The organism is Streptococcus cristatus, from assembly GCF_008369405.1.
Classification (GTDB): domain Bacteria; phylum Bacillota; class Bacilli; order Lactobacillales; family Streptococcaceae; genus Streptococcus; species Streptococcus cristatus_G.
In genome coordinates this window covers 1-57671 of the sequence record NZ_VSJJ01000006.1, presented here as the reverse complement: position 1 = coordinate 57671, position 57671 = coordinate 1, and the positions used below count along the sequence as shown (strand labels likewise).

Annotated in this window: 50 protein-coding genes, 1 tRNA gene and 2 pseudogenes (1 of these 53 running past the window's edge); 12 read left to right on the top strand and 41 right to left on the bottom strand. The window is 41.3% G+C overall.

Annotation, left to right across the window (positions count from 1 at the left end; genetic code table 11):
* The 3 genes and pseudogenes from FXF62_RS06510 to FXF62_RS06500 all read right to left on the bottom strand — a co-directional run.
* Positions 1-117, bottom strand: the 5' end (the start) of a protein-coding gene (locus FXF62_RS06510; protein WP_149518127.1) for a helix-hairpin-helix domain-containing protein. Its footprint begins 579 nt before the window's first position; 117 of the gene's 696 nt are visible here — the first part of the coding sequence; it begins with the start codon at positions 115-117; the stop codon falls past the left edge of the window.
* Positions 118-263: 146 nt separating this feature from the next.
* Positions 264-812 (bottom strand): annotated as a pseudogene (locus FXF62_RS06505) (HXXEE domain-containing protein).
* A gap of 72 nt (positions 813-884) precedes the next feature.
* Positions 885-1625, bottom strand: a complete 741-nt coding sequence (locus FXF62_RS06500; protein WP_149518126.1) for a lysophospholipid acyltransferase family protein — start codon at positions 1623-1625, stop codon at positions 885-887.
* 157 nt (positions 1626-1782) lie between these two features.
* On the opposite strand from FXF62_RS06500, the gene FXF62_RS06495 reads away from it, so the two are divergent.
* From FXF62_RS06495 to FXF62_RS06485, 3 genes are all read left to right on the top strand, one after another.
* Positions 1783-4122 carry a cation-translocating P-type ATPase gene (locus FXF62_RS06495; RefSeq protein WP_149518125.1) on the top strand — a complete coding sequence of 780 codons (2340 nt, stop codon included), beginning with the start codon at positions 1783-1785 and terminating at the stop codon, positions 4120-4122.
* 92 nt (positions 4123-4214) lie between these two features.
* Positions 4215-4961, top strand: a complete 747-nt coding sequence (locus FXF62_RS06490) for a tRNA1(Val) (adenine(37)-N6)-methyltransferase (RefSeq protein ID WP_149518124.1) — start codon at positions 4215-4217, stop codon at positions 4959-4961.
* Positions 4951-5214, top strand: a complete 264-nt coding sequence (locus tag FXF62_RS06485; RefSeq protein ID WP_149518123.1) for a GIY-YIG nuclease family protein — start codon at positions 4951-4953, stop codon at positions 5212-5214. The genes FXF62_RS06490 and FXF62_RS06485 overlap by 11 nt, the downstream gene beginning before the upstream one ends.
* Positions 5215-5248: 34 nt before the next feature.
* Here the strand turns inward: FXF62_RS06485 and lacD are convergent, their stop codons facing one another.
* The 10 genes from lacD to FXF62_RS06435 all read right to left on the bottom strand — a co-directional run bounded on the left by lacD (position 5249) and on the right by FXF62_RS06435 (position 14615).
* Positions 5249-6229, bottom strand: a complete 981-nt coding sequence (gene lacD / locus FXF62_RS06480) for a tagatose-bisphosphate aldolase (protein ID WP_149518122.1) — start codon at positions 6227-6229, stop codon at positions 5249-5251.
* A gap of 1 nt (position 6230) precedes the next feature.
* The gene (locus FXF62_RS06475) at positions 6231-7160 is read right to left on the bottom strand and encodes a tagatose-6-phosphate kinase (protein ID WP_149518121.1); all 930 of its coding nucleotides are present in this window, start codon (positions 7158-7160) and stop codon (positions 6231-6233) included.
* A 10-nt stretch (positions 7161-7170) separates the two neighbouring features.
* Entirely contained in the window at positions 7171-7686 is a 516-nt protein-coding gene (lacB, locus tag FXF62_RS06470) for a galactose-6-phosphate isomerase subunit LacB (protein ID WP_001216904.1), read from the bottom strand.
* A 30-nt stretch (positions 7687-7716) separates the two neighbouring features.
* Positions 7717-8142, bottom strand: coding sequence for a galactose-6-phosphate isomerase subunit LacA (lacA, locus tag FXF62_RS06465; protein ID WP_125379347.1), 426 nt, complete (start codon positions 8140-8142; stop codon positions 7717-7719).
* A 145-nt stretch (positions 8143-8287) separates the two neighbouring features.
* Positions 8288-9184 carry an aldose 1-epimerase family protein gene (locus tag FXF62_RS06460; protein WP_149518120.1) on the bottom strand — a complete coding sequence of 299 codons (897 nt, stop codon included), beginning with the start codon at positions 9182-9184 and terminating at the stop codon, positions 8288-8290.
* A 164-nt stretch (positions 9185-9348) separates the two neighbouring features.
* Positions 9349-10824: a PTS galactitol transporter subunit IIC gene (locus tag FXF62_RS06455; RefSeq protein ID WP_149518119.1), complete on the bottom strand. Its 1476-nt coding sequence runs from the start codon at positions 10822-10824 to the stop codon at positions 9349-9351.
* 52 nt (positions 10825-10876) lie between these two features.
* Positions 10877-11182, bottom strand: coding sequence for a PTS sugar transporter subunit IIB (locus FXF62_RS06450; RefSeq protein WP_000590563.1), 306 nt, complete (start codon positions 11180-11182; stop codon positions 10877-10879).
* Between the two features lie 20 nt (positions 11183-11202).
* Positions 11203-11679: a PTS sugar transporter subunit IIA gene (locus FXF62_RS06445; RefSeq protein WP_149518118.1), complete on the bottom strand. Its 477-nt coding sequence runs from the start codon at positions 11677-11679 to the stop codon at positions 11203-11205.
* Positions 11680-12006: 327 nt separating this feature from the next.
* Positions 12007-12753 carry a DeoR/GlpR family DNA-binding transcription regulator gene (locus FXF62_RS06440; RefSeq protein WP_005590674.1) on the bottom strand — a complete coding sequence of 249 codons (747 nt, stop codon included), beginning with the start codon at positions 12751-12753 and terminating at the stop codon, positions 12007-12009.
* A gap of 287 nt (positions 12754-13040) precedes the next feature.
* On the bottom strand, positions 13041-14615 hold the full coding sequence (locus FXF62_RS06435) for a DEAD/DEAH box helicase (RefSeq protein WP_149518117.1): 1575 nt from the start codon (positions 14613-14615) through the stop codon (positions 13041-13043).
* A gap of 357 nt (positions 14616-14972) precedes the next feature.
* On the opposite strand from FXF62_RS06435, the pseudogene FXF62_RS06420 reads away from it, so the two are divergent.
* Positions 14973-15353, top strand: a pseudogene (locus tag FXF62_RS06420) (hypothetical protein).
* A gap of 265 nt (positions 15354-15618) precedes the next feature.
* On the opposite strand, the gene pyk reads toward FXF62_RS06420, so the two are convergent.
* The 6 genes from pyk to ftsW form a co-directional block, all read right to left on the bottom strand.
* Positions 15619-17124: a pyruvate kinase gene (gene pyk, locus FXF62_RS06415; protein WP_149518116.1), complete on the bottom strand. Its 1506-nt coding sequence runs from the start codon at positions 17122-17124 to the stop codon at positions 15619-15621.
* A 52-nt stretch (positions 17125-17176) separates the two neighbouring features.
* Complete coding sequence (gene pfkA, locus FXF62_RS06410) at positions 17177-18187, bottom strand: 6-phosphofructokinase (RefSeq protein ID WP_005590682.1); 1011 nt, start codon at positions 18185-18187, stop codon at positions 17177-17179.
* A gap of 84 nt (positions 18188-18271) precedes the next feature.
* Complete coding sequence (locus tag FXF62_RS06405; protein WP_149518115.1) at positions 18272-21382, bottom strand: DNA polymerase III subunit alpha; 3111 nt, start codon at positions 21380-21382, stop codon at positions 18272-18274.
* 322 nt (positions 21383-21704) lie between these two features.
* Positions 21705-22709, bottom strand: coding sequence for a catabolite control protein A (gene ccpA, locus FXF62_RS06400; protein WP_005590686.1), 1005 nt, complete (start codon positions 22707-22709; stop codon positions 21705-21707).
* 229 nt (positions 22710-22938) lie between these two features.
* Positions 22939-25785: a phosphoenolpyruvate carboxylase gene (gene ppc, locus FXF62_RS06395; RefSeq protein WP_149518114.1), complete on the bottom strand. Its 2847-nt coding sequence runs from the start codon at positions 25783-25785 to the stop codon at positions 22939-22941.
* 69 nt (positions 25786-25854) lie between these two features.
* Positions 25855-27069: a cell division peptidoglycan polymerase FtsW gene (gene ftsW, locus FXF62_RS06390; RefSeq protein WP_149518113.1), complete on the bottom strand. Its 1215-nt coding sequence runs from the start codon at positions 27067-27069 to the stop codon at positions 25855-25857.
* A 228-nt stretch (positions 27070-27297) separates the two neighbouring features.
* Here ftsW and FXF62_RS06385 point away from each other — a divergent pair, with 228 nt between their 5' ends.
* The 5 genes from FXF62_RS06385 (at position 27298) to lysS (ending at position 31853) form a co-directional block, all read left to right on the top strand.
* On the top strand, positions 27298-28143 hold the full coding sequence (locus FXF62_RS06385) for a glycoside hydrolase family 25 protein (protein ID WP_149518112.1): 846 nt from the start codon (positions 27298-27300) through the stop codon (positions 28141-28143).
* Positions 28144-28276: 133 nt separating this feature from the next.
* Positions 28277-29119, top strand: a complete 843-nt coding sequence (locus tag FXF62_RS06380) for a DUF368 domain-containing protein (protein ID WP_149518111.1) — start codon at positions 28277-28279, stop codon at positions 29117-29119.
* The gene (locus FXF62_RS06375) at positions 29119-29595 is read left to right on the top strand and encodes an aminoacyl-tRNA deacylase (protein ID WP_149518110.1); all 477 of its coding nucleotides are present in this window, start codon (positions 29119-29121) and stop codon (positions 29593-29595) included. The genes FXF62_RS06380 and FXF62_RS06375 overlap by 1 nt, the downstream gene beginning before the upstream one ends.
* 33 nt (positions 29596-29628) lie before the next feature.
* Positions 29629-30270, top strand: coding sequence for a histidine phosphatase family protein (locus FXF62_RS06370; protein ID WP_149518109.1), 642 nt, complete (start codon positions 29629-29631; stop codon positions 30268-30270).
* 92 nt (positions 30271-30362) lie between these two features.
* A complete protein-coding gene (lysS, locus tag FXF62_RS06365) occupies positions 30363-31853 on the top strand; it encodes a lysine--tRNA ligase (protein ID WP_149518108.1) in 1491 nt (496 codons plus the stop codon).
* Between the two features lie 99 nt (positions 31854-31952).
* On the opposite strand, the gene FXF62_RS06360 is transcribed toward lysS, so the two are convergent.
* Genes FXF62_RS06360 through FXF62_RS06350 form a run of 3 tightly spaced genes read right to left on the bottom strand, consistent with a single transcriptional unit; the run spans position 31953 to position 35042 of the window.
* Positions 31953-33209, bottom strand: coding sequence for an ABC transporter permease (locus FXF62_RS06360; protein ID WP_149518107.1), 1257 nt, complete (start codon positions 33207-33209; stop codon positions 31953-31955).
* Entirely contained in the window at positions 33209-33907 is a 699-nt protein-coding gene (locus FXF62_RS06355; protein ID WP_149518106.1) for an ABC transporter ATP-binding protein, read from the bottom strand. The genes FXF62_RS06360 and FXF62_RS06355 overlap by 1 nt, the downstream gene beginning before the upstream one ends.
* Entirely contained in the window at positions 33891-35042 is a 1152-nt protein-coding gene (locus tag FXF62_RS06350) for an efflux RND transporter periplasmic adaptor subunit (RefSeq protein ID WP_149518105.1), read from the bottom strand. The genes FXF62_RS06355 and FXF62_RS06350 overlap by 17 nt, the downstream gene beginning before the upstream one ends.
* A gap of 213 nt (positions 35043-35255) precedes the next feature.
* Here FXF62_RS06350 and gorA point away from each other — a divergent pair, with 213 nt between their 5' ends.
* Positions 35256-36605 (top strand): glutathione-disulfide reductase, encoded by a 1350-nt coding sequence (gene gorA / locus FXF62_RS06345; protein ID WP_149518104.1) that lies wholly within the window; start codon positions 35256-35258, stop codon positions 36603-36605.
* A gap of 639 nt (positions 36606-37244) precedes the next feature.
* Positions 37245-37799: a biotin transporter BioY gene (locus tag FXF62_RS06340; protein ID WP_149518103.1), complete on the top strand. Its 555-nt coding sequence runs from the start codon at positions 37245-37247 to the stop codon at positions 37797-37799.
* A gap of 9 nt (positions 37800-37808) precedes the next feature.
* Here the strand turns inward: FXF62_RS06340 and FXF62_RS06335 are convergent, their stop codons facing one another.
* Positions 37809-38024 carry a YdbC family protein gene (locus tag FXF62_RS06335; protein WP_005590703.1) on the bottom strand — a complete coding sequence of 72 codons (216 nt, stop codon included), beginning with the start codon at positions 38022-38024 and terminating at the stop codon, positions 37809-37811.
* 89 nt (positions 38025-38113) lie between these two features.
* Between FXF62_RS06335 and FXF62_RS06330 the strand changes: the two genes are divergently transcribed.
* Positions 38114-38470, top strand: coding sequence for a hypothetical protein (locus FXF62_RS06330; RefSeq protein WP_149518102.1), 357 nt, complete (start codon positions 38114-38116; stop codon positions 38468-38470).
* A 145-nt stretch (positions 38471-38615) separates the two neighbouring features.
* On the opposite strand, the gene FXF62_RS06325 is transcribed toward FXF62_RS06330, so the two are convergent.
* The 18 genes from FXF62_RS06325 to FXF62_RS06235 form a co-directional block, all read right to left on the bottom strand.
* Positions 38616-39902 carry a peptidase U32 family protein gene (locus FXF62_RS06325; protein ID WP_149518101.1) on the bottom strand — a complete coding sequence of 429 codons (1287 nt, stop codon included), beginning with the start codon at positions 39900-39902 and terminating at the stop codon, positions 38616-38618.
* Between the two features lie 206 nt (positions 39903-40108).
* The gene (locus FXF62_RS06320; RefSeq protein ID WP_149518100.1) at positions 40109-41821 is read right to left on the bottom strand and encodes a C69 family dipeptidase; all 1713 of its coding nucleotides are present in this window, start codon (positions 41819-41821) and stop codon (positions 40109-40111) included.
* 321 nt (positions 41822-42142) lie between these two features.
* Entirely contained in the window at positions 42143-43006 is an 864-nt protein-coding gene (gene tehB, locus FXF62_RS06315; protein ID WP_149518099.1) for an SAM-dependent methyltransferase TehB, read from the bottom strand.
* Between the two features lie 194 nt (positions 43007-43200).
* Entirely contained in the window at positions 43201-44367 is a 1167-nt protein-coding gene (locus FXF62_RS06310; protein WP_262881603.1) for a hypothetical protein, read from the bottom strand.
* Positions 44273-45256: a hypothetical protein gene (locus FXF62_RS06305; protein ID WP_149518098.1), complete on the bottom strand. Its 984-nt coding sequence runs from the start codon at positions 45254-45256 to the stop codon at positions 44273-44275. The genes FXF62_RS06310 and FXF62_RS06305 overlap by 95 nt, the downstream gene beginning before the upstream one ends.
* A gap of 175 nt (positions 45257-45431) precedes the next feature.
* Positions 45432-45899 (bottom strand): SsrA-binding protein SmpB, encoded by a 468-nt coding sequence (gene smpB / locus FXF62_RS06300; RefSeq protein ID WP_002894882.1) that lies wholly within the window; start codon positions 45897-45899, stop codon positions 45432-45434.
* Entirely contained in the window at positions 45862-48210 is a 2349-nt protein-coding gene (gene rnr, locus FXF62_RS06295) for a ribonuclease R (protein WP_149518097.1), read from the bottom strand. The genes smpB and rnr overlap by 38 nt, the downstream gene beginning before the upstream one ends.
* 84 nt (positions 48211-48294) lie before the next feature.
* Positions 48295-48528, bottom strand: a complete 234-nt coding sequence (secG, locus tag FXF62_RS06290) for a preprotein translocase subunit SecG (RefSeq protein WP_015605442.1) — start codon at positions 48526-48528, stop codon at positions 48295-48297.
* Between the two features lie 41 nt (positions 48529-48569).
* On the bottom strand, positions 48570-48719 hold the full coding sequence (gene rpmG / locus FXF62_RS06285) for a 50S ribosomal protein L33 (RefSeq protein WP_005590723.1): 150 nt from the start codon (positions 48717-48719) through the stop codon (positions 48570-48572).
* On the bottom strand, positions 48719-49921 hold the full coding sequence (locus FXF62_RS06280; protein WP_316578649.1) for a multidrug efflux MFS transporter: 1203 nt from the start codon (positions 49919-49921) through the stop codon (positions 48719-48721). The genes rpmG and FXF62_RS06280 overlap by 1 nt, the downstream gene beginning before the upstream one ends.
* Positions 49922-49925: 4 nt before the next feature.
* Positions 49926-50522, bottom strand: coding sequence for a dephospho-CoA kinase (gene coaE, locus FXF62_RS06275; protein ID WP_149518095.1), 597 nt, complete (start codon positions 50520-50522; stop codon positions 49926-49928).
* Positions 50523-50527: 5 nt separating this feature from the next.
* The gene (gene mutM / locus FXF62_RS06270) at positions 50528-51352 is read right to left on the bottom strand and encodes a DNA-formamidopyrimidine glycosylase (protein WP_149518094.1); all 825 of its coding nucleotides are present in this window, start codon (positions 51350-51352) and stop codon (positions 50528-50530) included.
* Positions 51353-51364: 12 nt separating this feature from the next.
* Entirely contained in the window at positions 51365-53074 is a 1710-nt protein-coding gene (locus tag FXF62_RS06265) for a restriction endonuclease subunit S (RefSeq protein ID WP_149518093.1), read from the bottom strand.
* Positions 53062-55143, bottom strand: a complete 2082-nt coding sequence (locus tag FXF62_RS06260; protein ID WP_149518092.1) for an HsdM family class I SAM-dependent methyltransferase — start codon at positions 55141-55143, stop codon at positions 53062-53064. Before FXF62_RS06260 ends, FXF62_RS06265 begins: the two co-directional genes overlap by 13 nt.
* 58 nt (positions 55144-55201) lie before the next feature.
* Positions 55202-56101, bottom strand: coding sequence for a GTPase Era (gene era / locus FXF62_RS06255; protein WP_149518091.1), 900 nt, complete (start codon positions 56099-56101; stop codon positions 55202-55204).
* A 15-nt stretch (positions 56102-56116) separates the two neighbouring features.
* A complete protein-coding gene (locus tag FXF62_RS06250; RefSeq protein ID WP_149518090.1) occupies positions 56117-56521 on the bottom strand; it encodes a diacylglycerol kinase family protein in 405 nt (134 codons plus the stop codon).
* Entirely contained in the window at positions 56502-56999 is a 498-nt protein-coding gene (gene ybeY / locus FXF62_RS06245; RefSeq protein ID WP_149518089.1) for an rRNA maturation RNase YbeY, read from the bottom strand. The genes FXF62_RS06250 and ybeY overlap by 20 nt, the downstream gene beginning before the upstream one ends.
* A 463-nt stretch (positions 57000-57462) precedes the next feature.
* Positions 57463-57535: transfer RNA gene (locus tag FXF62_RS06235), tRNA-Thr, on the bottom strand.
* Positions 57536-57671: the final 136 nt, after the last annotated feature.

Sequence of the window (57671 nt, the reverse complement as noted above, 5' to 3'; positions counted from 1 at the left end):
ATTCTGTGGCTGAGCATTCCCCTTCAGCAAGAAAAAGCCAGCCAAGATGATTCCCAGCAAGGAAAGTCCAACAAAAATCTTGTATTCCTTTAATTTTTCAACTATTTCTTCAAGCATATTTTTCTCCTTTATCTTTTTATTCGTAAAAAATTCAAAAAATAAAACAAGCCGTGAAAATTTTCAGCTTGTCATATTTTAAAATCTTTATTTTGCAAGAAGTCGTATAGATAGAAAGGCCATTGACAAAAATAGAAGCTGCAATATCAGCCTGCTTTGCTTATCCTGTATATCCAAGCTTCTATCTTTTGAGCTCTGCTATGTAAAAAAGCCAGATTTGCCAAAAGAAAAGCCACCACTAACACGCTTAGAATCAGAAGCAGTGGTCAGGAAACTGAATGCTGACTTAGATAAAGGACCAAGACTAAGATAAGCATAGGAAAAGTCGTCAAAGCTGTGAAACCGCCCGGTACCCAGCGACGAAAGCGAAACACTTGCATGATATGGCCCAGCAGATGAAGAGTATGACAGAAACCAATAGCCAAAGCTAGCTCAGGAATGCGAAATAGAATCGCAAGCAACAAAAGGATAAAAGCCAGTAGAAATTCCTCTGCAATCATCAGAGCAATGCTTTCAGCAGAAAGATAACTTCCTCTCCTAGCAATGAACATCTCCTTTTGATAGCCTTGATGATCTTGATTCTGAGAAATCCAAGGCCGAATCAGGATAATTTCATCAAACTCGTGCAGCATAAAAAGTGACAAAGTTACAAAAGATAAAAATGCAAGAGACATAGCATCCTCCTTATAAAACATACCAACATTATAGCTCACTCGCATAAAAAAATCAGCTCCCAAGCAAGATTGCTCAGGAAGCTGATTCGTATCTTATTTTCTATGCTTATCTGGATTCCAGACAAAGCTTGCAAGGAAACTAAAAATGAAAGTTAGAATACCAATCAATGCTGCTGGAATAAAGGCAATTGCTCGTAAAATCCGCCAGAAGATATTTGGTTTTTTACCTGTCTGATAAGGCGCCACTTCTGCATCCAAGCGGTCAAACTCTGCCTGAATCCGACGAGCCACTTCCTCAACTCCTTCATCATTCATCTTTTTGATATCAGAAATATCAATCGGATTACCGAAATTCATATCCACGCGCTCCCCAGCTGCCAAGCCTTTAAGACTCATGGGACCAGCATAGACAACTGGCATGATCCGAACCTTAGCCATCTTAGCAATCACTGCCACTCCTCCCTTAACATCCGTAGAATGGCGGCTACCGCTTGGGAACATAATCAGGGAGCGATTGCTCTTTTTCAGCATATTGACAGGGTACTTGATCGCTGACGGCCCAGGATTTTCCCGGTCGATGGGAAAGGCGCCGCACATGCGAATCCACCAGCCGAACACCCGATTTTCAAACAGTTCTTTCTTAGCCATAAAGACAAACTGCTTGGGCTTGGTCGCAAAAGCCATGTAAACTGGATCCCACCATGTCCGGTGAGGGGCCACCAAGATATAATTTTCATCTTGGGAAGGAATCTTCTCTTTATTATGGTAATGGGCATTGCCGTTTAAAGCCCAGAGGATAAAAATCACCAATCCTCGCAAATAGGTATAAAACATAAATTCTCCTTCTTACAAACTGTGATTGTACTTGAAATCAATTAGGTCCTTTCCCATTATACCTTATACCCTTATAGTCTGCAATGTTTTTCCAAACTTTGGCTGTAACAGCGGATTCTGATAGCCATTTCCCTAAAAAAATGGTATCATTAATCTCATGAACAAGAAAGAATTAATCGGTTTAAACCAAACCCAAGTAGATGAAAAGATTTCGCAGGGCTTGACCAACGATTTTACAAGTGACACGAGCACCAGTAACTGGCAAATCGTTAAGCGGAATGTTTTCACCCTTTTTAATGCCCTTAACTTTGTGATCGCTCTGGCCTTGGTCTCTGTCCAAGCATGGAGCAATCTGGTCTTTTTCGCCGTCATCAGCTTTAACGCCGTCACTGGTATCATTACGGAACTACGAGCCAAACACATGATTGACAAGCTAAATCTGGTCAGCCGAGAGCTGGTCACGGTCATCCGCGACGGCCAGGAAGTTAAGATTCAGCCAGAAGAAATTGTGCTGGGCGACCTGATCAAGCCGTCAGCCGGCGAGCAAATTCCCAGTGATGCCCGTGTGGTAAAGGGTGTTGCCGAAGCCAATGAAGCCATGCTGACAGGGGAGAGTGACTTGGTTCTCAAGGAAGAAGGCGCTGAGCTGCTGTCCGGTAGCTTTCTGGTCAGTGGGCAGATCTATGCTGAGGTGCATCATGTCGGCGCAGACAACTATGCCAACAAGCTCATGACTGAGGCTAAAACCCTCAAGCCTATCAACTCGCGGATTCTATACAATCTTGGCAAAATTTCCCGTTTTACCGGAAAAATCATCATTCCTTTCGGATTGGCACTCTTCTTTGAAGCTCTGATGATAAAGGGACTGCCTGTCAAAAACTCTGTCATTACCAGCTCGACAGCTCTTTTGGGTATGCTGCCTAAGGGAATCGCCCTGCTGACAGTCACATCACTCCTGACAGCTGTCATTAAGCTAGGTATGCGTAAGGTTCTTGTCCAGGAAATGTATTCTGTTGAGACCTTGGCTCGAGTGGATACTCTCTGTCTTGACAAGACTGGGACAATTACCCAAGGCAAGATGACTGTTGAAGCCTTGCATAGCCTATCGGATAAGTTTTCTGATGAGACTGTCAACCAAATCTTAGCAGCCTACATCCAAACCAGTGAGGATAATAACCCAACTGCCCAGGCTATCCGTAAGGGATACGGCCACCTGGAGCACACCTATACTAGCGACAATGTCATCCCATTTTCTAGTGACCGAAAATGGGGCGCTATGCATTTATCAAGTGTTGGAACCATCTTTCTGGGAGCGCCCGAAATGCTGCTGGACAGCAATCCTGCAGCGGTTGGAGAGGCTCAAAAACGCGGATCGCGGGTTTTGGTGCTGGCTCACAGCGACCAAGTGCTAGACAAACATAGCATCCAACTGCCTGAAGATATGACTGCTCTGGCTGTTCTGGAAATCACTGATCCTATTCGTGAGGGAGCGGCTGAGACACTGGACTACCTGCGCTCTCAGGATGTTGATCTGAAAATCATCTCTGGTGACAATCCTGTGACCGTTTCCCATATCGCGAGCCAGGCTGGATTTGCCAACTACGACAGCTACATCGACTGCTCTAAAATCAGCGATCAAGAACTGGTTGAGCAAGCTGAAGAAACAGCCATCTTCGGCCGTGTTTCTCCCCATCAGAAAAAACTGCTCATCCAGACTCTTAAGGCCGCCGGTCGGACAACAGCCATGACGGGAGATGGGGTTAATGATATCTTGGCCTTGCGCGAAGCAGACTGCTCCATCGTCATGGCTGAGGGCGACCCCGCAACTCGGCAGATTGCCAACCTGGTCCTTCTGAACTCCGACTTTAACGATGTTCCTGAGATTCTTTTTGAAGGCCGCCGGGTCGTTAACAATATCGGCCGGATTGCTCCGATTTTCTTCATCAAGACCATTTATTCCTTCCTCCTAGCTATCATCTGTATCGCCAGTGTCTTGTTAGGTAAGCCAGAATATCTCTTGATTTTCCCATTCATTCCGATTCAAATCACCCTGATTGACCAGTTTGTCGAAGGCTTCCCACCCTTTGTCCTCACCTTTGAGCGCAATATCAAGCCAGTTGAAAAGCACTTCCTCAAACGCTCCCTGCAGCTAGCTCTGCCAAGTTCCCTCATGATTATCTTCAGTGTGCTATTTGTCCGTATCTGGGGCAGCAACCATGGCTGGAGCGACATAGAAATGTCCACCCTGACCTACTACTTGCTAGGCAGCATCAGCTTCCTGTCAGTTATCCGGGCCTGTCTGCCACTCAACCTCTGGCGCAGCCTGCTCATTATCTTCTCTGTCTTTGGCTTCTATTTATCAGCCTTTGTCCTGCAGCACCTTTTGGAAATTGCAACGCTGACAGCCGCAACTTTACCAGTCTATCTGATTCTCATGGTTTTCTTTATCGGAATTTTCATCGCTTGTACCATCAAGCAAAAATATGAATTCAACTAAAATTCGCACCTGACTATGTCTGTCAGGTGTTTTTTCCTATAAAGTTTCTCTTTCTTCTTTGGAATAGCACTTAATCATGCTATAATGTTGGTATGACAGAAGCAAAATTAAAAGACGGAGAAAGAGTTAATCAGCTCTTTTCTACTGATATTAAAATCATTCAAAATAGTGAGGTCTTCAGCTACTCGGTTGACAGCGTTCTGCTTTCTCGCTTTCCCAAACTTCCCAATCGGGGATTAATCGTCGATCTCTGTGCTGGAAATGGGGCAGTCGGCCTTTTTGCAAGTACTCGCACTAAGGCTCAAATTATAGCTGTAGAGATTCAGGAGCGTCTAGCCGATATGGCCCAGCGCTCCATTGAACTAAATGACCTTGCTCAACAGATGCAGGTTATCCATGATGACTTGAAAAATCTAGGCAACCACATCTCTGGCAGCAAGGTTGATATCATTCTCTGCAATCCTCCCTATTTCAAGGTCGATGAACATTCCAATCTCAACGGCAGTGAACATTATTTGCTAGCCCGTCACGAAGTCGCTACCAATTTAGAAGAGATTTGTGCAATTGCCCAGCGAGTCCTCAAGTCCAATGGTCGCTTAGCCATGGTCCATCGTCCTGACCGATTTTTGGATATTTTAGAGACCATGAAAGGCCATAATCTAGCGCCCAAGCGCATCCAGTTTGTCTATCCCAAGCAGGGTAGGGAAGCCAACATGCTCTTAATTGAGGCTATTAAAGATGGTTCACCGGACGGTCTGAAAATCCTCCCGCCTCTCTTTATCCACGAGCAAGACGGCAGCTATACACCAGAAATTCAAGAGATTTACTATGGAAAATAAAGCCTATATGTACGTCCTTGAATGTGGAGACGGCACCCTCTACACAGGCTATACCACAGATGTAGAAGCTCGTCTCAACACACATCAAGCTGGAAAAGGAGCCAAGTACACTCGCGCCCGATTGCCCGTCACACTCATTTATCAAGAAGAATACCCCGACAAATCTGCAGCCATGTCGGCTGAAGCTCTTTTCAAAAAGAAGAAACGGGCTGAAAAACTAGCTTATATAGAAGAAAAACGTAGCAAGTCCTAAAACTTACTACGTTTTTTGAATGCTAAAATCAAGATTAGATGCGTTCCTTCCAAGAAGTCGCAGTCTGTTGAAGAACCTTGTTGAGCTCATCAATGTTTTCAAAACCAGTTGTACGAAGCCACTTGCGAGCTGCTTCTTCGCCTTGCTCAATGTAGTCTTTGACACTGCCAGCCCAAGTCGCACGTCCGCAAAGAACGCCGTTGAAGTTGGCACCTGAATCATGAGCGAAAACAAGTGTTTCTTGGAAAAGTTTCGCAGATACACCCGCACTCAAATAGATGTATGGCAGGTTAGTCGCTTCATCTTGTTCCTTAAAGAAGGCAGCTGCTTCAGCTTTTGTATGAACCACTTCGCCATCACCAAAGCCTTCAACGTATTTAACGTTAACTGGAACTTCCACTTTCAAGACATCAATATTGAAGCGTGGATCTGAGAAAACTTTCATCGCTTCAATGACCTTGCGTGGTTTTACTTTGGCGTATTCTGCAGAACCTGCGTCAGCGATTTTTTCATCGTAAGCGAGGATTTCAAGGAAGAAAGGAATGTCTTCCGCCACACACTCAGAACCGATGCGTTCGATGTAGGCTTGTTTTTGTTGGTTGAGTTCGTCAGAACTGTCTACATCGTAGTAAAGCAAGAACTTGACTGCATCCGCACCTTGTTCTTTAATGCGTTTTGCAGACCAAACATCCAAGCAGTCTGGCAAGCGTTTAGTGCTTGTTGTGTCATAACCTGTTTTTTCATAAGCAAGGAGAAGACCAGCATTTGGTGCAAGAGCTTTTGTAGCTGGAAGTCCATACTCTGGGTCTAAAAGCATAGATGACGCGTATTTTGTCAATTCATCTGCAACCAAGACTTTGAGTTCTTCCATTTGAGCTACTGTTGGTTCCTCTGTTTGGTATTGAGCCATGAGGCGTTTCAAAGCACCACGTTGGTCAAAGGCAAGAGCTGAGATGATGCCATTTTCATCTGAAAGTTTTTCTAAGTATGCACGTTTGTTTTCTGTTAAAGCCATTTTATACCTCTTTTACTATTAATTGATCATATAGAGCTTGATAGTTGGCCATATTGACATGACCTGTCATTTTTTCTTGAGCATTGAGCATACCAAGGACATTAGCCTTGATGAGAAGTTCTGCATCCAATTCCTTATGAAGAAGTCCTGAAGAAATCCCTGCCACAGTAGAATCTCCAGATCCGACAGGATTGACTACCTGAATTCTTGGAATATCTACCTTGTAGAAAGTATCACCATGTTTTGCAAAAGCACCATTTGCACCAAGTGAAACGATAATCCACTCAATCCCTGCAAATAGAGGCTCTTGAAGAACTTCTTTTAATTCATCCAAATCTTCTGAAACTTCTTTCCCAAGAAGCTGAGATAATTCTTCGTTATTTGGTTTGATTACTGTTGGTTTGTGGGGTGATTCAAGAACTGCCTGAAGGGCAGCACCTGAGCAATCCAGAACAACTGGTTTTCCTGCGCGATTAGCAAGCTCTACCAAGTTTGCATAGTAATCAACCGGAAGACCTGCTGGAAGACTACCAGAAATAGCCACTACTTCCACGGTGTCAAGGAGATTCTCGAAATGAGCCAAGAAATCTTGACCTTCTTGTTCCAGAACTTCAGGCCCTTTCTCAAGAATTTCTGTTTGGTTGTCTCCGTGTAGAATAGCGATACAGTTACGTGTTTCTCCTTGAATGGTGAAGAAATGTTTACTAACCTTATCATCGATATGTTCTACCAAAAACTCACCAAGTTTGCCACCAACTAAACCTGTAGCAGCAACAGAATCACCAAATTCTGAAAGCACTCGTGTAACATTGAGCCCTTTACCACCAGCTGTCTTGGTCACGTCCACCACACGGTTGACAGTATCAATTTTTAATTCATCCAAAGGATAAGAAATATCAATGGATGGATTCATTGTGACTGTTAAAATCATGCGTCACCTCTTAGTCGTGGTACTCACCGCGATCCCATTTTTCAAGGAATTCTGTAAAGAAGTTTGCATCTGCTTGATGAGCATTGTGAGTTTCAACGTGCTCGATTTTAGCAATTAATTTTTTGTTTTCTTCAGATGGTTTATATTCAGCATTGATGAAAGCTTCAATAATATCGCACATGAGCAATTCACCAGTGATTTTTCCACCAAAACCAATAACGTTGGCATTCAACTGTTCTTTAGCGTAAAGAGCTGTTGTCATATCACGAACCAAAGCAGAACGGACTCCAGGAACTTTATTTACAGCGTTGTTGATACCAACTCCAGTACCACAGATACATACCCCAAGATCAGCTTGACCGCTAGTTACAGCTTCCCCCACTTTTTTACCAAAAATTGGGTAGTGTGTACGAGCATGATCGTAAGTACCAAAGTCAATGACTTCATGTCCTTTTGATTTCAAAAATTCTGAAACCGCCATTTTTTCATCTGTTACGATGTGGTCACATCCAATTGCAATTCTCATTTTTATCTTACCTTTCTTACTGTAATCTAATTAGCACATTTTGTTCAACATATCGACCCTGATTTGGTGACGACCACCGTCGTATTTACCGTTAACAAATCCTTTAGCAATATTTTTCGCCAATTCATCACCAACGACTTCTGCACCCATAGTGATCATACGTGAGTTGTTGTGTCCACGAGTCATATAAGCTGAACGTTCGTCAGATACTTCTGCGGCAACCATTCCTTTGATTTTTGTTGCGACCATAAATGGACCAGCACCATAGGCATCAATCACGATACCAAGGTTCTGTTCTTCTTTGTTTACTTCTGCAGCAACAGCAAGAGTCACATCGACAAAGTCTTGACCTTCAGCTGTAACATCCACAACGTGGAAGTTTTCTTTTTCCAAGAAGTCTTTCACAACTTCTTTCAATCTCAAACCTGCAGCATCTGCACCAATGATAATAGACATGTTAAGTCCTCCTTTAATTTTCTATATAATGAACTAAAATGTTTTAAAACATTAAACGTTATTTGATTCACAAGTTTATAATACAACATTTTGTGTTCGATGTCAACATTATATGTTTGTTTTTAAACATTTTTAAAATTTTTCTTTAAAAAATAGTGATATCAAATCCAATTTCTTCTTTTTCTCCTACTGGGAGTAGACGGACATTTTTCTTGCTTTCTAAATAATCACCCTCTTCTAACGAGGTCGACAAACCTGACCAAGGTTCCAAGGCTATAAATGGCCCTTTGTTGATAGTTGACCAGATAATTAGATTTGGAAATTCTTGAAAATCCAAACGCAATCCTTTATCATGATTCCGAGAACGAAGAGCAACTGTCCGCGATTTTAGCTCATCAAGGGTCACTGCATCTTTAGCAAAGATATCATAGCTCAAATTTAGTTCTTTTTGATGATCTAGGAAGCTTGAACGTTCGAAAAAGTTCAACATACCAGTTTCAGGATAAGAGAGAGGAACGCTGCAAGTTTCTTCCTCTTCAAACTCCAAATAGTAATCCTCATAATTTTCATCATCAAATAAAGGGCAGTTAAATCCTGGATGACCTCCGATAAAGTACGGCATGGCGCCACTATCTCCACGATTTTCTACGATATACTGGGTACGAAGCTTCTTACCAATCAAGCTATAACGAATCGATAAGCGGAAATGATAGGGATAGTTCTGAAACATTTCCTCTGTGTCCTCAATAGCAAAAGTCACAGTCGAATCTGTTTGTTCAACCAATTCAAATTCTTTCTTGCGAACGAGACCATGCCGTGGAATGACTCCACTCGCTTCTTGACCATCTTTTAATGCATAGTGAGCAGTGTCATTACGCAAACTCCCACAAATGGGGAAAAGAACTGGAGCTTGACCGCTCCAATAGGTTGCATCTCCCTGCCAGAGGTATTCTACACCATCCTTATCCTTAATTGAAGAAAGCGCTCCTCCCAATTGCTTAAACTGCACTGTCAATTCATCATTTTCTAGCGTAATCACCATCCAATTCTCCTCTCTACTTCAGAGAAAAAGGCAGGCTTCTGACTTCTCTCTGCTTAGCCTTTTCTATTCATTACATAGGAAAAGCTAGATTATCAACATTCCCATTTGGAAATGGACAATCTAGCTTCCCTAGTCTTACAATATTTAACAATAGTTAACGGATATTATTTTGCTTTTGCTGCATATTCCGCATTCCGTTTGATCATTTGCTTTCTGTACCAAGCAAAGATTCCAATATAAGCACCAAGGAAGACAATAGCACCAATGATAGCTTTAATATCACCTGTAGTAGTATTACCAATAGTCCAGCCCAAGAGTTTTTCGATTGGTCCTTCAAGTGTTGAGTGAGTGATCAATTGAGTTTGGCTAACTCCTTCAGGGAAAGCACCCACACCCTTAGCAAGTTCTGTCGCAAATGGTGCAATCAGTGTACCTGAGAGAAGGAAAAGTGGTAACAAGAGAGTTCCAAAGACAATCATACGAAGCAATTTACCACGAGTAACAACCAGAAGGGCAGGTGTCACACCCATCGCAATGATACCAGCCAATGGCAAGATACCGTTCCCTACATTAGAAAGCAGAACTGCTTCAATCAACATGATTGGTGCAAGCACGTTAGCGCAGGCCCAGATTTCTGCACGACCAGCGATAAATGGCCAGTCAAGACCGATGTTGAATTTACGTCCTTGTAGACGTTTTGTTGCTACGTTAGTAATACCTTGTGAAAGTGGTTCCACGGCTGCGATAAACCATGATCCGATAAGTGAGAAGAGCTCCAAGCAGACACCGGCAGTCAAACCGAGAGACAACCAGCCTTTAATAACTAATTGCCATGTGTTGCCATCTTCTACACCTGCTACTGGGTGCGGAGTTCCCATGATACCGATAACTACACCAAGAAGGAAACCGATGAAGAATTTAGATCCCCAGAAACCGATTTTCTTATTCAAAGCGGCAGCATCGAAGTCATATTTGTCCAATCCAGGGAAGAACTTGTCAAAAATCTTATCCAAAACCATGATAACAGGGTTCATCATGTAGTTCATGTGAGTTGAAGTCATTGGTGATGAACTTGGCGCATTCAACAAATCATCAAAGGTTGGTTTCATCAAGTCAGAGTTGATAATCTTCAAGACACCAACCAAGACAACTGCTAAAGTTGCAATCAAGAGTGATACAGCAGGACTTACATGGCTCTTATCTGCATACCATTTGATGAGCAAGCCAGTAATTGACAAGTGCCAAATATCAAAGATATCCACATCCAATGTATCTGTTTTCTTTATAGCTAACATCACAACATTGACAATGAGCATGATGAGCAAGAAGTACAGGGTCCATGGAGAACCCCAAGTGATGGTTGCAAGTGGTGCCCAACCAACGTCAGTGATGTTCAACTGGATACCAGTGTTTTCAACGAATTTAGCAAGTGAAGCTGAGAAAGCTCCGTTAAGCATACCGATGATGGCACCGATACCAGTAAGAGCGATGGCAAGTTTGATACCACCTTCAAGCGCTTTGGAGAATTTCACTCCAAATAGTAAAGCCAATACTGTCAAGATGATCAGCATGATGATAGGACCGCCCATATCTAAGATGGGTTTAAAAATCTTATTGGCTAGGTCAATAATGACATCCATAATAATTCCTCCCTTTTTTTGTTATATGAATGTTAATAAGATAAAGAATAGATTAACTTAGTCCGTGTTCTTTAATAGCTGCTTCAATATTGTCAAACACTGGAGCGCTCATTGCAGGAATACGGAACAAAATTGGTCCAGCTTCGATAACTGGAATTCCTGGTTCAAAACCAAGATCTGTTGCAGCGATTGGCGTGAAGATATCATAACCTTTCATAAGGTCTTCATTGACATCCTTAACCATCACCGCATCACAATGCACATCATAACCGCGGTTTGACAATTCTTCCTCAAGAGCACTCTTGATTTGGTGACTTGAGTTTACTCCTGCTCCGCAGGCTGCTAAAATTTTAATCATAATAAAATCCTCCGATTTATTTATTTAATGACATCTGAAATATATTGGAACAGCTCTTTCTCAGAGTTTAAATGAGCTAGACCAGCTAGATTTCCTTCGCTAGTGAAGAAATCCATTAACTGTGCTAGGATATTAGTCTGGCTTGAGCTAGAGTTGTTGATAATAAAGAACAAGAGAGACACTTCAACGGTTTGCGTAGGAGAAATCATATTGTGGAAGGTTACAGGCTGATCTAGCTTAACAACTACCACATTTTCAGTCAAATTATGCGCAATATCCGTATGAGGTATGGCAACATTCGGCAAGTCCTTGCCTAAAAATTCCATATCCAATCCAGTTGGAAACGCCTTTTCTCTTTCAAGTAAAGCGTTTCGATAAGAAGAAGTTACAATTTCTCTTTCTTCTAACAAATCAGCTACTTGATGAAAAAGATCTTCTTGATTTTCTGCATGTAAACAAAACACTAGATTTTCATCAAATAATTGGGCAAGCGCCATTTTATCATCTCTCCTTTTGTTTCTTTTTGTTCGTTTAATTAATTATATCATTATGTGATAGCGCTGTCAATAGTTTGTTTTGTTATTTTTTGTTTATTTCCCTAATAACTTAAAATTTTAATGTTCATATGAAGATAGAACATTTCGTCATTCTGAATTGTTAAGGAATAACACGAGTCATAAAAATATCCTTAGCAAGTCTAAGTTGATATACAAGAACTTTTCGTCCACTGTAAAATGCAAGTATTCATCTACAATAAGAAATAAAAGCTACGAAATTCGCAGCTTTCAGATTCTAAAATCAACATTCATGACAATGCGATCAAATCAGAGAACCTTAGTATAAGAACTATATTTTGCTCTCACTTTCGGAGAGATATGATCATCCGTTACAATCGCGTCAATATTATCCAAACGGTAGAAACTATAGAAGGAATAGCTATCAAATTTGCTATTATCTGCAACGATGTATTTTTCAATTGCATTGTTGAGAATAATGGCATTCCCATTCCCCTCTTCTTCATTGGCAGTCGTCACATTGTGGCCGTCAATTCCGTTCACTCCAATAAAGGCCTTTGATACCTTGATTTCTCGTAAAAGTTTATTGGCAAACTGACCCACAAAAGTCTGGGTCTTGACCCGATAGCGTCCTCCAATCAAAATCAAATCAAAATTAGGATAATCCTTCAACTTTTCGAAAATAGGGAGAGAATTGGTTACAATACTGATATTTTTCCCCTCTAAATAATCGCCGATAAAATCCGTTGTAGTACCTGATCCTATAAAAACCGTGTCTCCTTCAGCAATCAAATCAGCACATTTCTTAGCGATCAGCTTCTTTTCTTCGATATTTAACATCGTTTTTTCAGAATGCGAAGCTTCATTCAAGCTATCTTTCACCTTTTTATGAGCCCCACCATGCACCCGAATTAAAAGTCCTTGCTTCTCAAGATCAATCAAATCTCGCCGAATGGTCATATCTGTTACATTCAGCAATTCCTTCAGGTTCTTTACAGACACAACTCCCGTCTGGTCCAGCTCTTGTAAGATCACTTTATGACGACTTTCCTTCATGTACAATCCTCCTTGTTGTTGATGTCTAGAGACGTCTCATCAAAGTTTCCCCTTTGATTTCTTAGGTTCCTTGGACACCTCAAATCACTTTAATGTCCATGCACCATTACTTATATCATTATACTACAATTTTCTCATATAAACAAAAAAATGTATACTTTTTTTCAAAAAAATAGATTATTGTTTGTTTATGCGTTTTCATTGTGCTGTTTTCAAACAATTCTTGAAAGATACTCAAATTATTTTCAATAGAAAAATCCGATGTCAGCTGACATCGGATTTTCTGTTTATTTATCACCTTTATTACGGATAACAAAGCCGGTTTTCTTTTCGCTGGAAGTGCGTTGTGGGCGTTTATTTCCTCTGCTTTCGAAGTCGCGACTGTTCTTGTTTGACTTACGTTTAAAGTCACGGCGGCCGCCCTCTCGATCTTCGCGTCCACCACGGCGATCACGGCCTTGGTCGCCTCGACGACCGTTGCCACGACCACTCTTACCTTTGCTACCAAAACCGCTACCAGATGCTTTAAATGGCAATGGTTTTTCACGGGCAATTTCTACTTCAGGAAGGGTATCCGGATCCTGTACTGTCAGGCTGAGGATATACATGGCCAGCTCTTCTGGGCTGAATTCTGCTGCCAGCTTGCGGGCATCCTTACTGAATTTCTCAAAGTTAGAACGGATGCTTTCATCAGCAAAATCGCGTTCAATCTTCTTAAGGGCAACTTTTTTCTTAGCTTGGAAAGCTTCTTCCGCAGTCGCTGGCTTGAGGCCTTTCATGCGCTTCTTGGTTAGATTTTCGATAATCTGCAGATAACCCATTTCATTTGGTGCTACGAAAGTAATAGACTGACCTGACTTACCAGCACGACCAGTCCGACCAATCCGGTGAACATAGCTTTCTGGATCCTGAGGAATATCGTAGTTGTAGACATGGGTCACACCAGAAATATCTAAACCACGCGCAGCCACATCTGTCGCAACCAAGACATCCAGATTGCCGTTTTTAAAGTCGCGCAGAACGCGAAGGCGCTTGCCTTGATCCAAATCACCATGGATACCCTCTGCTCGGAAACCACGGATTTTCAGGCCACGAGTCAGCTCATCCACCCGGCGCTTGGTCCGGCCAAAGACGATAGACAGCTCAGGCTGCTCCACATCCATCAGGCGAGTCATGGTATCAAATTTTTCATTTTCCTTGACACGGATATAATACTGATCCACCAGCTCCGTCGTCAACTCTTTAGCAGCAATCTTAACATGCTCAGGCTCCTTCATAAACTGCACACCAATGCGCTTGATGGCATCCGGCATGGTCGCTGAAAAGAGCAAGGTCTGACGTTCTTCTGGCAAACGGGAAATGATAGACTCAATATCTTCCAAAAAGCCCATGTTAAGCATTTCATCCGCTTCGTCCAAGATTAAGGTTTCAATCTGATTCAGCTTAAGCGCCTTGCGTTTGATCAAATCCAAAAGACGACCAGGTGTTCCTACGACGATATGAGCACCTGACTTGAGGGCCTTGATTTGCTTTTCAATGCTAGAGCCACCGTAGACAGAGCGTACCTTGACACCCTTGCTGCGGCCAAAACGGAAAAGCTCTTCCTGACTTTGCACAGCCAATTCACGGGTCGGAGCGATAATTAAGGCTTGCACAGCAGGATTATCGGTATCAATCTTCTCTAAAGTTGGAAAGCCAAAAGCTGCTGTCTTTCCTGTCCCTGTCTGGGCCTGACCGATAACGTCCTTACCTGCCATGGCAAGTGGAATCGTCTGTTCTTGAATAGGGCTCGCTTCTACAAAGCCAGCTTTTTCAATCTCTGCTAACAATGCAGCAGATAAATGTAATTCATTAAATTTCAATGTTCTTCTTCTTTCTAAAGGCGGTGCGAAGCCACCTTATAAGGCTTTTGATACTCAACTATCGAAACATACCAAGCACTTGTCGCTTGCTAAATCTCGATTTTCTGAGAGTATTCGCTCTTCTCTTCATAAATATGGTCTCTCAAGTCCAGGCACTAAAAAAGCGCCGACTCGGTCGCTAGTTCCCACTGAATAGAAAAACTATATTTCTGCAACTAATCTAGTATACCACAAAAGCACCTAAAAAGATAGGACTTGCCTGTAAAATATTTTATTAAAGATCTCTTTTATAAAAAATGAAAACTTGAAAATCATTTTCAAAAACATTATAATCTACAAAGAAGAAAGGAGACAGGTATGAATAAATTTTTACGAGTGATTTTCATTTTACTGATCTTAGCTATGCTGGGCGCAGCTATGATCCAGATTTTCCAGCCCTAGCTCTTGGGCAATGAATCCATCTACGGCCTAGCTCCCTACTGGCAGCGGGAAATTGGTTTCTGGAATCTGGCTATTCTGCCTTTAGTCATTGCCACCAACATAAAGTATGATTGGTTCTATCTGCGCATGACCCTACTAGCACTGATCCTAGGTGGACTGGGCTTTGGTACCAACCATCTACTAGGCTATCTGGAAAAAGCGAATCAAGCAAACCTACTGGGCTGGATTGAAAATTATCTGCTAGTCTGCTGCTGGATAATCGGTTGGGTATTAGAATCTAGAAAAGAAAAAAATTGATATATAGAGTATCCATTATTAACCAATAATATAACGATAATCCATAATTATCATCGTTACACTATTGTTTTTTATTCCTTATAAATTGTGGTCAATTGAAGAAAATATAAAATCTGGAGAGGATCATAAGGATCTTCTCTTTTTTGATATGCAAAATGTTAATATTCTTATTTTGAAGTTTTCATAATTACAAAATAAAAAAATTCTAGAACAAAAAATAAACCGATAGAATGGATCTATCGGTTTTTGCATACTATGAAATAAATTAACGTACTGTACGGATACGCATTGTGTTTGTACGAACCGCTTCGCCAAGTGGTACACCTGCAACGATAACGATATCGTCACCAGACTCAACAAGACCTGCTTCAACTGCTTTACGTTCAGCAATTTCGAACATGTCATCAGTTGATGAAGGTGCTTCTGTCAACATTGGGATAACACCCCAGTTCAACATCAAGCCACGTTCTGTCAATTCGTCGAATGTCAATGCCAAGATATCAGCATTTGGACGGTATTTAGAGATCAAACGAGCAGTGTGACCAGTCTTAGTCAAAGTAACAACCAATTTGATATTCATTGAGTTCGTAGCATCTTTAACAGCTGAAGCCATAACTTCTGTCTTAGAGTTACGTTCGAAAGTATCTGAGTTCAAACGTCCGTATTCGTTAAGAAGAGTTTGAGCGTTCTTATCGATTGTAGCCATTGTAGTTACTGACTCAAGTGGGTATTTACCATTTGCAGACTCACCTGAAAGCATTGTAGCGTCAGTTCCGTCGATAACAGCGTTAAATACGTCTGATACTTCTGAACGAGTTGCACGTGGTTTTTCAGTCATTGTTTCAAGCATGTTTGTTGCTGTGATAACAACTTTACCAGCTGCATTGACTTTAGTAATGATCATTTTTTGGTAAACTGGAACCATTTCGAATGGTACTTCGATACCCATGTCACCACGAGCAATCATGATACCGTCAGCAGCTTCGATGATTTCATCCAAGTTGTCGATACCTTGTTGGTTTTCGATTTTAGCGAACAATTGAACATGTCCGTTACCAGTTTCTTCACAGATTGCACGAACTTCGTTGACGTCTTTTGCAGTACGTACGAACGAAATCGCGATGAAGTTGATACCTTGTTCAAGACCGAAGCGGATATCGTCGTTATCGCGCTCAGCAAGAGCTGGGAAAGGAATTTTAGTGTTAGGGATGTTTACACCTTTTTGTTTAGCGATAACACCGTCATTTTCAACTTCAACTACAAATTCACGAGTTGCATCATCTTTTTCTACAACGCGAAGACCAAGTTTACCATCGTCAACCAAAACTTGGCGACCTACTTCAACATCATCATAGATATCAAGTCCACCAGCAACGTTCAAAGCAATCACATCGCGAGTTGATTTGATTCCTTGTTTTGTCGCAACACGGATCTTTTCACCAGTTTTGTATGAGTACTCTTTTGCTTCACCTTCGAACAATTCTGTACGGATTTCCGGACCTTTAGTGTCAAGAAGGAAACCAACTTTTTTACCAGCGATTTCTTCCGCACGTTTAACAGTTGCCATACGCTCACCTTGTTCTTGGTGGTCACCGTGTGAGAAGTTGAAACGGAAAGTGTTTGCTCCTGCTTCAATCAATTTTGCAATATTTTGAGCTGAAGCTTCAACGTCCAGTTTTTCACCCCAGTATCCGTCTTCACCGAATTTTTTACCGCCACGGATTTCTACCGCAGGACCTAAAGTTGCAACGATTTTTACGCGTTTGTTCATGATATTAAGAAACTCCTTCTACTATTTGGGGATTTCACCCCTGATTGACCAATTAAATATTAATGCTGCGATTGAGCTCTGCTAAGCCGATATCAGCTTTGTGTGGATTGTTGACAACGATTTTGCCATCTGCAGTCAGGCTAAAGAGTGCGCCTTCTTCAGCAGTTCCCAAGATTGGGCTTTCCACCATTTTTTCATTACGGATACCTACGGCAACACCACCGATACCTTCTTTAAGTAGTTTAACGGCATGCGCTCCCATACGAGAAGCCAATACACGGTCGCGAGCAGTTGGTGAACCACCACGTTGGATGTGACCAAGTTCAGTCACACGGAGATCGCTAGTATCACCAGCTTCTTTCAGCTTTTTACCAAACTCATCTGCTGACATAACTCCTTCAGCAAGAACAATGATATTATGCTTCTTACCTTTTTCATAGCCACGTTTGATGCTGGCAACGATATCTTCAATCTTGAAGCCTTCTTCAGGAATGATAATTTCATCTGCACCTGTAGCAATACCTGCCCAAAGTGCGATATCTCCAGCGTTACGTCCCATTACTTCAACAACGAAAGTACGACGGTGACTAGATGAGGTATCACGAATCTTGTCAATCGCATCCATAGCTGTAGTCACAGCAGTATCAAAACCAATAGTGAAATCTGTTCCGACAATGTCATTGTCAATAGTTCCAGGTACACCAACAGCTGGGAAGCCATGCTCTGTTAAGCGCATCGCTCCATGGTAAGAACCGTCTCCACCGATAACAACTACACCTTCAATACCGTGTTTCTTCAGCTGTTCGATTCCCTTTAATTGCCCTTCAAGTTTTGCAAACTCAGGGTAGCGTGCTGAATGAAGGAAAGTTCCTCCACGAGAAATAATGTCTCCAACTGAAGTCGCATCAAGTGGATAAATATCACCAGCAACCATTCCAGCGTAGCCGCCATAAATCCCATAAACTTCCATTCCCTCGGAAATTGCTTTACGAACGACTGCACGAATAGCAGCATTCATACCAGGGGCATCTCCACCACTGGTCAAAACAGCAATACGTTTCATTTCGTAATGTGCTCCTTTATCTTTTTAACATTCTTATAGATTATACCACAATCAGAATAAAAATTCTCTTATTTTCCTGATTTTTTACCGAAAAACCGTTTTCATGCTGTAATTTTCTAGTTCAGCTTGAAGTTGGTCTGATTTTTGAACTTGAAAGCCTGATGCAGGAACCGTTTTCTTCTCATTCTCGTAGCGTAGCACCACGGGAATATCCCCTGGGTATCGCTGCAGGATCTCCGCAATCTGCCTGTCGTGACTAGTATCAGCTAATTGGATCCAAAAGCGTTCCGAGCTTGCTTTTTCCACCTCTGCTAGAACCATCTGTAGTCGACCATCCCTCTCCTGAATTTTTCCAGTCAGATAGTAATAACCTTTTTCTTGGATTAGTTGAGCAAAGCGGCGGTAAACCTCTGGAAATATAGTGACATCCAACTTTTTCTTGGTATCTGTCACTTGCATAAAGGCCATGTTTTCACCATTTTTTGTGCGAATAACCTTGATAGACTGGACTTCTACTAGAATGGTCGCCTTGCTATTTTCCGCCAACTCTTCAATCCAGACAAAAGGATGATGGGTTTTCTTGGCTAGGCTAATGAGCGGATGGTCACTAAGCCCAATTCCGATCAAGGCTTGCTCCTGCTCAAATTTTTCTGCAACAGTAAAATCCTCAGCATCCGTCCATGAATAGCTAGTATCAGCAAATAAACTTCCCAGCTCATCCGCAAAGACAAAAAGATTCGGTAGATTAAGTAAAATCTTCTGCCGATTGGGCTCAAAAACATCAAAGAGTCCCAATTGCACCAATGGGCTTAAAAGTGGCAACTTATGATAACTCTGCGGCAGGCGTAAGATAAAATCTTCCACACTGCTGAAGGGATTCTTTTGACGCTCTTCTATGATCCAGAATGCAAAATCCCTTGGCAAGCCCTTGATATTTTTCAGGCCAAGATAGATTTTCCGCTCCTGAAACTTATCTTTATAGGGAATGTTGTGGATGGTCAAAGAGGCCAGTTCGAAGCCAAATCCAAGTGCATCCGTGATATAGTCCGAGCTCGAGTAATTGAGCATGACATCAAAGAAGATGTCTGGATAATGAGCCTTGAAATAGGCCAACTGAAAAGCTAGGGCTGAGTAAGCATAGGCATGGCTACGGTTGAAGCCATAACCGGCAAATTTCTCCATGACCGCAAAGACTTCCTCAGCCTTGGTCTCTGAGTGCCCCAATTTGACAGCTCCCCTGACAAATTCTTCCTCCATTTTATGCATTTCAGCAGCATTTTTCTTGCCCATCGCCCGCCGTAAAATATCGGCCTTCCCTAGACTAAAACCACCAAAACGCTGGGCGACCTGCATGACCTGCTCTTGGTAAAGCATGATGCCATAGGTTGGAGCCAAGATATCCTCCAAGCTCGGATCAATCATCTCCACGCGCTCTCGCCCATGCTTGCGCTTGACAAAATTATCAATATAGTCACTAGCACCGGGACGATTGAGAGAGGTGGTAGCTACTACTTCTTCAAACTGGACGGGTTGGACTCTTTTCAAAAGACTGATAGCACCTGCTTGTTCAAACTGGAAAATACCCTTGGTATTGCCTGCTGCAAAGAGGCGTAGAGTTTCCTCGTCCTCCAAGTCAATGCGAGCAATATCAATATCAACTCCGTATTTGTCTAGAGCCGCTTCTTTCATCCGCTGGACAAAGGTTAAATTGCGCAAGCCTAAAAAGTCCATCTTAAGCAGTCCATTGCTTTCGACACCGTGGGCATCGTACTGGGTGAGATACATGTCCTCCCCGTATTTCAAGGGAATTTGATTGGTCAAATCATCGTCACTCATGACGACACCAGCAGCATGGATTGAGGTCTGGCGTGGATTTCCTTCTATTTTTTTGGCAATTTCAAAGGCCTTCTGATATTCTGGCTTGCTATTGATAATCTGACGAAAAGCTATATTTCGCTCATAAGCAGTGGTTAAGTTGTCTCGAAAGCCGATTTTTTTGGTAATATTGGTCAGCTCGTACTCTGGCAAACCAAAGCGCTTAAAAACATCTCGGATAGCCTGCTTAGCCCCAAAGGTTGAGTAGGTCACAATCTGGGCTGCATGCATGCTACCATAACGATCTCGGACATAGCGGATAAACTCCGGCCGATACACATCGGGAATATCAATATCAATATCGGGCATGGTATAGCGCTCTAGATTTAGGAAACGTTCAAAAAGCAGGTTCTTTTCTACTGGGTCAATGCCTGTAATCTCCAAAGCATAGGCCACCAGACTGCCAACTGCAGAGCCACGTCCCATACCCATGTAATATCCTTGACTGCGGCCAAAGCGCAGCAAATCCCAGACAATAAGGAAATAATCATCAAAGCCCATCTGATGAATGACATCCAGCTCCTGATCCAGCCTTGCTTGATAGACTTCACCCGCAAGTCCCCGCTTGGCTAATCCCGCCTCAGCCAATTCTCTCAGCTCTTCTACAGCAGGTCGCTCAGGATTAAAGCGCGGAAGCTTCAAGTCAGTGTTGATTTCATAGTGAACACCAGCTACCAATTTCTCTAAGTTAGCCAAACTCTCTGGAAAGTTTTCAGCAAAGGCTTCTTCTAAAGAGGCTGGCGCTAATAAAAATTCATGGCTTGACAGATGACCGACCTCTCGCAAGCTGATATTATCCCGAATCGCCCTCAGCATTTGCAAGGTTTCTAAATCTCCTTGCTCAAAGTAGCGAACCGTATGCAAGGGCAGGACTGGTCTAGTCAATTCCTGCCTTGGCGTATCTGGAAAGACTCCAACATAAAAGTCCAAGCCAAGATCTAGTTGATCCACGCCCTCAAAGATTGGTACAATCAGAGACAGCCCTTTAAAAAGATGTTGAAAGTCTTCCCAATTTTGACGATTCATCATTTTTAGAGTCGAAATCTTCATCAAATTGCGATAGCCCTGACTATCTAAGGCTAGCAATCTCAGATTGAGAGGATTTCCATCTTTATAAATTTCCATTTCTAGACCTAGCAAGGGCTGAAGTCCTGCCGCTTTTGCCTCCTCTAGAAAATGATAAGCCCCATAAAGATTGTCCACATCCATCATGCCTAGACTTTTGTAACCCAAGTCCTTGGCCCCTTGAACATATTTTTTGATAGAGACTAAACTATCCATAAAACTATAAACAGTCTTGGTATCTAGTTGCGTAATCACAAAATTCTCCTTGATACAGCTACGATAAATGATGCCTACTAGTAAAAAGAAGGCAGAAAAAATGCGTTTCCACTTCTTTATTTTTTTCGTTTTACTGAAAATCTATCCCAAGCTCTAACTAGCCTATTTCTTCTTAACCTTCGTCAGTCAAGTAAGTAGAACAAGAACTCATTTCAGCATTCCTGCTTCTATTATACCTAAATTTCTGTAAAGAAGAAACTCAGAGTCTTTTATATTCGGCGACTGTGTTTAACTAAAATAAAAAACGAGACAGAACTAAATTCTTTTAAAATTTAATTCTGTCCCATCCCGTATCAATTTATTATTTACGAGTTGATTTACGTTCATTGATCGTATGAGCTAGGAGAACTTCGCGCTCTTCCAACTCTTCTTTATGCATAATCTTTGTCAGCATCCGCATACTAATCGCACCGATGTCATACAGAGGTTGTCCGATAGTAGACAGATTAGGGCGAGTAAAGCGAGCAATTTGCGAATCATCGCTAGTAATGATTTCAAAGTCTTCAGGAATACGAACACCTCGATCAGCCAAACCATTAAGCAAACCTGCTGCCAACTCATCTCCGGTCACAAAGGCCGCCGTAGCCTTTGAAGCAATCAAACGTTCAGCTAGGTGATAACCATCATCGTAGCTATACTTAGACTCGAAGACCAAGCCTTCGCTATATGAAATTTTCTTTCCCTTCAGGGCTTCTTTGTAGCCAGACAAGCGGATTTTACCATTGATATCATCTACCAAAGGACCGCTGACAAAAGCAATTTTCTTGTTGCGCTTAGCCAATAGTTCCACAGCATCAACTGTTGCCTGTTTATAATCAATATTGACACTTGGTAACTGATGCTCTACATCCACCGTGCCCGCTAGAACCACTGGTGTCCGTGAACGTGAAAACTCTGAACGAATTTTCTCTGTCAGATGGTAGCCCATAAAAATAATGCCATCTACTTGCTTAGAGAAAAGGGTATTAACAACCGAAACTTCCTTGTCATCATCTTCATCGCTGTTTGCCAGGACGATATTGTACTTATACATTTCGGCAATATCATCAATCCCTTTGGCTAAAGTAGAGAAGTAACTATTCGTGATATTAGGAATTACAACACCAACAGTGGTCGTCTTTTTGCTGGCCAAACCACGGGCAACTGCATTAGGACGATAGTCAAGACGTTCAATTACTTCTAGTACTTTTTTTCGTGTATTTTCTTTTACATTCTTGTTACCATTTACAACTCGGCTGACTGTCGCCATTGAAACTCCCGCTTCACGGGCGACATCATAAATGGTTACTGTGTCGTCTGTGTTCATATAGTTTCCTTTCTTTTGTTGAAAATATCGTTTTCATTTTTCTACACTTATCATTGTATCACTAATTGTAAACACTTTCAAGTATTTTAGCGCACAGATATGAAAACTTTTTCATTTTTTATTTACACGAATCGCAGGAAATGAGTTATGGATTCAAACTAGTTTAAACTCAAAAAAAAATCGGCTCAAAAGCCGATTTTTATTGATATCATTTAAAGCTGCCTGTGCATCAACCAGAATTTCGTAGCCCTGTCGCAATTCCATTGATGGTAATGTGGATCAAACGTTCTTGTTCTGGTGAAAGTTCTCCTCGGCGCTGACGCTTGATCAGCTCAAGCTGGATATAATTCAAAACATTGAAATAAGGCATCCGATAGTTCAAACTATCCTTGAGATAGGCATTTTCTGCTAAGAGCTCGTCATGGCCTTCAATCGCTAAGATAACATCCTTCGTTAGCTGCCATTCGTCTAGGATTGTATTGAAAATATCGCGTACATTTTGGTCTTCACAAAGTTGCGCATATTCAAAGGCAATATTCATATTGGATTTGGATAGCACCATATCGACATTTGATAGGAGGGACTGGAAGAATGGCCATCTCTGATACATAAATTGAAGGAAGGCCAGATTCTTTTCAGGATCTTCATTGATAAATTCTTTGAAGCTAGAGCCAACGCCATACCAACCAGGGAACATAACCCGACTTTGAGACCATGAGAAGACCCAAGGAATGGCTCTCAGGCCACCGATTTCAGTTATCGTTTTACGGGCCGCTGGACGAGAACCGATATTAAAGCTAGAAATGGCCTTAATAGGACTAGACTCAAAGAAATAGTCATAGAAACGTTCGTCGCCAAAGACTAGGTCGCGATAGATTTGGTAGCTTCGATCGACCACTCGATCCATTACTCTTTCATATTCATTGGTCGTATTACTGTCACTCTTCTTAGAGCTTATCATGCGGTTAATAGCCGCAGATACGAGCATTTCCAGATTATAGTAAGCAGCGTCCTTATTACCGTATTTATTTCCGATGACCTCACCCTGCTCTGTCAGGCGAATACGATCATTGATACTCCGCAATGGTTGTGAAGTGATTGCCTCATATGTTGGCCCACCGCCACGACCGATAGTTCCTCCACGACCATGGAAGAAGGTAATCTTGACGCCAAACTTATCACCGATAGCTGTCAGTTGTTGTTGAGCCTTGTAAAGTGTCCAACATGATGATAAATAGCCACCGTCCTTGTTACTGTCTGAGTAGCCCAGCATGATTTCTTGGTAGTTGTTTTTAGAAGCAATCCATTTTTGAGCAATTGGCAGAGACAGATATTTCTCCATAGTATCGCAAGAATTATCCAAGTCCTCAATCGTTTCAAACAGAGGAACAATCTGCACACGCGCACCTTCCTCATCGATCAAGCCGACTTCCTTGAGCATAATCGCCAGCTCTAGAAGATCTGATACACTAGTTGAATGGGAAATAATATTTTGCTTGATAACATCTTCGCCAATCGCATCCTTAAGCTGACGAGCCGTCTTGAAAATTTCCAATTCTTTTTGTAGAAGTTCAGATTTAGGTGCATGAGTGGCTGACAGAATCCGTGGATCCTCCAAAAGTTGCTTAAGGAGAACCTGGCATTTTTCTTCCTCTGACAAGCTACTATAATCTTTCACAATATTAGCAGAAGCCAAGAGCTCCGCCACACAAGCCTCATGGACACTGGAATCCTGACGCATGTCAATGCTGGCCAAGAAGAAACCAAAAATGTCAACTGCTTGTAGCAATTCAGTAAGTTCTCCAGTCACCAAAGCTTGTCCATTGTGTTCTAACAAAGAATCACGAATAACAAGAAGATCTTCCTTAAACTCTTGCGCATCTTTATAAGATGGAAGTTGTTCTTTTCGTAATTCATCCAAACTACCACTAAGTTTAGACTGGATATAATTTGGAATGATCTCTCTACCATTATGGCTGACCGAAGTGGCTGAATTTGCATGCAGGACTGCTTCAGCTTTATCAGCTAAACGGTGCCCTTCACCGGAGAAATTACCTTCTTTCAGATAAAGTAAGGTCTGAATCAACTTGGACTGAATATAATGAAAGGCACGGCGATAAGGCTCATTTTCCCGATAAACAGACTTGTCGCTTGACAAAGCTGCCATCTTCGCTACCGCTTCACTTGTCTTTGAAAGATTAGTAGACAGGGAGAAGTTACGATAGAGTGTATAAACCTTGTCAATGTAGTAATTCAGAATAACTTCGCTCTGTACCGTTGCAGACAATTTCAGAGTTTCAGCGGTTACAAATGGATTTCCATCGCGGTCACCACCAATCCACATTCCCATGGTGATGGGCTTAGAATTTTCCAAATGGATTCCTTTTTCTTTTGCTAAGCGTTTATACTCTAGCATCAGGTTCGTGATTGCTTGCAGAAAAGAACTGTTATAGTATTCCATAACGTTAGTAATTTCATTGGTAACCTTAAGTTTCTTTTCCCGAATCATGTCGGTCTGCATCATCAGCTCGATATAGCGACGGAGATTGGCTAACCATTTCTTCTCGTTCACCAGACCAGCTTTAACATCACGATGCTGACGCAACAGTGTGTGGATATGATTTGTCAAATCCAACATGGTCTTGCGCTGAACCTGAGTCGGATGAGCAGTCAAAACAGGAACAACATTTAGATTTTCCAGGATTTCTTGTGCATTTTCTCGTGTTGAAACCAAATCAATCGTCGTCGAAAGCTTACCAAGGTAGTCTTGGTCGATATTATTTTGATGATTGATCTCATAAGCCAAATCGACATCTTCTGAGATATTGATGAGCAGAGGTAAAATAGCAAAATAGCGTGAGATATAGACCATATCATCCGTGGATAATTCTTCTACTACTGCTTTCAGCTCTTGGTATTTAGATTGAACTGCTAGTTCTTCAATCATGGAGATTTTAGCAAAAGTGTCAGGACTGAGAATATCCCGGGTAATATCTACCAACAAGTCCGTTAAAATAGAAACTTCTTCTCGAATCATTTCTTTATTGCTATAATTTTCTAATTTTGTAAATGACATTATTTACACCTTTCTATTGTTGAAGAGCTAACATACAAGTGTTGAAGAGCTAACATACAAGAAGATCTTTTAGGATTGACTTACTTCCAGTTCCTGATACATGGCATTTCGTCGCTCATTGGCATCAATATTTAAAACAAAGGCAATGGCAACTGATAGAACCAATAAACTGTTTCCCCCCTGAGATAAGAATGGGAAGGTTACACCGGTTGAAGGAATCAAGCCCGAAATACCACCAATATTGACAAAGGTTTGCATCAGAATCATACCGCCAATTCCCAAAGCCATCATAGAATTAAATGGATCTTTAGCCCTTGTACCTACGAGAATAATTCGTAAAATCAAGAAAAAGAGCAGGGCTAAAATTAAAGTAGCTCCAAAGAATCCAACTTCCTCAATAACAATTGAGAAAACAAAGTCTGTATGAGCCTCTGGTAGGTAACCTCGTTTTTCAATGGAGTTTCCTAAGCCTAAGCCAAACCAACCACCATTACTCATCGCATAGTAAGAATTGGCCAACTGATGACCTGAGCCAGACAAATCGTCGAAAGGGTTGAAAAAAGCACTAAAACGCTTTGCAACATATCCAAAAACAGGAACTTGCTCAACACGCTTGACACCTATCAACCAAATACTCGCTAAAACTGCTGCCGACCCTCCTACAACAGCGCCAAGCATGGTCGAGAACCATCTGTAAGCAACTCCGCTGGTGGAAATTACAATCAAAACTGTCAAGAACAAGATTGTCGCATTTCCTAAGTCGGGCATGATAACCACAAGACCAATCAAGAAAGCAACAATAACCCGCCAATCCGTAACGGCACGCGGAAGCAACTGATTAAAGGTGATTGCTTGATAATCATATACTTCTATTTGCTCTTGTTTCTTAGAAAACTGTAGAGCCAAATACCAGACCAAAATAATCTTCAGGTATTCTGCCGGCTGAGCAGTAACCGGGCCGATTTTGAGCCAACCGTGTGCCCCATTGATCGTTCCTGTGATAAAGCGTGAGAGTAAAAGTAGAATAATTTCAGCTATGATAACAAACGTAATCACTCCTGGCCTCTTCAGAAAATCCAGCTTCATTCGGTAAATAATCCCAATCATCACCAAGCTGAAGAGCCAAAAACCTGCTTGAGTGGCGACCATTCGAAAACTATTGAGCCCATTTTGAATAAGAATGGGGCTCGTCGTGGAATAAACGACAATCAAGCCAATGCCAGATAACAGCATGTACGGAATCAAAATTGAGTAATTCAATAAATGCTTTTTGTCAATTTTCATATTTCACCATTTAATTTCTAAAAATTCATCCTTCATTATATCACCTTTTGACTCGAAAAAAAAGCATTAGGATAGCTTCAAAAGATTTTTGCTCATTTATCGCCTCAAAAATTCTATTATTTCAAAATGATTTGTCTTGTATTGCAATCAGATTACATTTTCATATTTAGATGGAATTATGGCTAAATGCTTTGCTTTTCTATTTATTTTACGTTACAATGAAACAGTATGAGAAAAAGGATTAAACCGCTTGCACTCTTGCTGTTTTTTGCTTGCTTTATTCTATATATTGTCATAAGTAAACACCAGCTTGATCTGCAAAATCGACAAGACCAGACAAAAAAGACCCAAGTCAGTCAGGTAACAACTAAGAAGAAAAAGGAGACGGTTCCTACGGTCGAACCTGAGGAAGAATTGCTTGCTAAACCTATTGTTGACCTTTCTGGTTGGCAATTGCCCAGCGAAATAGACTATGATACCTTATCAACAAATATTTCTGGTGCTATCATTCGCGTGCATAGTGGAGCTCAAGCAAAAAAAGAAAATGTTGCCACTCATTTAAATGGACTTGACAAATCATTTGCCACCCATATCCAAGAGTTTCAAAAACGGGGGATTCCTGTAGCTGTCTATGCTTATATAGCAGCAGGCAATATCAAAGAAATGGAAAAAGAAGCTGAAAGCTTCTACAAGGCATCTTCGAAATATAAACCTACCTTTTACTGGCTTGATGTTGAAGAAAAGACCATGGGCGACATGAACGCAGGAATCGAGGCCTTTCGTGCCAAGCTTGAAAGTCTTGGAGCTCAAAATATTGGTATCTACATTGGTACCTATTTCATGGAAGAGCATAGTATCTCAACTGAGAAATTTACTGCCGTTTGGATTCCGACTTATGGCTATAATGACGGCTACTATAACGCTGCTCCAAATACTGAACAGCCCTATGACCTACATCAATACACATCAGAAGGTAAATTGGAAGGTTTCCCACATAACTTAGACCTCAATCAGCTCTCTCCTGTACAGGATAAAAAAGAGACTTACAAGAAATTATTTTCAACACCAAAATAAAAAGGATGCAAGATAACTGTTAGGAAATCTTGTATCTTTTTTTCTCTGTACAAGATATTTTTCTTGCTTTTTTCAGAAAAGTATGTAGCTTTATGGTACAATAGTCTAATGAAAAAACTTGTAGGGAGATATTATGATTTCATGGATTGCTAGGGTCTTAAAAGGAATGATTATCGCGCTTGGCTTCATCTTGCCAGGTGTGTCTGGCGGTGTATTGGCTGCTATTTTAGGGATTTATGAGCGGATGATTCGCTTCTTAGCCCACATCAAAGAAAATTTTGTTGAGAATGTTCTCTACTTCACTCCTGTAGCTATTGGGATGGTTTTAGGGATTGCGGCCTTCTCCTATCCAGTCAATCTCTTGCTGGATAATTACAAGGTTATCGTTCTCTGGGGCTTTGCTGGAGCTATCATCGGTACCATTCCCAGCTTGATCAAAGAATCCGTCAAAGAATCCGACAGAGATCGAGCCGACACTGTTACCTTCTGGCTTAGTTTCATCTTGTCAGGGATCTTTCTTTACTCGCTGAATGGAATGGTAGGAACACTGCCAGCTAATTTCCTGTCCTTTGTTTTAGCGGGTACTCTCATCGCTTTAGGAATCTTGATTCCGGGACTCAGCCCTTCAAATCTGCTATTGATTCTAGGGCTCTATACTCCCATGCTGACAGGATTTAAACGTCTGGATTTATTTGGCACCTTTCTGCCTATCGGCATCGGTGGCGCTCTGGCTCTGATTCTCTTTTCAAAAGCCATGGATTACATTTTGAAGCATTATCATTCCCACGTTTACCATTTTATCATTGGCATTGTATTGTCCAGTACCTTGCTCATTGTTCTCCCTCAAAGTGGCAACAGTGAGAGCATTAGTTATGCAGGAGTATCCATTTTCACACTCGTTCTTGCTGCCTTTTTCTTTGGACTAGGCATTTGGCTAGGAATTTGGATGTCCCAATTAGAAGAGAAGTATAAATAATGGCAAAAAAGACAAAACTCAAAAAAACACTGGTTGAGCAAATTTTAAACAAGGCAAAAATTGAGCACCAAGGCTTGCAAATTAATGCTTTGGATGATAGCCTAACTGAAGAATTTGACCGCTCGCAAATTTATAAAACACTGGCTTTAAACGGGGATAAAACAGGAACAGTCATTGGCATCCTGCCCATCACCGAACATCTGTCGGAAAAGAAATTAGCAAATATTTCAGGCAATAAAAAAGTCAGCATGATTCCGCAAAAAGATTTAGAAAAAACGACTGGTTACATCCATGGTGCCAATAATCCTGTCGGAATTCGCCAAAAGCACTCCTTCCCAATTTTCATTGACCAAACGGCTCTGAGTCGCGAAAGCATCATTGTTTCTGCTGGTGAGGTCGGCCGTAGCATCCAGATCAAGGCTCAGGACTTGGCTGACTTTGTTCAAGCACAGTTCGCAGACTTGAAAGAGGACTAGGCTATTCGCTTCAAAAGGAAAAAGGATCTTGATATGAAATTGTATTTTATCCGACATGGAAAAACCGAATGGAATCTAGAAATGCGTTTCCAAGGAGCAAGCGGAGATTCTCCACTGCTTGAAACCTCTATTGACGAGCTCAAGCGCTTGGGTAAACATTTGTCAAACGTTAAATTCGATAAAATCTACTCTAGCGATTTGCCACGCGCTTGCCATTCTGCAGAGATTATCCAAAGTGAAAACCAGCATCAAACCGACATTGTTTCGACTCCTGAACTAAGAGAGTGGTCTCTTGGCCATCTAGAAGGTAGGGAAATTGCTAGGGCTAAAGCTGCTTATCCTCAGCAGATGTGGGCCTTCCGCCACGATCTATCCCAGTTTGATCACCAACTGTTTGGAGCAGAATCCGTTGATCAAACTACCCAACGGACAATTTCCTTCGTCAAGTCTCTCAAAGGGAAAGACTTCCAAAATGTCTTGATTGTCGGGCATGGAGCCAACCTAACTGCCAGCATTCGTCGCCTGCTCGGTTACGAAACATCTTTGCTCCGTAGGGACGGAGGTTTGGCCAACGCTAGCGTCACCATTTTGGAAACAGACGACTTTGACTCTTTCAAGTTACTTGCTTGGAACAACTTAGATTACTTGCTAACAGATGAAACTGCGAATCTTTAAACATCGCAGTTTTTCTATTTTTATCAATAATTATTGCTGAATTTCCTTTTATTTTGTGATAAAATAGTGGGGAAAGCCTTAGGAGGAAGAAAATGACTACTGAACATATTGAAGAATTAAATGACCAGCAGATTATTCGCCGTGAAAAAATGGCTGCGCTGGCTGAGCAAGGAATTGATCCTTTCGGAAAACGTTTTGAGCGTACTGCGAATTCTGCTCAACTCAAAGAAAAATACAGCGACAAATCCAAAGAAGAATTACATGAATTAAACGAAAAAGCAACTATTGCTGGTCGTTTGATGACTAAACGTGGAAAAGGGAAAGTCGGCTTCGCCCACATCCAAGACCGTGAAGGCCAAATCCAGATTTACGTTCGTAAGGACGAAGTTGGTGAAGAAAACTATGAGATTTTCAAAAAGGCTGACTTGGGTGACTTCTTGGGAATTGAAGGTGATGTGATGCGCACAGATATGGGAGAACTCTCTATCAAAGCAACGCATATTACTCACCTTTCAAAAGCTCTGCGTCCCCTGCCAGAGAAATTCCACGGTTTGACTGATGTGGAAACCATCTACCGCAAACGTTATTTGGATTTGATTTCCAACCGTGAAAGCTTTGAGCGCTTTGTTACTCGCTCAAAAATTATCTCAGAAATTCGTCGCTATCTTGATGGACAAGGATTCCTTGAAGTTGAAACACCTGTTCTCCACAATGAGGCAGGCGGTGCTGCTGCTCGTCCATTCATTACTCACCACAATGCCCAAAACATTGACATGGTACTACGGATTGCGACTGAGCTTCACTTGAAACGTCTCATCGTCGGTGGTATGGAACGCGTCTATGAAATTGGCCGTATCTTCCGTAACGAAGGTATGGACGCCACTCACAACCCTGAGTTCACATCCATCGAAGTTTACCAAGCCTATGCGGACTTCCAAGATATCATGGACTTGACAGAAGGCATTATCCAACATGCTGCCATTTCTGTAAAAGGAGATGGACCAGTCAACTACCAAGGTACTGAGATCAAGATCAACGAGCCATTTAAACGTGTTCATATGGTAGATGCCATCAAGGAAATCACTGGCGTAGACTTCTGGCAAGATATGAGCTTTGAAGAAGCTGCTGCCTTGGCTAAGGAAAAGAAAGTGCCGCTTGAAAAGCACTTCACCGAAGTAGGCCATGTCATCAATGCTTTCTTTGAAGAATTTGTTGAAGAGACCTTGATTCAGCCAACCTTTGTATATGGACATCCGGTAGCTGTCTCTCCACTTGCTAAGAAGAATCCAGAAGACCCACGCTTCACAGACCGCTTTGAGCTCTTTATCATGACTAAAGAATATGCCAACGCCTTCACTGAGCTGAACGATCCAATAGATCAATTATCACGTTTTGAAGCACAAGCAAAAGCTAAAGAACTTGGCGATGACGAAGCAACTGGCATCGACTATGATTACGTTGAAGCCTTGGAATACGGTATGCCACCAACTGGAGGCCTCGGAATCGGTATCGACCGTCTCGTAATGTTGCTGACAGATGTGACTACCATTCGCGATGTATTGCTTTTCCCGACTATGAAGTAATCCAAATCTTATAGAATTTTTAAGTAAGCAAATCCCGCTGGAATTCCAGCGGGATTTTTCACATGACAAAAAGTCTGGTCTCCCAGACTTTTACTAACATTATTCATATCTCAGCGCTTCAATCGGATCTAATTTAGAGGCTTTATTAGCCGGCAAGATACCAAAGACAATCCCAACCATGGCTGAGAAGACAAGGCTTCCAACTGCTGCAGTGACAGAGACAACTGGTGGGCCTCCAAATACGTTTTCAGGCACGACTGCAGCTAGCAGAGCATTGATCCCATAGGCAAGGCTAAGACCAAGCAGGCCACCGATAAGGGTCAATACCATGGATTCAATCAAGAACTGTGTGAGAATATTTCCACGCGTTGCTCCAAGAGCTTTTCGCAAACCAATTTCCCGTGTCCGCTCTGTAACGGATACTAGCATGATATTCATCACACCGATACCACCAACAAAGAGGGAAATTCCTGCAATAGCTCCGATAACACCGGTCATAGTTCCTGTGATTTGATTGTACTGCTCCAGCAAGGTATCCATATTCAAGATTTGATATTCTCCTTGACGAGCTCCTGAAAGAGCCGTCAATTCTTTGGCCGCTTCTACACCAACTTCATTGATGCGATCCACTTCGGGTACATAGATATAGACAGTTGCAATTTCATCTGTATGAAATTCAGAGGCCACCTGTGTATTAGCCATCAAGGCGCTACCTGAGCTCATACTCATGCTCTGACCAGCATTGGGATCCTTATAGATACCAACAACTCGGTAGTTGCTGTCACCGACTGAAACTACTTTATTCAGGGCTTCTGCACTACTTCCAAACAGGCTGGTTGCCACTGTTTCATCGATCATCATCACATTAGAAAAACTTTGATAGTCACTAGGCAGGAGAGTCCGTCCAGCTAAAATCTCATATTTTCTAATTTTAAAGAATGTAGCATTCACACCCGTAATGTTGACCTTATCAGACTTCTTGTTCTGATAAGAAAAGTCAGCTGTCGAACCATTGGTCACATAATAGCCCTTGACGCCGTCAATTTTGAGTAGTTCCTTGACCCAAGACTCCTGGACAACAGGTGGTTCCTCTAGTATCTCACTATCTGCATCTTGACCACCATTGACCTCCATCAAATTAACTCCCATCGTATAATTATTTTTAGTAGGAGAATAAAGCAAGCTGACATACTTCTGTTCTTTTGTGATGCTCTTGGTAACTCCCTGTTGCATTCCATTTCCCAGTGCCAAGATGACGACAACAGACGCAACCCCGATGATAATCCCAATCATGGTCAGAAAAGCCCGCATCTTATGCCCAAGAATGGAACTAATAGCAAATTTAAAATTTTGCATTAATCACGTTCCTCCTTCTCAGCACTATCTGAAGAGATGACTCCATCACGAATGACAATTTGACGCTTAGCATAAGCAGCAATCTCAGGTTCGTGAGTAACCATGATAATCGTTTTTCCTTCAGCGTTCAACTCCGTCAAGAGTTCCATAATTTGCTCCCCAGTTTTGGTATCGAGGGCTCCCGTCGGCTCGTCGGCAAGAATAATCGAAGGATTGTTCACCAAGGCACGCGCGATGGCAACACGTTGCTTCTGTCCCCCAGACAACTCTGACGGCAAGTGAGTCATACGAGTGCCCAAATCTACTTTTTCTAAATACTGCTTAGCTAAATTTTTTCGACTTCCTTGTGACACCCCCGCATAAATCAACGGTAGTTCTACATTTTGAAGGGCATTTAATTTAGATAAGAGGAAAAATTGCTGAAAAACGAAGCCGATTTGATTATTTCGAACCTTGGCTAATTTTTTATCACCCAAGTTTGCAACATCTTCATTTCCTAAAAAATACTCACCAGTAGAAGGACGATCCAACATCCCGATAATATTCATCAGGGTGGACTTCCCGGAACCAGACGGCCCCATGATAGCCACAAATTCGCCCTCTTCAACTGTCAAATTGATATTTTTTAAAACTTTAAGTTCTTGATCACCATTCCAATAGGTTTTATTAATATTTCGTAGATCAATGAGTTTTTTCATCCGCTTTCACCTCTTGACCATCTTTCAAGCTATCTGTTGGATTGGTGATAACTTTACTATCTTTTGTCAAACCAGATGAGATTTCTTGATTTTCAGCATCAGCATTTCCTAAGGTCACTTCCACTTTCTTTGCTTTACCTTTTTCGACAGTCCAAACGTAGTTCTTGTCTCCGTCTGAGATAATACTGCTTGCTGGTACAAGAATCCCTTTTGTATTGTTTTTCACTTCAACGCTGACAGAGAAACCTTGCTTCAAATCACCAATTTCACTTGTAATATCGATTGTAAATGGATATTTTGCAGACGAAGCCGCGCCACCTGTATTAGCTGATGAAGCCTGCTGCCCATCCTTAGGATAGTTGGAAATATAGCTAATTTTACCTGTCCATTTTTTGTCAGGATATACTTTAGAAGTAATGTTTACTTCTTGTCCAACTGACAAATTAGCCAGATTGTATTCAGAGAGTTCTCCCTTGATTTGAAGGCTGCCGTTGCTGACAATGTGCACCAAGGTTTGGTTAGTTCCTGTTGTTGATTTGGATACATCGCGGTTTACTTCCACTACTGTCCCCTCAACAGTGCTCGTAACAGTCGCTGCATTTAACAGAGCTTGAGCCTTGTTCATATTGTCCACAGCGTCTGAACGTGCATCACGCAAATCAGCAAGTTGAGAATCGACAGTCCGTTGAGCAGAAGCAAGGGATTTATTATCCGTTTCTTCATCGCCAGTTTTTTCTACTGTCGCTCCATTGGTCTGTAAGTCATAAATCTGACGGTCAGCCTTATTGACAGCACGAACTGCTGCATCATAATTGGCTTGTGCTTCTGCACTCTTATATTGAACAAGCGCTTGGCCTACCGTTACTTGGTCACCAACATTTACTAGAACAGATTCCAAGTCTCCCTTGGTAGCATCATAATAAACATACTGCTCTGAGTTAGCAGTTACGGTTCCCGTCAACAGGACAGATGAGGCTATGCTGCCTTCTTTTGCTTGTTGCACAATTGGTGCAACTTCAGTAGGTTCTGTTGTAGAGTTCATATTGCTTAAGAACATTGCAGAAATTGCTCCTACTACAACTACAACAGCAACTCCGATAATACTAAATAGCTGCCATTTTTTCAGCTTTTTCATCTTTTTTCCTCCTCTTGATGAAAACCATTTTTCTTTTATACTACATTATATCATAACCTATCATATTGTGATAGGAAAAGAAGTAAAATCCCTGAACGGTCGGATTTCCTTCATAAACGATGAATCAATCTCTAAAATATAGCAGATTTTTGCATTCATTTTCTAAAAAAGGTACAATTACCTCATATTGATTAAAGGAGCTTCTATCTAACTATGAAAGAATTCGATATTATTGCAATTGGCGGGGGCAGTGGGGGCATTGCTACCATGAATCGTGCTGGTGAGCATGGTGCTAAAGCAGCTGTCATTGAAGAAAAGAAATTAGGGGGAACCTGTGTCAATGTCGGTTGTGTCCCTAAAAAAATCATGTGGTACGGTGCTCAGATTGCCGAGGCCATCCAACACTATGGACCAGACTATGGCTTTACTTCAGATAATCAGCACTTTGACTTTGCTACCTTACGAAAGAATCGGGAAGCCTACATTGACCGCGCTCGCTCATCCTATGATGGTAGCTTCAAACGTAACGGTGTTGAACTGATCGAAGGTCGCGCTCATTTCGTTGACAAGCATACAGTCGAAGTCAATGGAGAGCTGATTCGCGCCAAACATATCGTTATCGCAACAGGCGCTCATGCAGCCATTCCTCAGATTCCCGGTGCCGAATACGGCGAGACTTCCGACGATGTCTTTGCTTGGGAAGAGCTTCCCAAGTCTGTTGCCGTTGTCGGAGCAGGCTATATCGCAGTGGAACTTGCTGGTGTCCTCCATACTCTAGGTGTCAAGACAGATCTCTTTGTCCGTCGCGACCGTCCCCTCCGCAATTTCGACAGCTATCTGATTGACGGATTGGTGGCAGAGATGGAAAAATCTGGCCCTAGTCTTCATGCTCACAAGATACCCGAACGAGTGGAAAAACTGGCTGATGGCCAACTGAGAATCCACTTCCAAGACGGGAGCTACCACACAGCAGAGCATATCATCTGGGCTATTGGCCGTAAGCCAAATGTCCAAGGGCTCAATCTTGATGCTGCAGGGGTTACCCTAAATGACCGCGGCTTCATCGCTGTGGATGAATACCAAAATACTGTCGTACCTGGCATCTATGCCTTAGGCGATGTGACGGGCGAAAAAGAGCTGACTCCAGTAGCAATCAAGGCTGGTCGTACCCTGTCTGAGCGCCTCTTTAATGGCAAGACAGATGCTAAGATGGATTACTCAACTATTCCAACTGTGGTCTTCTCCCATCCCGCAATTGGAACAGTGGGCCTGACGGAGGAAGAAGCTATTCGAGATTATGGTGCTGAGCAAGTTCATGTCTACACCTCTAGCTTTACCTCTATGTACTCAGCTGTCACCCAGCACCGTCAGCAGGCCAAGTTTAAGCTTATCACTGCTGGTGACAATGAGAAAGTCATTGGCCTACACGGTATCGGATATGGCGTAGATGAAATGATTCAAGGCTTCGCCGTTGCTATTAAGATGGGAGCTACCAAAGCCGATTTCGACGCGACTGTTGCTATCCACCCAACTGGCTCCGAAGAATTTGTCACCATGCGCTAAAAGTTTCTTCTTTAGCCTTTCTAAAGCTCATTATTATCATAAAATAAAGAAGAGAAGGCAACCATAACTTATCCTTTCATTTTTGATTTTTATCTTACATTTTTGTAAGAAAGAAGTCTTATACGATTTGATAGAGCTAGTCACACTATATGGCTTTGTTCCTTGACTTCTTACTTTATTTTAAAGCATAAGATTCAATTATCATTCAAGAAATTCTAAATTATTTCTAAAATTGAGGAAGATTTATGTAAAGAATCTTCCTCTTTTTTATTCAGCTGGGTCAATTGTTCTAAATAAGCTTATAAATTGTATTTTTTCAAGATCGTCTTATTTCTTGCTGTATTTACTTGCCAGCTATCTTTTACCCTTTCCGCTATTCAAGAAGAGGAATTTTTGATATGATAAGAAGAAATACTAAGAGAAAGGGGTTTGGAAATGAGCAAAACGAAAAAATTATTAGCAGCTCTGGGAATTATTTTCTTTAATATTTTTGGCTTAATCGCCTTTATCTTCCTCCTCATTCGGAGTCGCAAAAAGCGGAAATAAGCAAACAACTGTCTAGTCTGATGTAAAAAGACTTGACTTTTTTTTATTTTGATTTAGAATAGTTACCATAATTCAAAAAAGAGGTTTACTATTATGAATAAAAACAAAGCATTTCTTCTTGCCCTTCCAGCTATTGGTGCTGCTTTCCTAGCTGTGCTCTCCCAGCTTAGTTTCTCCATTGGGACCATTCCCATTACGCTACAGACCTTTGCTGTCGGTTTGATTGCGACTATTTTTAAGCCTCGTGAAGCGGTATTGTCTGTTCTGCTCTATCTGCTACTGGGAGCTATTGGGCTGCCAGTCTTTGCCGGAGGAAGCGGTGGTTTTCAAGCCCTCTTCGGGCCAAGCGCAGGCTATCTTTGGGCTTATCTGCTCTTTGCATTGGTCACTTCTAGTTTGACAAGTAAGGATAGCAAGTTTTACACGATCTTTTTGGCTAACCTACTCGGAGATGCACTGGTTTTTGTCGGTGGCGTAATCGGACTTCATTTTCTGGCTAACATGGAATTTTCCAAGGCCATTGCTGTTGGTGTCACACCTTTCATTCTTCCTGATCTTTTAAAAATTGTCGCAATCACTCTCATCAGCATTCCTATGTTTAGGAGTCTGGCTTTTCATTCCTATTTTTCAGACAATAAAAACGGATAGACTTTGCGTCTATCCATTTTTAAATGCATCCAAAAGAACTTGAAACTCTTCATTGGAAAGGGTAATTCCCTTGCCCATCTTGCTGTGATCAGGACTCCAAGTTCGGATATCGTACTTGGCTGGAGCACCGTTAAAACTTACGCGGTTGAGCTCTTTGGTCCAGCCTTTTTCATTTTCAGATAAAACGAGCAATTTTTCCTCGATTTCAAATTTAAAATCTGCCATACTTTACCTCTTTTCTACTTTCTATCTCATTATTCGTAAAAGATTTTACTTTTTTAATTATTTTATTATATAATATATTGTAACAAGTTATGGAGATTTTAGCTATGAAAAAATATCTCGAAATGATTTTACAAAAGACTAATGAGTTTATCAATTATAAAAAGACAGATAAGGAAGAGGACGACAACAGTCACATCCTGCAGACCATTGACTTGGCTCTGCGGAAAAATTCTGGTGTCCATGTTATTTTTCTGGATAAGAATTTTACTGGCGATATTGTCAAATATGACCGTGACCGCCAGCAGTTAATTGTCAAGAACTTCAAAAAAAGCATGACAACCATCATCCGTGTACCTGATATCCAGCGCATCAGTCTGGTCCCCAATAACATCCGTGAAGCTCAAAAAAAAGATATTCGGCTCGAAAGTCGCAAATCAAAAAAATAACTCTTCAAATCAAAAGCGATTTGAAGAGTTTTTTATCTTTGAAAGTCAATGGCAGAATTTATAGGATAATTAGTTCTGCTATCAATTCGCATCAACGCAGGTAAGTCTTGCTTAACTAGTAAATTCCTCCAGACTTTGCTCCGAATTAAGCACGAACAGTCACACTGCTGCCATCTTCTTTGTATAGATTGATTAAGCCTTCCTTGCGGGCACGGACCATATCACCAGGTTGGACTGGCTGTGGAACGGTAATCGTCAGCAATTCCATTGGATTCGGCGCGCGGTCAATCTTATTGCCCTGATTATCATGGAGGTCAGTAATATAGGTTTCAAAATGGCGGAAACCAGGTCCGTAGAATTCTACCTGATCGCCTTCATGGATAACATTCCGCTGGCGAATGGTCGCAGTTTGTGTAGCCTCATCATAAGCAACTACTTCTGCTACAAATTTGTATTCTGGAATCTTACGGCGGGCTCCGAAAAGCTGCTCATTCTCAGTTGGCGTATGATAGTAGAAACCAGTTGCTAGCTCACGTTGGGCTACTTTCCACATTTCATCTACTAGATCTTGCTTAATAGCTTCAAACTTTTCTGGGCTTTCCAAATAAGCATCCACGGCTGCTTTGTAGCAGTTGGTCACTGTAGAAACGTAGTGAATAGACTTCATCCGGCCTTCGATTTTCAAACTATCAACACCGTTTTCAATCATATCAGGAATCCGGTCAATCATGGACATATCAACAGCTGACATAGAAAATTCTTCTGGAATTTCCCCCTTCAAACTCTTGCGTTCTTGTCCGAAAGGCATGTCGTACAAATCATATTTCCAGCGACAAGATTGTGAGCAGCCACCACGGTTGGCGTCACGCATACTCATGTGATTGGAAAGGGTACAACGGCCAGAGTAAGAAATACACATAGCCCCGTGAACGAAAGCTTCGATTTCTACATCGGTACGCTTACGAATCTCAGCTAGCTCGGCCATAGAAACCTCACGCGCCAAAACGACCCGTGTCAAACCAAGATTTTTCCAAAACTCAAGCGTCTCATAGTTGGTTGCACTAGCCTGAGTTGACAAGTGAATCTCCAGACCAGGTGCTTCAGAAGCTGCAATCGCAATCAAGGCTGGGTCAGAAACAATAACGGCCGCAATCCCGATGTCTCGCAAACGACGGAACCATTCTCCAGCACCTGCTTCGTTTCCTTCGTGCATGACCATATTAGCTGCGACATAGACCTTGGCACCATGCTCAGCCGCAAATTGGACACCTTCTTCCATTTGCTCAAAAGTGAAGTTACCCGCACGACTGCGCAAACCATAGGCTTGACCACCAATAAAAACAGCATCTGCCCCATAGCGAACAGCTACTTTTAACTTTTCTAACGTACCAGCTGGTGAAAGCACCTCTGGACGTTTTAATTTTTTTGTCATCTTTTCTCCTATTTGCAATATAAAAGTATTGATGTTTAACCCTATCTATTTTATAGCAATTTACCGCTAAAAGCAAGATGGAGCCTAGTTTTTTGACAATTCTAATCTTCTATTCTCATCTCCTTACTAAGTATTTTAGGATATAAGTTTATTATCTGAGAGAGGAAAAAAGCCAGAAATCAACATTTCTGGCTTGAGTTTAAAATTTAGTTTTGATCTTTTTTCTTGTTAGATCGTCTGAATGCAATAAATCCAGGAATAATCACAACCAAAGCGATAATCAGTAACATACCATACTGATTAGAATCACCCTTCTTGGTTTCAGATTGTTCTGATTGACCGTCTTTCTTGCTATTTTTGTATTCTGCTAACAAGTTTGCTTTGTTATAACCCTCATAAACCAGATCCGCATCTTTACCTTTTTCCTTCTTAATCTTTTCTTCCATCTCTGCTTCGACTGCTTTGATTTCCTTAAAGATTTTTTCTGAGCGTTCCAAGGCTTCCTTCGTCACTTCTGGTCCAGCGGCTTTGGCTTGTTCATCTGTGTAGTTTGCATATTTGGCATCACGTTCGGTTTGTTCTTTATCCCATTCAGCTTCTTTTTCTTTCCATTTTTCTTGGATGCTGTTACCAAAGATTTCTGGATATTTCATAACCATTTGGTCAATATGCCAAACAGTCCAATACCAAGATTTTCCGTCATATTTAGTAGAACGGTTCTTGAAAGCTTCGTAAGTATCTTCTACATTACCATAGAATGGCACATATGGTGTGTTGCGACTTTGTGCCAGACCCAGCCACATAACACCACCAAAGGCAGTTGGCAGGTTTGGTTTGATTTGATAAACGTGGGCGTCGATTACGTTTTCGTTACCTAGAGCATATTTGTAAACATTGCCATCGATCTTCTTACCGACTTCAACTAAGTCATCTGCTTTATATTCTGGCAAGTGTTCAAAACGATTTCTTTGTTCCGCGATCACATCATGAACCGTGTATTTCTTATTTGGATCAGTTGGTTCGCGCAAGAGATCAAAAGCTTCATCATCATAATTTACTTTTGCTTGCGGATCCATCCACTTGATACCTGCATAGGTCCGTGAACGGTTACGTTCCATGTATTCATCAGGTCCGTAAGATTTAGCAATCATAAAGTTGCCATCTTTGTCGGTCTTATAGTTGTCTGCTTTTTTAGCTACTTCTTCCACATCTTTAGAAGCAATGACATTTTCCTTATCGTTCAAGTCAACGTGACCAAGATAGTAAGTGTTCGCAAAGACAGCATACTTATTCGTTGGGAATTTGATGGCTACATATTGGTGACCAGACAGGATTTCCATATACCATAGCTCATTCTTATCTGCTGCAACGATTATATTTCCTTCTGCTGATCCTTTTTCATCCAGAACTTTCGCAACTGTCTCAATAACTTCACGTGCTGTTTTTGCACGAGGCAAAGCAAGGTCAACTAATGATGCTTCTGGAAGACCATCTTTTACAAGTGGATCTTCTTTTAGCACTTTATCATTTGGTGTTGCTGAAACGGTCGCTGTCATAGCTACACCAAGTTCATTAAAGCCATGCGCAGCGAAGTTTCCGTTACTTCCGTTGTCACGATCAGAGTCGTAGACAGCTGTGTATTTCATTTCATTCGCCAAATGCGGATAGGTAAAGCCATTTGACTCATCTTCTATCTTATCGCCATCTTTATAGGTCTTTGCTGGCACAACAACATAGTTTTGATTGTGCCGGCCACCATCAGGTGCATAAGGATAGTCTTCTGTCCGACCGAATAGTGTAGAGCCATCTGCTGTCAAGTCTTTACCGACAATGAAAGCAGAACAAGCCTGCGCAATATGAATAGGTAAGAGAGCAACTAACATCGCAAGGAACATTAGTTTGAGCAGTATTTTCTTCATAGTCTATCTCCTTTTGACTATCTGCAGGCTGGAATCAACTCCCAGTCTAAACAACATAAACCGTAATACCTTAACATTCCGATTTTAGTATACTCTCTTTCTAATCTTTTTGCAAGCGTTTACACAAAATTGTGTATATTTTTTATCTAATCTATATTTCCTCTACTTTTTTCTCGAATCAGAGCAGATAAACAAAAAATAGCCCCATCTTATTTAGAGGAAAGGCTATTATTTTTTATCTTATCAGAAAACATCCTGCTATAAAATATTTATAAGCAATTCACTAGAGATTTTAGCAGAGCCGACTTGAGCTTAAAGAATTTATCTCACTTTTCTAGCCAGCATAGTCGCAAAGCGGAGTTGAATCCGATTGCCGTTTTCATCACGGCGATGGAGGTGGCCAGGATTTTCATTATACTTGACTAGCTCCCAGTCCTTGTAATACTCAGCAAGCTCACCTTCCTTAAAAGTAAAAGGAAAGGGCACAGAGCATGGGAAGTCTTTTGTATCCATGGCACAGACGATGAGATTGTAGCCACCAAGCGCTGTGTGCTCTTGCATATTGCGGATAATATCTGGAATCCGCTCCGCCTGCAGGAACATCAGAACAACGGTAGAAACGATCAAATCATAAGTCTGGGTCAGACTAGCTGAGTTAATATCGTAGGTACCCACTGGCAGATCCAAATCTTCCTGCTCGACAATGCTACGTAAGATCTCCAGTGCCAGCTCATTCTGATCTACAGCCGTTACTTCAAAGCCCTGCTTGGCCAGAAAGAGGGCATTGCGACCTTGACCGCAGCCTAGATCTAAGGCCCGTCCTGGCCGGACCGTCTGCATGGCTTCCAAAACCTCTGAGTGAACTGGATTGCTGCCGTATTTCTTAGGGAAGTAATCCTCAGGCCGACAGTAAAATTCCAAATACCACTCCAAATCATCCGTCAGAGCTTCGACCCGATGCCAAGCTTGGGGCTGAGCAAAAGGATTGTCCTGACCAGCCTCAAAGATGTGCTCAGCCAACTCCTCACCCTCCTCTGACATCTCAACAAACTTAAGTCGTCCTTTGAGAACCGTGATTTTACCCCAGGTTCCCTCTTTGGTATTGTGCCTTTTCTTGACTGCTTCGGGCATGGTCTCAGCCGTCCACAACGGCATGCGTTTATAAGCTAGCAATTCTTCTGTCATAAATAATCCTTTCTCTAAAAGCCAAGCTCCGAATAATTTAACTTTCTTTATCATACTCGAAAAGCACAGACTTGACAAGTGGCAAATTGAACAGCTTTCCCTGCAAAAAGAAAGAACTGGTCCATCAGCCAGTTCTTTCTCATATAGGAAGTCTACTTTCTTTTACTTTTCAGCATCTATCTCTTTACGACTCATCAGTATACCCTTTCTTGTAAAATGGATTTATTCTGTTTTTGTTTCATTAATTCCTTATCCTTACTCTCATCATAAAACTGGTTGAATTCCTCTTTAGAGTTAAAAGGATGTTCCAATCCATCTTTACTGATACTTGCTGGAATTACACCTTCATATAAGTCTGTATTCGAAGGAACTAACAGACTATAAAACTCTAGATAGTCTTTAACGCTCTTATCAAGTATATAAAGTTGAGAGTTCGTTTTTTCCAATAATGCCGCTGCCTTTGGGTCTGTTTGCGCCATCAAGATATTTCGAATCCAACTTGTATCCACAGCTTCGCCTAAAGGATATGTAATAGGAAATTTAAAATTTCCCAACTTTTCGTCAAATTGTTGCGTATTTAGTTTAAAATTAAAGGTGGGACTTTGGTATTGTGCTGTCTTATTATCTTCCCATTCAATTTTTCGAGTATCAAGATTGTACCAAAGAGTTTGAAACTTATCATGTTCCCCAGACTCAGAGGCATAAATAGACAAATAATTATTTCCATCAATGACAGTTAATGTTTCCTCTATTCCTCTAGGTAAATATCGAGAATTATAGTCTGAAACTAATTTATACAAATCTTCTTTATAACCTTCTAACTGTTGATTCTTAATATGGTAAATGGATAAGGTATAATAGTTACCTTCATTTTTTTTATCAATAATATTCGGCATTGAAGGAAGTTTGATATTTTCTCGAACAATATAGTTGGGATTATGCGCACCACGTGTCACATGCGTTGGATTCTCTGAGGTTGCCGGTAGAGTAGCATACTTGCGAACTAAAGCATCTTCCTCTGGATTTTCTGATTTCCAATGAACAGCTACCCCTGTACCATTTTCAAGAAAAGAATAATCATCAATAGTAAAAGTTCCTGTATAATAATTTAAGGATTCATAAGTTTCTCTTTCTTCCTTAGCTTTTTGAAGCTGATCTTGTTTTAAATGACACTGCCAAGCAAATATGGCAAGTCCCAAGACCGCTAAAGAAAGAAGACTTAACAATAGTTTTCTTATCATTTTTTTACCTTTCTTCTTATTGTTTCTATTTCTCTTTTTGTGGATGAGTTTCAACCCACTGCTTGAAATCATTAAAAGATCGAATCTGTGTTTTCTCTCCAGTTGTTTCATCTGTGGCATAAAGTTCCATTACATCCTGACCTTCGGGCGCAAACCAATGGATTAAATCGTTAAACCATTCTTCCTCATTGTATTGCTCTGGACGGAAATAGATTTTATTCATTTCTTTCATGTTTTTTGAAATTTCTGGATATAGCTTAGAGAAGTTGGTTCCTGAAACATCTACAGAATCATCTTTATCAAATGATTGCACTAAGTATCCTGTAACCTTCTCTATACCGTACTTTAATAATTCATTTCTAATCTGTTCTCCTATTCCACCTCTACCCCAATCCATAGATTCGTATAAAGTTTCTTTTGAATAAACCTTAGTTTCCTTTTGCTCCAAAAGTTGTTTGATTTCTTTTTCTGACATCTCCTTTTCAATTTTACCTGTATCTAGTGAAAAAATAACGTATTTATTTTTTTCCGCCTTGCCTTTTTCATATGAAACCATCCAGATTGGCAAATAGTCTTTTCCATTCCTTGTGAATGGATCATAGTACTGTACTACCCGATAAGTATTTTCTTTCTCCATCAAATCATAAAGATTTACTTCCTTACTAGCTACATTAGACGGATTATGTAAATCATAAATCTTTATCTTGAAATACTCCTCTTTGCCAACTTTAGGTGAGGTAGCATCGCTATCTACAAGAAGATAATAGTTTGAAAAATCTACTATATAATTTTGACTGTATCGAAAAGATATTCCATATTCCACATTTCTTTTGTTAGAAGCGAATACAAACTTATTATCATCAAAGACCTTTATATCTTCAATAATATAATCGCTATCAGGTTCTCCTACATAATCTTTTTTTCGTTCACCTAATAAAAAAGTCAAGAAAACTACTGAAGTTAGAAGAAGTCCTCCAAAAAATATAAGAAATTTTTTATTGAGTTTCATTTTTCTTACCACCGATTTTAATTCATTTAGTCATATATTTTGATATTCTTCAGAGTCACTCCATCTTTTCATTAATCATTAACCAAAAGTATTCACTCTAAACACTCATCCCTCCCATTATACCATAAATCCAAAGTCACAGTTGAAACCTAAAAAAGACCGGTCGCCCAGTCTTTCATCTTGTATTAAAGTTTTTCATCTGTCTTGCTATGTCGCGGTTTTGCTCGCGGCGTTTGATGGACTCGCGCTTGTCATAGTCGTGCTTCCCTTTGGCTAAGCCCAGGAGGAGCTTGGCATAACCGTCCTTGAGATAGACCTTAAGCGGCACCAGCGTCATGCCAGTTCCCTTGGTCTCCTGCTCCAGCTTTTGGATCTGCTTCTTATGCAGCAGCAGCTTTCTGCGACGCTCAGGCTCTTGGTTCCAGATATTGCCCTCTTCATAAGGCGCGATATGGACATTGCTGAGCCAGGCCTCGCCGTTCTTGATCTGGGCAAAGCCGTCTTTGAGATTGATACGAGCAGCTCGGACGCTCTTGATTTCCGTACCGGTCAGCACCATGCCAGCCTCGATGGTATCCACGATGGTGTAGTCGTGTCTGGCCTTTTTATTTTGCGCGACGACCTTTCCTTCTCCCTTTGCCATGCTTGGCTCCTTTCTTGACTAGTTCCTTGTAAAATGCCTTCTGGCTCTTGCCTTTCTTGGACTTCTTATCTTTCTTATCTCTGTAGCCTTTTTCTTTGGCAGAATGGCTGCGCTTATCATCCTCACGGCGTTTCTTTCTACCTGACTTGCCTCTGCCAGTCTTGCTGGTTTTTTCTACCATGTCAAATTCACTTGGCAGGTATTCAAAGTCAATCTCGCCCGTAGCCTTATCCGCTCGGACCAGCTTGATGCGAATTTGCTGACCTACCTTAAAGACCACACCAGACTTTTCTCCTTGCAGAGTCATAGTCCGCTCATTGTAGCTGTAAAACTCTGGCAAGTTGGTAACATGAATCAAGCCCTCGACCGTATTGGGCAGTTCGACGAAGAGTCCAAACTTAACCACGCTTGAAACCACGCCGTCAAACTCTTCTCCGACAAATTCTTCCATGTACTCAGCCTTCTTCATAGCTTCGACTTCACGCTCGGCCTCGATAGCTCGACGCTCCCGACTGGAAGACTGACTGGCAATCTCTGGAATCACTTGCTCAAAATGCTCTGCTATTTCCTTAGATTCGCCATAATCCCGCACCATCCGATGAACCAAAAGGTCTGGATAGCGGCGAATCGGACTGGTGAAATGCGTATAAAACTCTGCTGCCAGACCATAGTGGCCGTGATTGTGCTCAGAGTAGCGAGCCTGCTGCATGGAGCGCAAAAGCATCATGGACAGGACATCCTCATAAGGCTGGTCTTTGACCGCCTCCATAATATCCTGCAGAGCCTGCTGAGTCATAGAGCTAGCCGTCCCGTATATCCGAATCCCAAAGCTAGAGGCATAATCGATAAACTTCTGCACCTTCTCAGCCTTAGGCTCCTCGTGGATCCGATAGATGAAGGGCAGATTTAACTTAGCAAAATGCTCAGCCACCGTCTCATTCGCCACCAGCATAAAGGACTCAATCATGCGCTCAGCAATCCCCCGCTGACGCAGGACAATATCCACAGGCCGACCTTCTTTGTTGACCATAATTTTGGCTTCATTGGTGTCAAAGTTGAGCGCACCGCGTTTAAAGCGCATGCTTTCCAGAATCTCATGCAGCTGGACCATGCTGTCAATACTAGGAACAATGGCCTTGAACTGCCCAGCCTTTTCCTGGTCCCCAGCGATGATGTCGTTGACATCACTGTAGGTCATGCGGAAGGTCGTTTTGATAACAGTTTGGGTGATGGTATGCTTGACCACGCGCCCCTTGGCATCAATCTCCATGATCGCCGACTGGGTCAGCCGATCCACATTGGGATTGAGGGAGCAGATACCGTTGGACAGGCGCTCCGGCAGCATGGGTACCACGCGGTCGGTCACATAGACAGAAGTTGCTCGATTGAGGGCTTCCTTGTCCAGCTCAGAACCTTCCTTGACATAGTAGGACACATCCGCAATATGGACACCCAGCTCAAAGTTGCCATTCTTCAGGCGCTTGATATGGACAGCATCGTCCAAGTCTTTGGCATCCGCTCCATCGATGGTGAAGGTAATCTCATTGCGCAGGTCCAAACGCCCTTCCAAATCACTCTCTGAAGGTGCATCCGGAACTCGCTCAGCCTCTTCTAAGACCTTGTCTGGAAACTCGGAGACTATGTCCATGGACTCCAGCACTTCCAGTACATCAATACCTGGATCATTGACATGACCGACCACATCAATCAGACTGGCCACAAAGAAATCGTGTTTCTTGGTCGGATATTTGTCAATCGCTACCTTGAGGACCTCTGTACCATCCAGAACTAAGGCTGGTTTTTTAACATATATAGGCTGGCTGATCTTCTGATTTTTCGAGCGAATATAGCCGGCATACTTGGGCTTTTCCTCATCCAAAACCAGCTGACCAACTGCGGTGGTCAGGCTGTGCTCCAAAATATCGATAATCTTAGCCTCAGCTGATGTTCCCTTGATGCGATCTGCCACCTTTGTAATGACTACTTCCACTGTATCGCCATCAATGGCATGATTGACATCATTACGGCCGACAAAGACGTCATCCTCTTCCTCATTCAGGGTGACAAAGCCAAAGCCATTCTTGTGGGCATGAAAAATACCCTTGAGCGTCAGACGCTCCTGCTTTTTCTTCTCATAAAGCTCAATCCGCCCCTTGTCATCAAAGCGAAGCTGATGCTTTCTTTCCATCTGGGAGATGGTCTTGACCAAGCTACTAAAATCCTTGGAAGACTCTTTCCCCAAAGCAGCCGCCAGCTCATCTACGCTAGCCTGCTGCCTTTCTTTCAAATATTCTATAATTTCTTCTTTCATACTTTCTTTCTATACTATGAGGGGATCTTGATATTGTCCCCTTTTAAACTTTAAAAAAAGGCCAAGACATAGTCAGAGCCCATTTTATTTACTAGATAATACTGCCAAAATCAAGGCAATCAGCAACCAGACAAAGATCAGAAATCCGGTCAGACGCTGCATCACAGCTTCAAATCCACGTGCTTTAGACCGCTCAAAAAGGTCGTTGGCACTAGAATCAAATACGTTACTAGATTGGTTTTTGGTTGGTTGCATAAAAATAGCAATGACGATAAAACCTGATAAAATGATTAAAATATTTAATAATAGGCTATACATAAATAAAACTCCTTAAAATCCTTTCTATTTTACCATAAAATCTACTTAGATTCAAGATGTAAGGTTACTTTTCTTTCCTTGGGACAGTATTTCAATACCTCAATCTTGTCAGGATGAGTTTTACTATTCTTACTGGTCAAGTAGTTCTGACTGCCACAACTGGAACATTTCAAATGAATTTTAACGCGCACTAGATTTCCTTCTTTTTCAATAAATTTCCAAAACAAAAAAGGTTGATGAGAAGACTGACTGCTACTAAACCTGCTGTAGCATAAAAGACTGAATGATAGCCTGCTGTCGCTGCAATAGCCGAACCCGACATGGGACCGATGACACCACCCAGATAAAAGAAAATCTGGTTGTAACTAAAGATTCGAGAAATCCCAAACTTAGGCGTGATTTTACTCAATAGAGCATTGACTCCTGGCACCAAGGCTCCCGTTCCTAAACCAAACAAGAATCGATAAAATCCGAGTTGGAGTGGGGAGCCTGCATGAGCACAGAGCAGGTAAATGATAATGGAATAAAACTGAGCTAAAACCAGCAGGCGATGATTGCCCATGCGATCCCCCATACGACCTAAAATACTCGAACTCAGCATACTGGACAGGCCCATACTCGAAACAATCAGGCCAGATACAAAAATCAGATTGTCCGTTTGGCCTAGCTCCCGAATGTAAAGGGAGAGAATTGGACCGATGGACTGGGCTGCAAACTGGATAACAAAACTAGTCAGAAAAAGAGTAGGCAAGAGCTTGGGATACCTAATCTGACGAATGAGTTCCCCGAAGCCAATCTCCTCTTCCTTGGTGACTGGCCTAAAATCTTCTCGAATGAAAGCAGCCGTCATCAGAGTCGCAATCAGAAAGAAAAAGCCAATCAGTAGAAAGACATTGCGGATACCAAAAATTTCAGCAATCACTCCACCAATCAAAGGACCCATGAGATTGCCAGCAACAACACCTGTTGCCAAAGTTCCCAATGCATAGCCCGTCTTGTCCTTAGGAGCCTGACTAGCAATCAAGGCTGTGCTGTTGGGCACATAGCCTGCAAAAACGCCGTTTAGAAAGCGCAAGACTAAGAGCCAGAAAATATTGGGCACAAAGGCAATGCCGCCCATGGTAAAGACCATAGCCGTAGCAGCCCGAATCATCATCGGCTTACGGCCATAGCGGTCAGCCAGACTGCCCCAGACAGGAGATAGAAAGGCCGCAGAAACAGCCGAAAGGGCAATACCCAGACCAGCATAGTACTCCACTTCGTGACCACGCGCTCCTAGCTGCTCCACAAAAAGGGGCATAAAAGGAGTGACCAGAGAAATGCTAGCACCTGTCAGGAAGTTCCCAAACCAAGCGATTTTCAGATTATGTTTCCAATTTACTTGTACCGTGATAGAATCATCTTCTTTCTAATTTCTGCAAAGCATCGCGAAGCTGCTGTCTTGTTTCCTCAAGCGAGGCATTATTATCAATCAGCACGTCCGCCCTCTTTCGTTTTTCTTGTAAAGATAGCTGAGCTGCTATGCGTTTTTCTGCTTCTTCCTGATTCAGAGCATTTCGAGCCATGAGACGGCTGAGCTGAGTTTCCTCCGTCACGTCCACCAGCCAGATTTGGTCAAACCAGTTATCATATTCTAACTCAAACAACAAGGGAAGATCCATAAAAAAGATTGTTTCTGTCTCTGCCAACAAGTCTCGTCTGCGAGCCAGTTCTTCGCAGATAATTTCGTTCTGAAGCTGGCTAGACTGCGCCAAGAGGTCTGGATTCCCAAAAATCATGGCACCCAGCTTGGGGCGGTCCAAGTGCCCATCTTCCTGTAAGATGGCTGAGCCAAAAGTAGATAAAAGAGCTTGATAAAGTCGTCCCCCCGGCTCCTGCAGCTCATGCACTACTTGATCCGCATCAATGACTTGGTAGCCCTGCTGCCGCAAAAACTCTGTCACTGTTGACTTACCCGAAGCAATGCCGCCGGTGATACCAATAATTCTTACCATGACAGCTACCTCGCTTTCTGGCAATGAGGACAGAGATGTGTACCGCGTCCGCCCAGCTTAATTTTCTCAATCGGGCTGCCACAGCGAGCGCAAGGCTGACCAGTCTTTCCATAGACCTGCAGAAAATCCTGCATGGTGCCATCTTCGCCCAAAGCATTGCGGTAGGTCCGAATGGTCGATCCTCTCTTTTCAATCCCAAGCTGCAAAACTTCTATAATCTGCTCACGCAGTCGCTTGACTTCGGCAGGCTTCAGACTAGCTGCTGGCCTTGCCGGATGAATCCGCGCCCGCCAAAGGGCCTCATCTACATAGATATTGCCCAGACCAACGACCAAGGTCTGCTCCAGCAAATAGGGTTTGATGGGCTTCTTGGAACGACCCAAAGCTGCAACAAAAGGTGACAAAAGAAAGTCCGCCTCTGTCGGCTCAGGACCAAGCTTTCTGGCAGCAAAATAAGCCCCCAGCTGGTCCTTTCTCAACAGTTCCATGGTCCCAAACTTGCGGACATCCTCATAAACAAGCGTCCCACCATCCGTCATCTCGAAAAAGACATGGGCATGCTTACGCTCAGGCACCATATCAGGATAAAAAAGATACTTGCCTTCCATTCGCAGATGGGAAACCAGCACTCCACCCGTCAGGTAAAAGAGCAAATACTTGCCCCGACGACCAATCTTTTCAATGGTTTGACCTGGCAAGTCATGGACAAAATCATCCACTCCCGTACCAATCATCTTGGCATAGTAAACCTGCACCCGCCCAATCGTCTTGCCAACAACCAGACGCTCCAAACCGCTCCGAACCGTTTCCACTTCAGGTAATTCAGGCATAGTTCCTCCTTCTTAAAATTTCAATTCAATTGGCAATAATTTTTCAACTTCTTCTCCTAGGATGTTTTTTATATTTTTTATTTTATAATTTTTTTCTACTATATCCTTTTGTATCTCTAAATCAATTTTACCAAATCTATTAAAAGGAACAGGAATTTTAGTATCCAAAATTATATTTCTTTCTATTTTGGTATATTCATTTCTACCATTTTCACCACTTCTTCCCTTAACCTGTTGTCTTAAAAGAGGTTCTAAAATATAAGCAATATAATCAATGTTTATTTTTTCCTGTTTAGGAATTAAAATCATTCTATCAGCATTCAAAGAAAACTTATTATTTATTATAGTTATCTTTCCAGCTATACCATTGACAGAGATTGTAGCGTAACAACCATCAAAATCAAAATCATTTCGGTAGCCAAGAGGAACAGAATTATTAGCTGAGTAGACAGGATACTTCCCCTTGTTATCCAAGCAATATTTTTTCGTATATTTACTAAAACCACGTTTCAAATCAAACAATTCAGCCAAGGTTATATATATATATATATATGGAACACCATTTGAATTAAAGTCCAGATTCGATTGAATAAACTGATATCCTTGCTTCTCAATATTATTTTTCATTTCAAGGATTGTTTGAGAATTTTTTACAATCTGATTTTGCTTTTCAAGGTCAATTTCTCCTGAAGAGGTAAGAGGAAGCACGACCTCTAAATTTTTTATCATAGAGGTATTTAACTTTGTATACTCATTTTTACCATTTTTTCCTTTTCTCCCTTTAACATGGGAACGAAAAATTGGTTCTAAAACTTGTTTCAAATATAAAGGATTAACCTTACTAGCATATTCTTCTTTTATAACTAACGGGCGTACTTTTTCACTTAAACTAAAGCGACCCTCGTGATAAAAAATATAGCCAGCAAGACCATCTATATTGTAAGTCAAGCAGTTTTCAAAATAGCGAACAGGAAATTCACGTTTACCACCTTTGTCTATAATTACAGCATTGTCTTTCACATAACCATAACTTGGTAAGTCATCACTACTCGCTCCATAAACAGGTATATCCCCTGTATTTTCTTTTACAAATGTCTTGGTAAATTTTGAAGAATTTGTTGAGACAGTCAAGTCAAACAAATCTACAACTTTAATTGAAGTAGTCTTAGGAGTCTCTCCCAACATAATATCCACATCTACTGACTTGATTGCCTCAATCTTTTCAGCCAATTCTACTTTGCGTGCTTCAATTAATTCAAACTTTCGAACAATTTCTTCTTGTTTTTTAATGTCAAAATGACCATCTAATTTTACTGGAATATCGACAGCAATATCAAGTAATTTATACAGAGATGCTTTATTTGTCCATGAAAAATTTTGCATTTCTGGATGATTTTTAAGCATATGATAGAGAAATTTGACAGATATCTTATCTATATATTCATCATTTAGAATATAAATTCTTGTATCTGCTCCAACTGAAAATTTTTGATTCGCTCTATAAAGTACTGTTCCTGCATTTGCTCCATTTGAAGTAATTTGTAAACACTCTAAATCGTAGTCGTAAGTATCAATATACCCTTTCGTCATATCGCCAGTTGTTTTCGCAGAATATACAGGATAAACTCCTGGATGTTCTGTGATATACTTCAAAGAATATTTTGACTTACCACTGACTGTATCAAAAAGATCCCCAATGGTTTTCTGAACTACTTCAACCATTCCAACTCCTCCTTGAAATCTTGCATAAGAGAAATCATATCATCAATCATTGCTTGGAATTCATCAATCGAAACGACTTGTCTTTCTTTTTTTAGACCAATAGCAATCTTTTCTTCTTCAGACCACCAATTTTCAATGATCCAACTCTTCTTACTATCTAATTCCTCAATCGGAAGTAATTTTAGTCTAGAATCACCTAAAAGGTAGGATTTGAATGGTTCTTGTAAATCATTTCTATCTTGAGATTGGCGATAAAAATTGTATTTGACGACAGCTTGCTTTAAGTCATTTTCTTCAGAATCAAATCGATAAACATCTAAGGTTTCACCAATACTACCTGCAATGTAAGTGAAAACAGGATAATCTTGTACGATATTATTTTCAATCTCATTCTCTGTTTTCTTACGAATGGTTAAAATGTAAGTTTTTTTAGGTGTGTTAAAGAAAGCGTTGACTGGTAAAGAAATCAAAGCGTCAATAAAAAAGAGTTCTTTTAACTTTTCTTTTAACTTTTTATTTGCATGATTCGAAAAAATACCATCCGGTAAAACAATATTGGCAACACCACCATGTTTTACAGAACGCATAATCCATTCTAAGAAGAGAGCTTCAACACCACTACCACCATACTTATAAATATCTGTGGCTTTAGCCATCTCTGACATTTCCTTACTTTGGTAATAAGGAGGATTTGCTAAAATTAGGTCGTATCTATTTTCTTCCAGATTTTCCAGAGTACCTAACATACTCTTATGTAAATAGAATGAATCATTTAATAGTGTTTTCGCAATTGTTTGTACATCTTTAAAACTATTATTCTGCTGGAATAATTCAGAAAAATAAATTAACGTATTAGCTTTGGCAAGAATAATTGTGATATCGTCTTTTTCAGACATCATCTTGTCATAGCCAAAAAATCGAATTTTAGAAGTTAACTTTCCTTTAGAGTAGCTATAACTATCTTCTATACGTTTTTCAACTGCTTCAAGTAAAAACTTTCCAACACCACAAGCAGGATCGCAAATAGTCATTCCCTCAGAAATATCTACCATAGAAACCATTTCGTCTACTATTTTTAATGGTGTAAAAAACTGCCCCATATCACTCTTGTCATCGCTATTTTTCATAAAAGTTTCAAACAGTTTTGACTTGAAGTCTTTACTTATATTTAAGAATTTTCCATATTTTTTATCATATTTTTCAAATTCCAAAATAACAGATTTAAATACTGTATCCGTATTATCTACGCTGACAAATTCGTTTTGTTCATCTCTTTCAATATGAAAAACTTTACCATTGATAATGCTTGTCCCATCCATACCTTTTGGAAACAATTTAACCATCGTCTCTCTAGCACCTTCTAGGTATTTCCCTAAAACATAGGCGGTAGAATATCCTTCCATTTCATATAAAGAAACAATGTATTCAAAACTATTTTCTCCATTTAAAACACCAATATCTGATAAATATTTAAAGAGAAACAACTCAACAAAAGTATATAAAGACATCTTTGCTGATGCAAAAGTTAAATTTTTTAAAATTCTATTAATCTTTTGAGCTAAATCAGTAGGATCCAAAAATTCCTTTTTCAATAACTGATTATTTGTTTCAGAAATAGATAATGAAATATCATTAATGAACTTGACAATTTGTTTGCCATTTTCTTTTGGCTTTATTGCTAAATTAATTTCATTTCCATTCTCATCTAAAATCTTTTCCCCGGTTTTAGGATTAACCCAGATAAAAGAATCACCGTCGCTTACAATATAAATAAGTGCACCCAAAGCTTTAGCGACATCTATCTCTTGTTTAATCGCACCTTCAATATCCTCAGCACTCTTAAATTTACTTGGTATCTTTTGCTCAACATATATAATTACGTTCTTATTATCATCTAGAATTAAAACATCTGGTTTTTTATTCCCAAGACTTCTCTCTAGTTTTACATTCTTAATAATATTTGATTTCATCAAATTATTAACGGTTGTTGCACCAATACTATAACATTCATATTTATCAAATATTACTGGTATCGAATAAATACTATTTTGAATTAACTGCTCTGACATTGTGATTGCCTTCTCTCTATTTTTGGTTTACATTAAAAAACTCTTTTAAAAGAGTTTTTTAATATTCCTTCTCATTATAGCCAAAGTCCGCCAAGTCCAGCTTCTTGTCCCGCCAGTTTTTCTTGACCTTGACCCAGGTTTCGAGGAAGACCTTGTCTCCCAGCATGAGCTCAATATCGCGTCGAGCCATGGATCCAATTTTCTTGAGCATAGAGCCACCTTTACCGATGATAATGCCTTTTTGGCTGTCTCGCTCGACCATGATCGTCGCTCGGATATGGACCTTGTCCGTCTCCTCGTCTCGCTTCATGCTGTCAACAACCACTGCGACTGAGTGGGGAATCTCTTCACGAGTCATGTGTAGAACCTTTTCGCGAATCATTTCTGAAACCAAGAAGCGCTCTGGATGGTCGGTAATCTGGTCTTCTGGGAAATATTGGAAACCTTCCTCCAGATTTTCACTAAGGATATCAATCAGACGGGAAACATTATTGCCCTGCAGAGCCGAAATCGGAACGATTTCTTTAAAGTCCATCTGCTGACGGAAATCATCAATTTGCGCCAAGAGCTGATCCGGATGGACTTTATCAATCTTATTAACCACCAAAATAACTGGTACCTTAGCCGCTTTTAGGCGTTCGATAATCATATCATCGCCCTTACCACGCGCCTCATCAGCCGGCACCATGAAGAGAACCGTATCCACCTCACGCAGAGTGCTGTATGCTGCTTCCACCATGAAATCGCCTAAAGCTGTCTTAGGCTTGTGGATTCCCGGCGTGTCAATAAAGACAATCTGCTCCTTATCCGTCGTGTAAATGCCCATAATTTTATTGCGTGTGGTCTGTGCCTTATCACTCATGATGGCAATTTTTTGCCCCATGACATGATTCAAAAAAGTTGATTTGCCGACATTTGGTCGACCTAAAATGGCTACAAAGCCTGATTTAAAAGTCATTGTTCTATTCCTTCTCTAAAAAATAATATCCCACAGTTTTGGCAGAAAGATAATCAAACCTGTGATAACTGCGAAACCAGAAACCACCAAAACTGCACCAGCTGCCATATCCTTGGCATTCTTAGCCCGCATAGAAAAGTGATAATCACTAGCTAGATCCACAACATTTTCAACGGCTGAATTCATGATTTCAAAAGCGATCACCAAAAAAATACTTAGCAGCAAGAAGAGCCACTCCGTCGCTGAAATCCGAAAAATCAAACCTGCAATGATGGCAGCTACAGCTGAAAGAACATGGCTCCGCATATTCTTTTCTTCCTTAAAAGCTGTGAAAATCCCCGTCAGGGCAAACTCCAAACTAGATATGACATCTCGATTTTTCCATTTGCGCTTGTTATTGTTATTGTCTTGTAAGTCCATAAGCTGTCAAAATTTCTTCCTGTAAGCCAAACATTTCTGCTTCTTCTTCTGGCGTATAATGATCATAGCCATTGATATGCAGAAAACCATGCACCGCCAAAAAGCCCATCTCCCGTTCAAAGCTGTGGCCGTATTCTTCTGCCTGCTCCCGCGCCTTGTCCACCGAAATGAAGAGCTCGCCGATATAAGCATCAAAATCCTCCAACATTTCAGCTAGCTCAGGATTGTCCAGCAAATCCTCTTCGTCAACAGCGATGTCCAGCTCAGGCTTGTATTCCAAGCTAATGACATCCGTCGGCCGATCCGTATCTCGGTATTCTAAGTTGAGCTCATGGCTGCGCTCATTGGTCACAAAGGTCACAGCCATTTCCTTATTTTCTTTGCCCGTTTTCTGAGCCGCAAACTCCAAGATTTCCTGAGTCTGCTTGATGATTTCTTGAGAAACCTGACCGGTTTCATCCACCATTTCGATATACATATTTTACCTGCCTTGCTAATATTACTTTTATTATATCATATTTGGGCGCCTATGAGAGCCACAAGCATTGCATTTAAACGAGGAGAAATCCTAATTTAAAACCAAAAAGAGAGTGGGACAGAAATCGGTAATTCGTTAGAATTCGATTTCGTTGTCCCACCTCCGCACAGTTGAGTAGGGCTGTAAAAGCTGATGAAATCAGCCTAGTAGAGCCCACTCAACCACTGCGTCTTGCTCGAAAATCCAAAAACAATTGAAGAGGCTAGGACTTTTGTCCCAGCCTCTTCTATCGAGTGCTAATTGTCAGCATTTAGCACCCATTTTGTCCTGAATTAACAGAACAAAAATCCTGCTTTAACATGCTTTTTTATTTTAGTTTGGACAAATATGGTTGAATTTTTAAATATTTTGGGGCAAACATAACAAAAACCCTTGTAAATAAAGGGTTTTCTCTGTGTATTTATGCTAATTGCCGGGATCGAACCGGCGACCTCATCCTTACCATGGATGCGCTCTGCCTACTGAGCTAAATCAGCATTACCTATCTACTATATCATGTAGATAGATACTTGTCAATATTCTTTCTTATTTTTTTGCAAAATATTTGTAGCGTTACAATAGATGTGAGACTTCTAGAAGTCAAAAAGAAGATTCCCTGATATGATAAGAGTA

Excerpts from the sequence above, each read along its gene's own strand:
- FXF62_RS06500 (WP_149518126.1), bottom strand. The coding sequence starts at position 1,625 with ATGTTTTATACCTATTTGCGAGGATTGGTGATTTTTATCCTCTGGGCT.
- FXF62_RS06495 (WP_149518125.1), top strand. The coding sequence starts at position 1,783 with ATGAACAAGAAAGAATTAATCGGTTTAAACCAAACCCAAGTAGATGAA.
- FXF62_RS06490 (WP_149518124.1), top strand. The coding sequence starts at position 4,215 with ATGACAGAAGCAAAATTAAAAGACGGAGAAAGAGTTAATCAGCTCTTT.
- FXF62_RS06485 (WP_149518123.1), top strand. The coding sequence starts at position 4,951 with ATGGAAAATAAAGCCTATATGTACGTCCTTGAATGTGGAGACGGCACC.
- lacD (WP_149518122.1), bottom strand. The coding sequence starts at position 6,229 with ATGGCTTTAACAGAAAACAAACGTGCATACTTAGAAAAACTTTCAGAT.
- FXF62_RS06475 (WP_149518121.1), bottom strand. The coding sequence starts at position 7,160 with ATGATTTTAACAGTCACAATGAATCCATCCATTGATATTTCTTATCCT.
- lacB (WP_001216904.1), bottom strand. The coding sequence starts at position 7,686 with ATGAGAATTGCAATTGGATGTGACCACATCGTAACAGATGAAAAAATG.
- lacA (WP_125379347.1), bottom strand. The coding sequence starts at position 8,142 with ATGTCTATTATCATTGGTGCAGATGCTGCAGGTTTGAGATTGAAAGAA.
- FXF62_RS06460 (WP_149518120.1), bottom strand. The coding sequence starts at position 9,184 with ATGGTGATTACGCTAGAAAATGATGAATTGACAGTGCAGTTTAAGCAA.
- FXF62_RS06455 (WP_149518119.1), bottom strand. The coding sequence starts at position 10,824 with ATGGATGTCATTATTGACCTAGCCAATAAGATTTTTAAACCCATCTTA.
- FXF62_RS06450 (WP_000590563.1), bottom strand. The coding sequence starts at position 11,182 with ATGATTAAAATTTTAGCAGCCTGCGGAGCAGGAGTAAACTCAAGTCAC.
- FXF62_RS06445 (WP_149518118.1), bottom strand. The coding sequence starts at position 11,679 with ATGGCGCTTGCCCAATTATTTGATGAAAATCTAGTGTTTTGTTTACAT.
- FXF62_RS06440 (WP_005590674.1), bottom strand. The coding sequence starts at position 12,753 with ATGAAGGAAAGTCGTCATAAAGTGATCTTACAAGAGCTGGACCAGACG.
- pyk (WP_149518116.1), bottom strand. The coding sequence starts at position 17,124 with ATGAACAAACGCGTAAAAATCGTTGCAACTTTAGGTCCTGCGGTAGAA.
- pfkA (WP_005590682.1), bottom strand. The coding sequence starts at position 18,187 with ATGAAACGTATTGCTGTTTTGACCAGTGGTGGAGATGCCCCTGGTATG.
- ccpA (WP_005590686.1), bottom strand. The coding sequence starts at position 22,709 with ATGAACACAGACGACACAGTAACCATTTATGATGTCGCCCGTGAAGCG.
- ppc (WP_149518114.1), bottom strand. The coding sequence starts at position 25,785 with ATGTCATTTACAAAATTAGAAAATTATAGCAATAAAGAAATGATTCGA.
- ftsW (WP_149518113.1), bottom strand. The coding sequence starts at position 27,069 with ATGAAAATTGACAAAAAGCATTTATTGAATTACTCAATTTTGATTCCG.
- FXF62_RS06385 (WP_149518112.1), top strand. The coding sequence starts at position 27,298 with ATGAGAAAAAGGATTAAACCGCTTGCACTCTTGCTGTTTTTTGCTTGC.
- FXF62_RS06380 (WP_149518111.1), top strand. The coding sequence starts at position 28,277 with ATGATTTCATGGATTGCTAGGGTCTTAAAAGGAATGATTATCGCGCTT.
- FXF62_RS06375 (WP_149518110.1), top strand. The coding sequence starts at position 29,119 with ATGGCAAAAAAGACAAAACTCAAAAAAACACTGGTTGAGCAAATTTTA.
- FXF62_RS06370 (WP_149518109.1), top strand. The coding sequence starts at position 29,629 with ATGAAATTGTATTTTATCCGACATGGAAAAACCGAATGGAATCTAGAA.
- lysS (WP_149518108.1), top strand. The coding sequence starts at position 30,363 with ATGACTACTGAACATATTGAAGAATTAAATGACCAGCAGATTATTCGC.
- FXF62_RS06360 (WP_149518107.1), bottom strand. The coding sequence starts at position 33,209 with ATGCAAAATTTTAAATTTGCTATTAGTTCCATTCTTGGGCATAAGATG.
- FXF62_RS06355 (WP_149518106.1), bottom strand. The coding sequence starts at position 33,907 with ATGAAAAAACTCATTGATCTACGAAATATTAATAAAACCTATTGGAAT.
- FXF62_RS06350 (WP_149518105.1), bottom strand. The coding sequence starts at position 35,042 with ATGAAAAAGCTGAAAAAATGGCAGCTATTTAGTATTATCGGAGTTGCT.
- gorA (WP_149518104.1), top strand. The coding sequence starts at position 35,256 with ATGAAAGAATTCGATATTATTGCAATTGGCGGGGGCAGTGGGGGCATT.
- FXF62_RS06340 (WP_149518103.1), top strand. The coding sequence starts at position 37,245 with ATGAATAAAAACAAAGCATTTCTTCTTGCCCTTCCAGCTATTGGTGCT.
- FXF62_RS06335 (WP_005590703.1), bottom strand. The coding sequence starts at position 38,024 with ATGGCAGATTTTAAATTTGAAATCGAGGAAAAATTGCTCGTTTTATCT.
- FXF62_RS06330 (WP_149518102.1), top strand. The coding sequence starts at position 38,114 with ATGGAGATTTTAGCTATGAAAAAATATCTCGAAATGATTTTACAAAAG.
- FXF62_RS06325 (WP_149518101.1), bottom strand. The coding sequence starts at position 39,902 with ATGACAAAAAAATTAAAACGTCCAGAGGTGCTTTCACCAGCTGGTACG.
- FXF62_RS06320 (WP_149518100.1), bottom strand. The coding sequence starts at position 41,821 with ATGAAGAAAATACTGCTCAAACTAATGTTCCTTGCGATGTTAGTTGCT.
- tehB (WP_149518099.1), bottom strand. The coding sequence starts at position 43,006 with ATGACAGAAGAATTGCTAGCTTATAAACGCATGCCGTTGTGGACGGCT.
- FXF62_RS06310 (WP_262881603.1), bottom strand. The coding sequence starts at position 44,367 with ATGCCACAGATGAAACAACTGGAGAGAAAACACAGATTCGATCTTTTA.
- FXF62_RS06305 (WP_149518098.1), bottom strand. The coding sequence starts at position 45,256 with ATGAAACTCAATAAAAAATTTCTTATATTTTTTGGAGGACTTCTTCTA.
- smpB (WP_002894882.1), bottom strand. The coding sequence starts at position 45,899 with ATGGCAAAGGGAGAAGGAAAGGTCGTCGCGCAAAATAAAAAGGCCAGA.
- rnr (WP_149518097.1), bottom strand. The coding sequence starts at position 48,210 with ATGAAAGAAGAAATTATAGAATATTTGAAAGAAAGGCAGCAGGCTAGC.
- secG (WP_015605442.1), bottom strand. The coding sequence starts at position 48,528 with ATGTATAGCCTATTATTAAATATTTTAATCATTTTATCAGGTTTTATC.
- coaE (WP_149518095.1), bottom strand. The coding sequence starts at position 50,522 with ATGGTAAGAATTATTGGTATCACCGGCGGCATTGCTTCGGGTAAGTCA.
- mutM (WP_149518094.1), bottom strand. The coding sequence starts at position 51,352 with ATGCCTGAATTACCTGAAGTGGAAACGGTTCGGAGCGGTTTGGAGCGT.
- FXF62_RS06265 (WP_149518093.1), bottom strand. The coding sequence starts at position 53,074 with ATGGTTGAAGTAGTTCAGAAAACCATTGGGGATCTTTTTGATACAGTC.
- FXF62_RS06260 (WP_149518092.1), bottom strand. The coding sequence starts at position 55,143 with ATGTCAGAGCAGTTAATTCAAAATAGTATTTATTCGATACCAGTAATA.
- era (WP_149518091.1), bottom strand. The coding sequence starts at position 56,101 with ATGACTTTTAAATCAGGCTTTGTAGCCATTTTAGGTCGACCAAATGTC.
- FXF62_RS06250 (WP_149518090.1), bottom strand. The coding sequence starts at position 56,521 with ATGGACTTACAAGACAATAACAATAACAAGCGCAAATGGAAAAATCGA.
- ybeY (WP_149518089.1), bottom strand. The coding sequence starts at position 56,999 with ATGTATATCGAAATGGTGGATGAAACCGGTCAGGTTTCTCAAGAAATC.